General features: G+C 69.4%; 41 protein-coding genes and 1 pseudogene. 19 read left to right on the top strand and 23 right to left on the bottom strand.

Translation table 11 applies throughout. From position 1 onward, the window contains the following. The coding region (locus ACTOQ1_RS39110; protein WP_440073228.1) for a hypothetical protein at window positions 1–857 on the top strand (857 nt) is incomplete at its 5' end. Between the two features lie 651 nt (window positions 858–1,508). Here ACTOQ1_RS39110 and ACTOQ1_RS39115 read toward each other — a convergent pair. Together ACTOQ1_RS39115 and ACTOQ1_RS39120 are read right to left on the bottom strand one after the other, a co-directional pair. Beyond that, window positions 1,509–2,060: a DUF6529 family protein gene (locus tag ACTOQ1_RS39115; RefSeq protein ID WP_440073229.1), complete on the bottom strand. Its 552-nt coding sequence runs from the start codon at window positions 2,058–2,060 to the stop codon at window positions 1,509–1,511. Window position 2,061: 1 nt separating this feature from the next. After that, the gene (locus ACTOQ1_RS39120; protein WP_440073230.1) at window positions 2,062–2,673 is read right to left on the bottom strand and encodes a hypothetical protein; all 612 of its coding nucleotides are present in this window, start codon (window positions 2,671–2,673) and stop codon (window positions 2,062–2,064) included. Window positions 2,674–3,006: 333 nt separating this feature from the next. On the opposite strand from ACTOQ1_RS39120, the gene ACTOQ1_RS39125 reads away from it, so the two are divergent. The 4 genes and pseudogenes from ACTOQ1_RS39125 (at window position 3,007) to ACTOQ1_RS39140 (ending at window position 6,603) form a co-directional block, all read left to right on the top strand. Further along, window positions 3,007–4,380 (top strand): hypothetical protein, encoded by a 1,374-nt coding sequence (locus ACTOQ1_RS39125; protein WP_440073232.1) that lies wholly within the window; start codon window positions 3,007–3,009, stop codon window positions 4,378–4,380. Window positions 4,381–4,559: 179 nt separating this feature from the next. After that, window positions 4,560–4,649, top strand: a pseudogene (locus ACTOQ1_RS39130) (hypothetical protein); the annotation flags it as partial. A gap of 20 nt (window positions 4,650–4,669) precedes the next feature. Further along, a complete protein-coding gene (locus ACTOQ1_RS39135) occupies window positions 4,670–5,251 on the top strand; it encodes an acyl-CoA thioester hydrolase/BAAT C-terminal domain-containing protein (RefSeq protein WP_440073233.1) in 582 nt (193 codons plus the stop codon). A gap of 92 nt (window positions 5,252–5,343) precedes the next feature. Then, the gene (locus ACTOQ1_RS39140) at window positions 5,344–6,603 is read left to right on the top strand and encodes a cytochrome P450 (RefSeq protein WP_440073235.1); all 1,260 of its coding nucleotides are present in this window, start codon (window positions 5,344–5,346) and stop codon (window positions 6,601–6,603) included. Between the two features lie 67 nt (window positions 6,604–6,670). On the opposite strand, the gene ACTOQ1_RS39145 is transcribed toward ACTOQ1_RS39140, so the two are convergent. The 4 genes from ACTOQ1_RS39145 to ACTOQ1_RS39160 all read right to left on the bottom strand — a co-directional run bounded on the left by ACTOQ1_RS39145 (window position 6,671) and on the right by ACTOQ1_RS39160 (window position 11,643). Then, window positions 6,671–7,885, bottom strand: a complete 1,215-nt coding sequence (locus ACTOQ1_RS39145) for a lanthionine synthetase LanC family protein (protein WP_440073237.1) — start codon at window positions 7,883–7,885, stop codon at window positions 6,671–6,673. 91 nt (window positions 7,886–7,976) lie between these two features. Further along, window positions 7,977–8,153, bottom strand: coding sequence for a hypothetical protein (locus tag ACTOQ1_RS39150; protein WP_440073239.1), 177 nt, complete (start codon window positions 8,151–8,153; stop codon window positions 7,977–7,979). 11 nt (window positions 8,154–8,164) lie between these two features. Continuing rightward, entirely contained in the window at window positions 8,165–10,708 is a 2,544-nt protein-coding gene (locus ACTOQ1_RS39155; RefSeq protein ID WP_440073240.1) for a lantibiotic dehydratase, read from the bottom strand. Further along, window positions 10,705–11,643, bottom strand: coding sequence for a thiopeptide-type bacteriocin biosynthesis protein (locus tag ACTOQ1_RS39160; protein ID WP_440073242.1), 939 nt, complete (start codon window positions 11,641–11,643; stop codon window positions 10,705–10,707). Before ACTOQ1_RS39160 ends, ACTOQ1_RS39155 begins: the two co-directional genes overlap by 4 nt. 288 nt (window positions 11,644–11,931) lie before the next feature. Between ACTOQ1_RS39160 and ACTOQ1_RS39165 the strand changes: the two genes are divergently transcribed. From ACTOQ1_RS39165 to ACTOQ1_RS39180, 4 genes are all read left to right on the top strand, one after another. Continuing rightward, window positions 11,932–13,815, top strand: a complete 1,884-nt coding sequence (locus tag ACTOQ1_RS39165) for an ABC transporter ATP-binding protein (protein WP_440073244.1) — start codon at window positions 11,932–11,934, stop codon at window positions 13,813–13,815. A gap of 96 nt (window positions 13,816–13,911) precedes the next feature. Then, window positions 13,912–14,058, top strand: a complete 147-nt coding sequence (locus tag ACTOQ1_RS39170; RefSeq protein ID WP_440073246.1) for a hypothetical protein — start codon at window positions 13,912–13,914, stop codon at window positions 14,056–14,058. Window positions 14,059–14,232: 174 nt separating this feature from the next. Further along, entirely contained in the window at window positions 14,233–15,201 is a 969-nt protein-coding gene (locus tag ACTOQ1_RS39175) for a tetratricopeptide repeat protein (RefSeq protein ID WP_440073247.1), read from the top strand. Beyond that, complete coding sequence (locus tag ACTOQ1_RS39180; protein ID WP_440073249.1) at window positions 15,198–16,412, top strand: MFS transporter; 1,215 nt, start codon at window positions 15,198–15,200, stop codon at window positions 16,410–16,412. The genes ACTOQ1_RS39175 and ACTOQ1_RS39180 overlap by 4 nt, the downstream gene beginning before the upstream one ends. A 57-nt stretch (window positions 16,413–16,469) precedes the next feature. On the opposite strand, the gene ACTOQ1_RS39185 is transcribed toward ACTOQ1_RS39180, so the two are convergent. Next, entirely contained in the window at window positions 16,470–16,973 is a 504-nt protein-coding gene (locus tag ACTOQ1_RS39185; protein ID WP_440073250.1) for a COG4315 family predicted lipoprotein, read from the bottom strand. A 250-nt stretch (window positions 16,974–17,223) separates the two neighbouring features. Between ACTOQ1_RS39185 and ACTOQ1_RS39190 the strand changes: the two genes are divergently transcribed. Beyond that, on the top strand, window positions 17,224–17,667 hold the full coding sequence (locus tag ACTOQ1_RS39190; protein ID WP_440073252.1) for a PaaI family thioesterase: 444 nt from the start codon (window positions 17,224–17,226) through the stop codon (window positions 17,665–17,667). A gap of 87 nt (window positions 17,668–17,754) precedes the next feature. Here ACTOQ1_RS39190 and ACTOQ1_RS39195 read toward each other — a convergent pair whose 3' ends face one another. From ACTOQ1_RS39195 to ACTOQ1_RS39220, 6 genes are all read right to left on the bottom strand, one after another. Next, the gene (locus ACTOQ1_RS39195) at window positions 17,755–18,858 is read right to left on the bottom strand and encodes a class I SAM-dependent methyltransferase (protein WP_440073254.1); all 1,104 of its coding nucleotides are present in this window, start codon (window positions 18,856–18,858) and stop codon (window positions 17,755–17,757) included. A gap of 221 nt (window positions 18,859–19,079) precedes the next feature. Further along, on the bottom strand, window positions 19,080–19,886 hold the full coding sequence (locus ACTOQ1_RS39200) for a hypothetical protein (protein WP_440073256.1): 807 nt from the start codon (window positions 19,884–19,886) through the stop codon (window positions 19,080–19,082). Window positions 19,887–20,130: 244 nt separating this feature from the next. Continuing rightward, window positions 20,131–23,187: a BTAD domain-containing putative transcriptional regulator gene (locus ACTOQ1_RS39205; RefSeq protein WP_440073258.1), complete on the bottom strand. Its 3,057-nt coding sequence runs from the start codon at window positions 23,185–23,187 to the stop codon at window positions 20,131–20,133. 204 nt (window positions 23,188–23,391) lie between these two features. Then, window positions 23,392–24,018 (bottom strand): lysoplasmalogenase, encoded by a 627-nt coding sequence (locus ACTOQ1_RS39210; protein WP_440073260.1) that lies wholly within the window; start codon window positions 24,016–24,018, stop codon window positions 23,392–23,394. A gap of 200 nt (window positions 24,019–24,218) precedes the next feature. Beyond that, window positions 24,219–24,959, bottom strand: coding sequence for a hypothetical protein (locus ACTOQ1_RS39215; RefSeq protein WP_440073262.1), 741 nt, complete (start codon window positions 24,957–24,959; stop codon window positions 24,219–24,221). A gap of 283 nt (window positions 24,960–25,242) precedes the next feature. Continuing rightward, a complete protein-coding gene (locus ACTOQ1_RS39220) occupies window positions 25,243–26,046 on the bottom strand; it encodes a hypothetical protein (protein ID WP_440073263.1) in 804 nt (267 codons plus the stop codon). Window positions 26,047–26,485: 439 nt separating this feature from the next. Here ACTOQ1_RS39220 and ACTOQ1_RS39225 point away from each other — a divergent pair, with 439 nt between their 5' ends. Beyond that, window positions 26,486–27,922, top strand: coding sequence for a GntR family transcriptional regulator (locus tag ACTOQ1_RS39225; RefSeq protein WP_440073264.1), 1,437 nt, complete (start codon window positions 26,486–26,488; stop codon window positions 27,920–27,922). A 193-nt stretch (window positions 27,923–28,115) separates the two neighbouring features. Here ACTOQ1_RS39225 and ACTOQ1_RS39230 read toward each other — a convergent pair whose 3' ends face one another. Next, on the bottom strand, window positions 28,116–35,546 hold the full coding sequence (locus ACTOQ1_RS39230; RefSeq protein ID WP_440073266.1) for an RHS repeat-associated core domain-containing protein: 7,431 nt from the start codon (window positions 35,544–35,546) through the stop codon (window positions 28,116–28,118). A gap of 508 nt (window positions 35,547–36,054) precedes the next feature. On the opposite strand from ACTOQ1_RS39230, the gene ACTOQ1_RS39235 reads away from it, so the two are divergent. Beyond that, window positions 36,055–37,305: an amidohydrolase family protein gene (locus ACTOQ1_RS39235; RefSeq protein WP_440073267.1), complete on the top strand. Its 1,251-nt coding sequence runs from the start codon at window positions 36,055–36,057 to the stop codon at window positions 37,303–37,305. Between the two features lie 234 nt (window positions 37,306–37,539). Then, window positions 37,540–38,049 carry an OsmC family protein gene (locus ACTOQ1_RS39240; protein WP_440073269.1) on the top strand — a complete coding sequence of 170 codons (510 nt, stop codon included), beginning with the start codon at window positions 37,540–37,542 and terminating at the stop codon, window positions 38,047–38,049. Window positions 38,050–38,353: 304 nt separating this feature from the next. On the opposite strand, the gene ACTOQ1_RS39245 is transcribed toward ACTOQ1_RS39240, so the two are convergent. Then, the gene (locus ACTOQ1_RS39245; RefSeq protein ID WP_440073270.1) at window positions 38,354–38,521 is read right to left on the bottom strand and encodes a hypothetical protein; all 168 of its coding nucleotides are present in this window, start codon (window positions 38,519–38,521) and stop codon (window positions 38,354–38,356) included. Between the two features lie 478 nt (window positions 38,522–38,999). Here ACTOQ1_RS39245 and ACTOQ1_RS39250 point away from each other — a divergent pair, with 478 nt between their 5' ends. After that, on the top strand, window positions 39,000–40,514 hold the full coding sequence (locus ACTOQ1_RS39250; RefSeq protein ID WP_440073272.1) for a ParB/RepB/Spo0J family partition protein: 1,515 nt from the start codon (window positions 39,000–39,002) through the stop codon (window positions 40,512–40,514). Window positions 40,515–40,555: 41 nt separating this feature from the next. Beyond that, window positions 40,556–41,434 (top strand): ParA family protein, encoded by an 879-nt coding sequence (locus ACTOQ1_RS39255; protein ID WP_440073274.1) that lies wholly within the window; start codon window positions 40,556–40,558, stop codon window positions 41,432–41,434. Window positions 41,435–41,466: 32 nt separating this feature from the next. Here ACTOQ1_RS39255 and ACTOQ1_RS39260 read toward each other — a convergent pair whose 3' ends face one another. The 4 genes from ACTOQ1_RS39260 to ACTOQ1_RS39275 all read right to left on the bottom strand — a co-directional run bounded on the left by ACTOQ1_RS39260 (window position 41,467) and on the right by ACTOQ1_RS39275 (window position 45,616). Next, complete coding sequence (locus tag ACTOQ1_RS39260) at window positions 41,467–42,276, bottom strand: hypothetical protein (protein ID WP_440073276.1); 810 nt, start codon at window positions 42,274–42,276, stop codon at window positions 41,467–41,469. A 204-nt stretch (window positions 42,277–42,480) separates the two neighbouring features. Continuing rightward, on the bottom strand, window positions 42,481–42,885 hold the full coding sequence (locus ACTOQ1_RS39265) for a DUF6009 family protein (RefSeq protein WP_440073278.1): 405 nt from the start codon (window positions 42,883–42,885) through the stop codon (window positions 42,481–42,483). Next, window positions 42,882–44,393 (bottom strand): DNA primase family protein, encoded by a 1,512-nt coding sequence (locus tag ACTOQ1_RS39270; RefSeq protein ID WP_440073280.1) that lies wholly within the window; start codon window positions 44,391–44,393, stop codon window positions 42,882–42,884. Before ACTOQ1_RS39270 ends, ACTOQ1_RS39265 begins: the two co-directional genes overlap by 4 nt. After that, window positions 44,390–45,616 (bottom strand): bifunctional DNA primase/polymerase, encoded by a 1,227-nt coding sequence (locus tag ACTOQ1_RS39275; RefSeq protein ID WP_440073303.1) that lies wholly within the window; start codon window positions 45,614–45,616, stop codon window positions 44,390–44,392. The genes ACTOQ1_RS39270 and ACTOQ1_RS39275 overlap by 4 nt, the downstream gene beginning before the upstream one ends. Window positions 45,617–46,697: 1,081 nt before the next feature. Here ACTOQ1_RS39275 and ACTOQ1_RS39280 point away from each other — a divergent pair. Together ACTOQ1_RS39280 and ACTOQ1_RS39285 are read left to right on the top strand one after the other, a co-directional pair. Then, window positions 46,698–47,900 carry an MFS transporter gene (locus tag ACTOQ1_RS39280; protein WP_440073282.1) on the top strand — a complete coding sequence of 401 codons (1,203 nt, stop codon included), beginning with the start codon at window positions 46,698–46,700 and terminating at the stop codon, window positions 47,898–47,900. Further along, window positions 47,897–48,670, top strand: a complete 774-nt coding sequence (locus ACTOQ1_RS39285) for a PIG-L deacetylase family protein (protein ID WP_440073284.1) — start codon at window positions 47,897–47,899, stop codon at window positions 48,668–48,670. Before ACTOQ1_RS39280 ends, ACTOQ1_RS39285 begins: the two co-directional genes overlap by 4 nt. Here the strand turns inward: ACTOQ1_RS39285 and ACTOQ1_RS39290 are convergent. Then, on the bottom strand, window positions 48,657–51,509 hold the full coding sequence (locus tag ACTOQ1_RS39290) for a BTAD domain-containing putative transcriptional regulator (protein WP_440073286.1): 2,853 nt from the start codon (window positions 51,507–51,509) through the stop codon (window positions 48,657–48,659). The two genes, ACTOQ1_RS39285 and ACTOQ1_RS39290, sit on opposite strands and share 14 nt — an antisense overlap. 186 nt (window positions 51,510–51,695) lie before the next feature. On the opposite strand from ACTOQ1_RS39290, the gene ACTOQ1_RS39295 reads away from it, so the two are divergent. Next, window positions 51,696–52,742 carry a class I SAM-dependent methyltransferase gene (locus ACTOQ1_RS39295; RefSeq protein WP_440073288.1) on the top strand — a complete coding sequence of 349 codons (1,047 nt, stop codon included), beginning with the start codon at window positions 51,696–51,698 and terminating at the stop codon, window positions 52,740–52,742. Window positions 52,743–52,879: 137 nt separating this feature from the next. Here ACTOQ1_RS39295 and ACTOQ1_RS39300 read toward each other — a convergent pair whose 3' ends face one another. The 3 genes from ACTOQ1_RS39300 to ACTOQ1_RS39310 form a co-directional block, all read right to left on the bottom strand. Next, window positions 52,880–53,935 (bottom strand): class I SAM-dependent methyltransferase, encoded by a 1,056-nt coding sequence (locus ACTOQ1_RS39300; protein WP_440073290.1) that lies wholly within the window; start codon window positions 53,933–53,935, stop codon window positions 52,880–52,882. Window positions 53,936–54,080: 145 nt separating this feature from the next. Next, a complete protein-coding gene (locus ACTOQ1_RS39305; protein WP_440073291.1) occupies window positions 54,081–54,731 on the bottom strand; it encodes a hypothetical protein in 651 nt (216 codons plus the stop codon). 229 nt (window positions 54,732–54,960) lie between these two features. Continuing rightward, on the bottom strand, window positions 54,961–56,196 hold the full coding sequence (locus ACTOQ1_RS39310; RefSeq protein WP_440073293.1) for a cytochrome P450 family protein: 1,236 nt from the start codon (window positions 56,194–56,196) through the stop codon (window positions 54,961–54,963). Between the two features lie 345 nt (window positions 56,197–56,541). On the opposite strand from ACTOQ1_RS39310, the gene ACTOQ1_RS39315 reads away from it, so the two are divergent. Continuing rightward, the gene (locus ACTOQ1_RS39315; protein WP_440073294.1) at window positions 56,542–57,570 is read left to right on the top strand and encodes a terpene synthase family protein; all 1,029 of its coding nucleotides are present in this window, start codon (window positions 56,542–56,544) and stop codon (window positions 57,568–57,570) included. The last annotated feature ends 101 nt before the right edge of the window (window positions 57,571–57,671 follow it).

Genomic DNA, 57,671 nt, shown 5'->3' on the forward strand with positions numbered 1-57,671 from the left:
TCACCGGCAACGACCCCATCAACCGCATCGACCCCAACGGCCTCGACGACATCCCCACCCAACCCGGCGAAACCATCCACATCACAGGCGAAGCCCCCGGCGCAGGGGGATCCGATTGGACGTACGACCTCGCCACCTGGTACGCCGATGGCTGGTCGAACCTGATCAGTGCATACGACACCTTCATGTCGGAGGACGTCGATACCGATCACGACGGCATCCCTGACACCCCGCGTGCCCTGGACTGGGTCAACGACTTCGACGAGCAGAGGCACGGCGTCCCATCCGTCAGATTCGGCAAGCGACCCAACTTCGGGGCGAAGACGCCTCTCGCCGTCGGAGGCGGCAGCGGCATCCGCCAGCCCAAACCAGGAGTCCGCACCCCCAACAACGGCCCCGTCCTCAGGAACGTATCCACCAAGGACAGTAGTAGCAGTGAAATCTCAAAGGACACTCAGACCGGGGGCAAGGGGCCGGTCAAAAGGGTGATAAGGCCGGAAGGCGGGCGGGCCAACCCCAACGCGGTGGAGCTGACCCACGACGAGCGCGTCACCCGCAAGACGATCGCAGCTGACCGTGCGAAGCGTGTGGCCAACTTCCAAGAGGTCCACGGGCGTGATGGACGCAAGATGGCAGGCGAGTTCCAGGGCATGTCAAGAAAGCAAGCGGAACAGCACGTTCTGAACAGAGTGGGACCGGGACAGTCGCTATCGATTAACACGTGGGGAGACAGCCATATCTACGACCCCGCGACGGGCACGATGTACAAGATCAACGACCAGGGAGTCGGCATAGGCAGCGTCGACGGCAAAGGGCCGGGGATATCATTCCGCCTCCTCTATGAATTCAAGAAATAACTCAGAAGAAAAGACAGTTCGATACGTCGGCGAGATCTTCTCGAGCAGGCGTGGTGAGGACAGGCCTCAAGTGAGAATCCGGAAACACGGAGCCGTCGTCATCCGGCCGTCCCTCGCCTGACAACGCACGTGGAGCCCCTCCGGTGGAAACGGTTCGAGCGTGAACCGCGACCGGAGGGGCTCCACCGCGTAGTGATCCGGTCCTTGGACGAACCGGATCACCACGCGGTGGCCGTACCCGTACCTGGTCCGCTCCCTGATCGCGATCGATCCCGGGCGAACGACGACGGCCTTTCAAGGTCGCATCCGCGCGGTCGACGCGGCTCCGCGAAATTCCTCAGCCGTGCTCGTGGGAGATTCCCCAGCCGGCACGGCCCGCTGACAGAGATCGTTCGATGGCGGACGGGTTTTCTCGACGCCACGGCCCCTATCCGAGGAGGCATTCCACGTGAGCCGGAGCGGGCCGGGATCGTCACGCCCTCCCACGTGGCCCAGACGAACACTTGAACCCAAGCACAACACATGGCCTCGGTGAACGCGCGAACGCCCAGCTCGAGAGAGCTGGGCGTTCGCGATGGCGGAGGTTCACTCGTCGAGATCGGCACGCGTGGAGGTGCCGGTCGCCTTAAACGTCCATGGCGATCACGTCGATCAGAATTTCACCCCGAGCGTGGTGAAGAACCACAGGGAGGAGGTCAGCCAGAGGCCGACCAGCGCGGTGAAGGCCAGGCCTCCCAGGACGGGCAGCGTCCAGCCCGGAGTCCCCCGGCGGGGCAGGGCCAGCATCTTGGTGGTGAAGAAGCCGTAGAAGAAGCACCCGAGGATCGAGTGGATCATCACCCGGGCCGTGTCGTACTGCGCTCCCAGGGCGTACAGGCAGTGGAAGGCCACCGGGAGCGTGAGCAGGAACGCGATCCGGCCCGACCAGCGGTGCAGGGCGCCTATCCACGGCACGTTCAGCTTGATCCGGCCCCACATCACCAGCGCGGAGAAGGCCTGGACCAGGGCCAGCACGAACGCCCCCGTGGTGAGCCAGACCTTCATCGCCAGGGGTCCGGAGAAACCCGCGAGGCTGACGGCGTAACCGGTCGGCTTGTGCAGCTCCCCGTAGACGCCCAGGGCGACCGCGACGAGAGCGCCCACCGCGATGGGGACCAGTAGCGGAAGGAGACTCCGCCGGGCGATGGTCTGCGTGCCGTCCATGTCAGTACGCTCCAATGAATTCGTCGACGTCCTGAGGCACTACCTCCGCGCCGTAGATCACCGTTTTCTGTCCCGGCTCGGGGATCTCCGCGGGGAACAGGTTGCCGTCCAGAGTGGCGGCGCCGACCCTGGTGCCGTCGGGCAGGTAGATCCAACCGGCCTGGAGCTTCGCGCCCCGGATCAGGGCGGTCGCCCGGTAGAGCCCGGACGGCTTCTTCACCGTCGGCGCGGTGAAGTCCCACCGCTTGCCGCCGATGGCCAGTTCGCCCGCCGCCTTGCCGCCGCCGAGCCTGGCCTTCACCGTGGCACCCCCGAAACCCTCCAGCGACAGTTCCTCGCCGGCCTTGCCCTGGAACCAGGCCTCGGTCCTGCCGTCGCAGAAGTAGGCGATCGCCTTGCCCTTGCGGATCGAGATCGCGATGAGGCCTCCGTTGCCCCGCACCCGTCCCGCGTAGTCGGCGCGCACGACTCCGGCCGCGGGCGCGGCGCTGGGGGTGGGGCTCGGCTGCGGATCCCCTTGGGCCGCGGGAGTGCCCTGGACTCCCGCCGGGTCCTCCGCGGGCGCGACGACCGCGCCGTCCGCCGCGGTCTGGAGCGCGGGCGACGTCGTCACGCTGAGACCGGCTAGAAGGGCGATGGTGGCTGTGCCCGTCAGCAATGTGACAATGGGGCCGGACCTCGTCATGTTCTCCCGCCTTGAATAGCTTCGCTTGAATAGCGTCGATTGTGTTCATCGGTACGCGGTGAGCGGCGCGAACGGTTCGTCGTCCTGGAACCCCTCTCCCGGCAAGGCCGTGCTTGCGACGGCTCCGGCGTCTGATGAATGCTCGCCTGAACTTGGGAGGTCGCCATGGCGCGGAGCGGGACGCGGTCCGAGGCGCGCGTGCCGGGCCGGCCGGGACGCGTCGCCGGCCTGGCCGGCGTTGGCTATGTCGTGGGATCCGGCGTGGAGAACATGAACGTCCTCCAGGCGCCCCGGCTCGACGATCCGGCGGACCGCGTCCTGGTCGCCTTCGACGATCGCGCGGTGGTGGCCGTCACCCATCTCGCCGGGGCGCTCGCCCTGGTGGCGTACTGCGTCTTCGCGGTGGCCTTCCTGCGCCTGTGCCGTTCCCGCGAGCCGTCCACGCGACCGTGGACGGCAGCGGGCCTGGCGGGGGCGGTGGGCGGGGTGCTGCTGGCGCTGGTGGCGCTGGCGGCGACCGTTCCCCTGGCGGCCGGGTACGGTGCCGGACTGCCCGACGACGTCGTTCGCGCGCTGTACCGCGCCCAGCTGTCGGCACGTCAGCTGGCGGGCGCGCCGACCGGCCTGTTCCTGCTGTGCGCCTCGCTCGCCGCGCGCGGATCCCGGGTGCTCCCGGCTCCGGTCGCGTGGTGCGGCACGGCGATCGGGGCCCTGCTCACCCTGTCGCCGCTGGCGCTGCTCGTCCAGGAGACCTGGGCGTGGTGGGCCGTGCTGGTGGTCTTCGCCCTCCACGCCGCGTGGATCTTCGTCGCGAGCCTGTGGGTGCTGCTGGCCGCGGATGGGCCGTTCAGCGACTTCGTCCGCCGGGCGGCGTTCTTCGTCCTGGTCGTCGCCGCCGGCCTCGTCGGTGCCGCGTTGGTCGCCGTCCCGGCGGCCGCGGGCGACTTCTTCTCCTGGGGGTTGAAGCCCGTGCCCCTGGCGGCCTTCGCCGGCGGCGCCTATCTGGCGTCCGCCGCCGTCTACGCGGCCGCCCTGGACCGGCCCGCGCATCAGACGCGCGCCCTCGTCGCCGGTGCGGCCGTGCTCTCGGTCTCCGTACTGACGATCACGCTCCTCCACATCGGGCAGTTCGACCTCGGACGGCTCCAGGCCATCGCGTGGATCTTCCTCTTCGCCCTGTTCTCCGTCGTCACCGTCGTCCTCGCCGTGACCGACCGGACGGGCGGGACGACGCGAGAGCCGACCGGCCCCCTGGTCCCGTGGGTGCGCGTGCTCCTTCTGCTCCTCGTCGCGGCGCTCGGCGCGCTGGCCGTCGCGCTGTGGGCGGATCCTCGGCTGCTCGCGGCGGCGGCGCCGTTTCCGCTACCCCCGCTGGGCGGACGGTTCGCCGGCTCCTGGGTGGCCCTTCTGGCGGTGCTGCTGGGGTGGGCCACGCTGCGGAACCGGCGGGACGAGGCTCGCCTGCCCGTCCTGGCGCTGATCGCGCTGCCCTGCGGCGCGCTGCTGGCGGGACTGCGCACTCTGGCCGACCTTCCCTCGTACGAAACGGCCCTGGCATACTTCGGCGTCCTGCTCCTGCTGGCCTCGACGGGTGTGGGCGTCCTCGTCTCCCTGCGCCCGGAGAGCACCCGGTAACGGGCCCGGCCGAACCGATCGCGGGTGATCTTCCGTACCGTTCGCTGAACCGAACGTCGAGGAGGCTCCGCATGAGACCCAGGCATCTGTTCACGCGTGGCGGGCTGGTCGTCGCCTGCCTGGCGGCGTCCGTGGCGTGGACGGCACCCGCGCGGGCGTTCGACGGTCCCACGCTTCACATGCCGTCCAGTGCCCTGGCGGACGAGAGATTCAACATCCGGCTGACCGGGCTGGCTCCCTCGGAGACCGTGACCATCACCGCCCGGATGGACGACGATCTCGCCAGGCCGTGGTCGTCGCAGGCCGATTTCACCGCCGACGCCAACGGCGCGGGGTCTCCTGGCACGGCGACGAGACGAGCCTGCTCGACGACTTCCCCGCGTGGACCCTCGGCGGCCGGCCGATCCCGCACATCGACTCCAACGATTCCCGTCAGGCGCTGGTCGACCTGATCGAGGACAACGGCGGGACCACCAACATCATCGACATGTCCGCCTGGTTCCGCGACGCCTACGACGCCGCGCCCAACAAGGAAGAGGCCGAGATCCCCGTCGAGAACACCAACGGCGGCATTCTCATGATCACCGGCAAGGACGACAAGCTCTGGCCGGCGAACAAGCTGGCGAAGATCGCGATGAACCGGCTGGAGGACAGCGAGGACTTCGAGCACCGCTTCACCCACCTCAACTACCGGAACGCCGGGCACGTCGTCCTGGTGCCCAACCTGCCCACCTCCTACGACCACTACCTGCAGCCCGCGCCTTACAACACCTACATCGGCATCGGCGGCACCCCGGAGGGCACCCACCGCGCCAACCACAAGGCGTGGAAGGCCACTCTCGAGTTCCTCGAGGAGACGCTCGGCGACTAGGCGTCCGGCCGAACACGTGCCCCGGCGGACCGGATCAGGGGCCGGTCCGCCGGGGCTCCGCTCCCCGCACCTCGGATCACCACCCGGAAGGCATGGCCACCTTGACCTCGTCTCATCACCCCGAAGGCCGTGCCGAGCTGTTCAGCTCGGCACGGCCCGGCTTCATGCGGGACATCTTCGACAACTACCGATGGGCCAGGAAAGAGGCCCCCGTGATCTACGTTCCGTCGCTGGACCTGTGGGTGGCCACCGGGACACCGGAGGTCCTCGACATCCTCAAGGACAGCGAGTCCTTCTCGACGCGGCGCAACTTCGACAGCGACTTCGAACTCTCCGGCGGCTGCCGGGCCGAGCTGGAGAGATCGGCGTACTTCACTCCGGCGCTGCTCGCCGTCGACCCGCCCGACCACGAGCGGCTGCGGTCGGTCGTGGCCGAGCAGTTCACACCGCGTCGTATGCGCGAGCTGGAACCCGACGTGCGAAAGCTCGTCGAGTCGCTGGCCGACGAGTTCGCCGGCGACACTCACGCGGACCTGATCCGCCGGCTCGCCTATCCGCTGCCCATGCGCGTGGTCTGCGACATCATCGGCATTCCGGTCGAAGACCAGCAGATGATCAAGGAGTGGCACAACCAGTGGATGGCGCTGCTCGTCGTCCCGCTGGACGACAGCGGCCAGCTCGGATGCGCGCGCGCACTGGTCCGGTACGACGACTACCTGGGTGACCTGCTGGACGCGGCCGGCACGTCCCACGATGGACGGCGGCCCACCCTGGCGCATGACCTCGCCGTAGCCCGGGCGGCGGGTTCGTGCACGCGGGAGGAGGCGATCGCGGCGCTGCGGTTCCTGCTGGCGGCCGGCCACGAGACCGTCATGCACACTCTGAGCAACCTCCTCTACCGGCTGCTGCTCGACGGCGAGCAGTGGACGCTGCTCGCCGGTGACCGCGACCTCGTGCCCGCCGCCGTCGAGGAGGGCCTGCGGCACGACTCCGGGGCCCAGGGCACCACCCGGCACGCCACCCGCGACGTCGTCGTCGGCGGCGTGACCATCCCGGCCGGTGCGCGTGTCCACGTGATGAACGGCGCTCCCGGCCGTGACCCGGAACTCGTCGAGGACGCCGACACCTTCGACGTCCGGCGCCGCGACCGTACCCGGCACCACGCGTTCGGCTACGGCGTCCACTTCTGCGCGGGCGCGCCGCTGGCGCGGATGGAACTGCGGGTGGCCGTGGAGACGCTGACCTCCCGCTTCCCCCGGATGAGGCTGGTCCCCGACTTCCAGCCGGACTACGTCCCCGGCGGCTACATGCTGCGTGGGATGGCCTCCCTGGCGGTGACCCTCGACGCCTGATCCCGGCGCCGTGCCCTCCCCCGCCTGACCCGCCAGGAGGGCACGGCGGCCCTGCGGCCCGAGGCCGCTATCGCAGGCCCACCGCTCCCAGCCAGGCGCGCCGCCCGGGGGCTCGCGACAGCAGGACGGCCAGCATCCCGGTGGCGCCGTTGAGGAAGGTCAGATCGGTGCCGGCGAGTTCCTCGATCTCGTCGAGGCGCTGCCGCAGGAACGCGTCGAGGTGCTCGGCGAGGTCTCGGGCGGCCCGCAAGCCGGTGTGCAGGGCGAAGGCGTCGGCGACGGCGAGCAGGCCCGCCGCCCCGTGGCAGAAGGCCAGCCGGTCTCCGGGTGTCCTGCTGAAGCCGAGGTATCGTTCGTCGTCCCAGGCGCCGGCGAACGACGCCATCGCCGCGACGCCGAACTCCCGCAGGGCCGGATCCCTGAGCGCGAGGCCCGCCTCGGCGAGGTGCCACGCGATGCCGGGGGTTCCGTAGCACCAGGCCTGGCGGCGCTCCTCGGCCGCGGTCGGGAGAGCCCGTGCCCCGCCCGCCGGACCGTCGAGGGGCGCGGTGGCGAACGGCCAGCCGACGACCCGGTGGGAGTCTTGGCGGCTGTGTCTCACGAGGAGGTCCGCGACGTGGCGGATCGCCCGCTCGGCCTCGCCCCTTTCCGCGCCGCCCAGGAGCGGCAGCGCCGTGACGAGGCAGGCCAGCACCCCGGGAACGCCGTGCCCCAGTCCGAGGTTGATCCGGCCGATGTTCCAGCGGGCCGTGGCCACTCCCCCGTCGCCGCCGAGCCGCAACCGGGGCAGCTCGTCGGCGTCGCAGAGGCCGGAAAGGTATTCGGTGAGGAAGGTCAGGTCCTCGGTGCGGTGGTCGCGCGAAGCGGTCATGGCGAGGACGGTCCCGGCCGGGCCCGCTATCAGGTCGTAGTCGGCGCTGGTGATGCCCGTCCCGGCGGGTGGCACCCGCCGGTAATGGCCGGTGACCCGTTCGAGCACCAGCGCGGCGAGGCGGGCGAGGCGGGGCTCGATCGCCGCGGCGTGCGAAAGGCCGACGGCCCGGCCCGTCATACCGCCGTTGAGCAGACCAGGGTGTCCGGGACTGCGGCTGTGCCCGGCCGCCCATTCCAGCACGGCGCGCCTCACCTCGGGGGCGCGGACGCGCTCCTCCGGTAGAAGCCGGGCCAGCAGGGGCACCCCCCAGTCGGGGGCCGGGCGCGGCCCGATCACGGACGTCCGGTCCGGGGGGCCGAGCACGACGCGCTCGGCCAGGTCCTCGATCCTGCGGGCGAGGGTGGTCAACGGAGGGCCTTCCTGGAGCGGGCGGTGGGGGTGGACGACGACGGGCGTCGCCGTCCACCCCCACCGTGGTGAACTACCTGTCCTGCTGGGACTACTTGGTCACGCAGCAGTACCTCGTGAAGTCGTCGCCTCCCCAGGTCCGACAGATGTCGGTGCCCTTGTTGGCCGACGTGGTCTCATCGAGATCGCGGACGAGCGTGTACTCGGCCTCCAGCTCGGCGATGAGGGTGTCGACGTCGCCAAGCACTACCTGAGAACCGGTGTTCATCGGTGCTCCTTTCATGGGGCGTTCCCCCGCAGGGGCTCGTGACGAGGCCGCCACGAGGTCTGGGCACGCCCGGCGGGCCGGGCGTGAGGGTGTGGGGCCGGGCGGTCGGCGCTCAGCCGGAGCAGCAGCTCGGCGACACTCGGACCGTCTCCCCTCACCGCGCTGTCGTGCACGGGCAGCGCGGCCGGTTCGGCCAGCAGCTCCCGGAACACGATGTCGGTTCCCCCTCGCTGGACGAGCCGCTCCAGCACTCCCAGCCCGTGCAGGCTGTGCAGGTCGACCGCGAGGGGCGGATCGTGGAGGTCGGCGCAGACGCCGACCAGGCGGGGCATCTCGCGCGAGCGCTGGAGCCTTTCCAGCGCGGCGAGCTTGTCGATGAGCCGGTCGGCGGGCCGCCAGAGATCGGCCGGGACGAGCCGCCACTGGGCGGGGGTGACGACCAGCTCGTTCCCGACCGTGATCCGGGGGACGAAGTCCCGCTCCGGCCAGGCCGGCAGGGAGAACTGCGGCACCCTCCAACGGTCGCGGTCCGGCTGCGGCGAGGCCAGCGCGAGAAGGGCGGCGACCGTGCTCCAGAACGGCGGGGCGACGCGGGCGGTGTGCGTGACGGGCCAGATCCGCTCCCCACGCGCCTCCGCGACCACCTCCCCCTCCTCGGCCCGCAGGGTGATCCGCGACAGCGGCAGGTAGCCGGCCTGGCCGTGCGGCAGGTAGCCGGAACGGTCCGGGTCTCCCGTCCACAACGTGGTGTAGGAGGGGCGCAGGACCGCGTTGGCCGCCTGTGGGTGCAGCGGCGGCACGAGGAGCTCCACGAAGGAGGCGCCGCCCGCCTTCTCCTGCCCGGCGAGGAAACCTCGGTAGGCGTCGGCCTGCGGCAACGCGCCGTGCAGGGAGGTCAGCGCGGGTACGAACCGGGCGTCCAGCACGCCTGCCGGTGCGATCTCGTCGAGCACCGCCACGGCACCCGACGACCGCCGCAGCGGGCGCATCAGGCAGTCGATCGGCCAGTCGAGCCGTACCCGCGGAGCGCCCACCTCGTCCAGAAGCCTCTCGTCCACGTCGAGGCGGCCGCCGCCGCCCATCCGGCGGGTGAGCGCGGCGAGGAGGCGGGCGTAACCGGAGTCCGCGTGCCGGGGCACCGGCCAGACGTGCCGGCACGCCGGCTCAGGCCGGTCGTCACGGTCGCGGCTCAGGAGATCGGCGACCTCCAGCAACGGCCGAGGCTCCCGGCCCACGCCGGAGGGCGTCCAGTGCTCCTCGCCGGCGGCGTCCTGGTCGATGAGGGCGGACAGGCGCAGGGCGAGCCGCGCCAGGCGGTCCAGCTCGCGCGCGTGCGACCCGGCGATCCCGGCCGGCGCCCGCCGGTAGACGTCCACGAAGCCGTCGGGGTCGCCGCGCCTCTCGTCCGCCCGCGTGACGGGCCTCCACTCGCCGAGGCGGCGCCGGACCGGCGTACCGACCTGGAGAGCGGACTGCCGGACCAGATGAGCCAGCAGGCCCGCCAGCGCGCGCCTGCGGGCCTCGTCCTGCCCGGCCAGGTCGTCCAGCACCTGGCCGGCCCGCCGAGGGCCGCCGTCCAGCGCGGCCAACACGGCGTCCAGGGCTCCGGTGCGCCGCAGTCTCACCTCGTTCAGGCGGGCACGCCGATCCCCGTCGAAGACCCACAGCACCAGCTGGCCTGGGTCGAGACGCAGCAACGGGGCCAGGGAGATCAGGGCGTCGTCGTCGACGGTCTCGGCCGCGTCCCGCGCGGACCTGGCCCGGTCCAGGTTCTCGGCGTGGTCGGCGGCGGCGTCGGCGTCCACCTCCAGTGTCCGGTCGCCCGCCCAGCCACCGTCGCCGACGGGCAGCCACGCCACGTGAGCCAGCCAGCCTCGCGGCGTGGCGCGCGTGCCGCCCCGGGTGAGCATCCGCCACAGGTAGGCGCTGCGCTGCCGCATGCGCTTGGTGGTCCAGGGCTCTTTGGCCGCGACGCGGGCGACGATGTCGTCGTAGACGGCGAGGTCGCCGCTCAGGAGCGCGTTGCGGGCGGACGGGAGGTCGTGGAGCAGGCGCCACGGTTCGGACAGCAGCCGCTCCTGCTCGGCCTCGGCCGTCCGGGCCAGTTCCTCTCGCGCGTCACGCGATCGGGTGCCGGCGTCCAGCAGGCCGAGGATCGCCGCCGAGAGCCCGCCGCCGGGCAGCAGCCGCGCGGCGTCCCGTGCCGCCGCGACGGCGTCGCGTTCCGCCGGCACGCCTCCGTTGTGCAGGGCGCGCCGCACCCGCAGCGCGCCCGCGCGGGCGGAGGCGTCCAGGGCCGGGTGGGGCACCAGCAGCGCCCCGATGTCCGCGGCGGTGGCCCGGGCCGACGCCCGGTACGCCGCCGCGGCCTCGTCGGCCTCGCGCAGGCCGGCGAACAGTTCCGGCGAGCCGCCGGCCAGCCAGGCTCGCAACGGTATGGCGGCCAGCCGCAGCAGTGCCCCCGAGGCGGCGTCCGGCCAAGCTCCCGGCGTTTCGCCCCGCGGAGCCACCGAGGCGTCCCGCGGAGCCACCGAGGCCTCGTCCCGCGGAGTCATGGCCGCTCCGAACGGTCGGCCAGGGCCGTGGTCACCAGTGCCTGGACACCGCCGGGCAGGCCGCCCCGGTTCCAGTGGAAGATCGTGAAGAACGCGGCACCCTCACGCGGTCCGATCGTGGCGCCGCGCTCGGCGAAGTAGCCCTCGCTCCACGCGCGGGCCGCGTCGGCGATCCGCGGTCCCCGGTCCCGGACCAGGGCGGCGGCCGGTTCGGACAGGGCGTCGTGCAGGCGGGAAGGGTCGCTCCACAGCGCGCGGATGGCCGCGCCCGCGCTCGCCACCTTCTCCGCGTCCATGCCCGGCGGCAACGTCCGTGCCGTTCCGCGGGCGATCCGGTCCCACACGTCGAGGTCCTCCCAGCCGGCGACGCCCAGCCCCGCGAGCAGGTGCCGCAGCGTCGCCAGGGAGAACGCCCAGGCCGGGGTGGACGTCCGCAACAGGTGGAAGGCGAGCCACGCCCGCGCGTCCACGGTGAACAGGCGGTGCACGTACGGCATGGAACGCGGCCCTCCGAACAGGTGCTGTTCGGGTTCGTAGACGCCGGGCTCGACCTTTTCGAGGAGGTGCCGCATGGTCGCCAGGCCCGCGTCGATCTCGCCTCGCAACCACTCCGTCCGGCCGGGCGAGGCCTCGAAACGCACGCGCAGGCCGGGAGACTTGTGCATGAAGAAGAACCCTCGCACCGCCTCGTCCTCGCAGAGCGCCGAGGCGAGCGTGTCGAGACCCGCGTAGAGCTCGGGCAGCCGTCCGGGAAGGGGACGCAGCCCCACCTGCACCCATGAGCGTCCCCCGCCGGCACCGGCGAGCGCCGACAGGCCTCCCGCGACGAAGGCGTCCGCCCGATCGCCGAGCAGGGGAGCCACCGCCTCCCGCAGCGCCGACGGCCTCGCGTCACCGGAAAGGCCACCGGCGCCCGGCGTTCCATGCTCGATCACTGCGGCCTTCCTTTCGAACGCCTAAAGGGGGGTGGAATGGAATTCAGCGCACGGCGAGGGGAATGCGGCACGCTTCTCCAGCACGCCCGATTCAATCCAATTCGCCTTTATTTAATGCGTCTACCAGCGACTTCAGGAAACATTACGGACAGATTTCGCGGGTGGTTCCCCGTGCTTCGAGCTTTCTTCGACCGCCATTGGCGGGGACCGATTCGTGGATCCGATGCCCGTGCCGGTCCGTACTGAAGGGCGTCGCGTACCGGGCCGAACGATTCGGGGGGATAGGGAATGACGCCATCGACGGCGGCAGACGACGCCGGGCCGGTGCTGGGCGAGCTGAACACCCCCGGCTGGCTGACACTGTCGGAGGAGCTGGAGGGCATCGGCTTCTTCGCGGTCGCCCGCAAGTTGCCCGCGCTGATCCGGGGCGCGATCGGCATGGCCTGGCGCGCCGGCCCCCGCGACGTGGTCGCGACCATCACGCTGAGCGTGCTGGGCGGGCTGCTCACCGCGTTCGGCCTGCTGGCGACCACCGGCGTGCTGGAGGCGCTGCTCAGCGAGGGGCCCACTCCTGAGCGGGTCCGGGCCGCGCTGCCGAGCCTGGTCGCCGTGGCCGTGGCCGCCGGGTTGCGCACCGCGCTGGAAGCGGGGGCCGGGTGGGCCCAGTCCCGGCTCGGGCCGCAGGTCGGCAGGGTCGCCGAGGAGCGGCTCTACGGGTTGACCAGCCAGGTGGAACTGGTGTCGTTCGACGACCCGGACTTCCATGACTCCCTGCAGCGGGCGCGGATGCGGGGTATGGCGGTGGCCGGCACGGTGGTGGACGCGGCCATCGACACGGCCACGGCGGCGATCGGGCTGGTCGCGGCGGCCGGTGTGCTGGGCGTTCTGCACCCGGTGTTGCTGCCGCTGCTGGTCCTGGCCGTGGTACCGGACGCCTGGGCCGCCGTCCGTGCCGCCCGCATGGCCTACGCCACCGACCGCGCCCTCATCCCGGCCCGCCGCCGCAAATGGATGCTGACCGAGCTGGCGGCCGACCGGAGCACCGCGGCCGAGGTGCGGTCGTTCACCATGCGCGGTTTCCTGCTGCGGATGTACGACAGGCTGGCCCGGGCCGAGCAGGAGGTGCTGCTGCGGCTGGCACGCAGGCAGACCGTGGCACGGCTCGTCGGGGAGGCCCTCGGCGGTCTGGGCACGCTGGCCGTCTACACCGCGCTCGGGCTGCTGCTGGGGTTCGGCGTGGTGCCCCTCGCGATCGCCGGGACGGCGGTCATGGCGATCAGGTCGGGCCAGAGCTCGATCAACGGCCTCGTCTTCGCCGCCAACCGCCTGTACGAGGAGGGCCTCTACTTCGCCGACTTCCTCTCCTTCTGCGCCGACGCCGAGACCCGCCTGCCGCGGGAGCGGCCGCGCGGCGGGCCGTCCGGATTCGACCGCATCACCGTGGAGAACGTCACCTTCACCTACCCCGGGTCCCCGAAACCGGCCCTGCGCGGGGTGTCGATCCACCTGAACCGCGGCGAGATCGTCGCCCTGGTCGGTGAGAACGGGTCCGGCAAGACCACCCTGGCCAAGATCCTTTCCGGGCTGTACGCGCCGCGGACGGGCACGGTCCGCTGGGACGACACCGATCTGGCCGAGATCGACGGTGATGAGATACGCGAGCGGATCGCGGTGATCGCCCAGGAGCACAGCCGATGGCCGCTGACCCTGCGGGAGAACATCACGATGGGCGAGCCACGCGGTGACGCGGCGCTCCTGGCCGCCGCCCGGGTGGCCGGAGCGGACGAGGTGGCCGCCGAACTGCCGCACGGCTATGACACGCTGCTGGACCGCAGGTTCAAGGACGGCCACGAGTTGTCGGGAGGCCAGTGGCAGCGGCTCTCGGTGGCACGCGGCTTCCACCGCGACGCTCCCCTGCTGATCTGCGACGAGCCGACCGCCGCCCTGGACGCCCGGGCCGAGCACGGCCTGTTCGAACGCGTCCGCCGGCACGCCGACGGCCGTACGGTCCTGCTCATCACGCACCGCCTGGCCACCGTCCGCCACGCCGACCGCGTCTACGTGCTCGACCGCGGTGAGATCACCGAAGAGGGCGCGCACGCCGAGCTCATCGCGATGGGCGGCCTCTACGCCGACCTCTACAACCTTCAGGCCCGCTCCTACACCTCCTGATCGCGGCTCGGGCCCCGGCGGAAACGGGAGGCGGCTGACAGGTCGCCGACAACAGCCCGGTCGATTCTTCTCCAGAGGGTCTCGAAGGAGACCACGGTGAAGAGAAGAGGCAACGACATGGAAGCTCGTGACATCGAGACGCTGGCCGACCTCGCCGACTTCGAGGCGGAGCGCGCCTACAACCTGCTTCAGGAAGTGGGCGGCAGGCGCCTGTCGGTGAACCACAGCGAGATCACCCGCTGACCGTTCCCAACCTGTTGATCGGCGTCCTCGTCTCCCGCCGGTTCTGAACCGGCGGGCGTCGTCTTCCCAGCCGGGAGTGCGGGCGAGCCGGAGCCTGACCCCGGTCCGCCCGCACCCGTGTCCGGAGGGGCGCCGGCCGGTGCGACGGCGCCCTGTGCTGAAGGGAGTTGCGTGGTGATCGGTGACGAGGTGCGCTGCCTGCTGTCCGCCGTCCCCTACCGGATCACGGCGGCCCGGGAACTGTGCGACGGCGGCGCCTTCGAGAAGGCGGAGAGCGCCCTGCGCGCGATCGTGCGAGAGCTCTGCGAGGAGCACCTGCCGGACAGCGTTCCCGTCGAACGGCTGCGTTTCGCGGCGCGGCGTGATCTCGCGGAGGTGCTGCTGGCGAAAGCGGACTACGGCGCGTCGGAGGAGTTGCTCCTCACCGCCGGTGAACACGTCGCCAGGACACTCGGCGCCGGCTCCATGGAGGCCGCCGTCTGCGCCAACGATCTCGGAGTCCTCTACAAGCACCTCGGACGGTTCCGCGAGGCGCGGGAGATGTACACCCGGGCCGGGCTGATCCTGGAATGGACGGCTCCCGGCGGCCACGAGATGGCGACCCTGCTGCACAACCTCGGTGGCCTGGCCCACGGCATGGGACGGCCCTCCGAGGGGGAGCACCACGCGCGCCGCGCGGTGGAGTTGCGGACCGCCCTGCACGGCGCCTCGCACGTGCACGTGGCCGCGGACCTGGCGAACCTCGGCGCGCTGCTCGAAGCCCAGGGCAAGCTCAACGAGGCCCAGGCGTGCTTCCACCGGGCCGTCGAGGTGTTCGAGCGGGCATACGGCCGAGCCCACCACGAAGTGGCCGTCAACCTGGCCAATCTGGCGGCCGTGGCGGAGCGCCGGGGTGACTGGGTCACGTCGGAGGGGCTGTACCGCGAAGCACTGGAGCTCCAGCTGCAGCTCGCCGGGACCGCTCATCCCCAGACGATGCGCACCCTGGGCAATCTCGCCCACCTGTATCTGGTGGTCGGCCGGCGAGAGGAAGCCGTGGCCGCCTACCGCAGGGTCGTGGCCACCCTGGAACCCCTCGTACCCGCGGACCACCCGGTCCTGCGGTCCGCCCGTCGGCACCTGCTGGAGAGTGATCTTCCATGACCGTGTCAGGCCTGCGTCGCCGGTTCCTGGCGCTGACCGCCCTGCAGACCGTGCCGGGCGCGGTGTTCTTCCCCGTCCTGGTGCTGCTGGTCCAGGAACGGGGGCATACGCTCGGCGAGATCGGGCTGCTGTTCGCGGTCTTCTCCGCGGTGGCCCTCGCGTTGGAGATCCCCTCGGGAAGCGTGGCCGACGTGTACGGCAGGCGCCGGATCCTTCTCGTCTCGGCGGCGGTGTCGGCGAGCGCCTGCCTGGCGCTCGCGCTCGCGCACGACCTGTGGCCTCTCGTCGCGGCGTTCGTGCTCACCGCGGTCGGACGCGCGCTGGGCTCGGGAATCCTCGACTCCTGGTACGTCGACTCCCTGCGGGAACTCGACCCCGAGGCCGACTTCGAGCCGGCGGTCGCCACCGCCCAGGTCGTGCAGGCGCTCTCGCTCGCCGTGGGAGCCCTCGCGGGCGGGCTCGTCCCGATGGTCTCCGGCCACCTCGTCATGTCGGTCTGGGTGAGTCTCGCCTTCGCCCTGGTCTTCACCCTGGCGGCCGTGCCGCTCATGACCACGCGGGGGGGCAAAGGCACACGGGCGCCGCTGACCTCCACGCTGTCCGCCGCCCTCAAGGGCAGTCTCTCCGACGCGACGCTCGTCCGGCTCATGATCCTGGCCTTCGGGCTGGGCTGGGCCGTCACCGTGCTGGAGGTCGTCTGGCCCTCCCACATCGCCACGCTGACGGGTGACGCCCGCTCCACCGCGCTCGTCTACGGCCTCGTCCTGGCCGTCGCGTTCACGGCTCGTGCCCTTGGAGCGCTGTCGGCCCCCAAGGGCGCGAGGTTCCAGGGCGCGCGGGGCATCGTCCTGCTCGCCGCTGTGACCGCGTCGTTCCTCGCGGTCATGGGTTTCGTCGTCCACCTGGCGGCCTTCGCGGCGCTCTTCCTGGCGGCGCAGTGGTCGACGGCGGTCATCATGGTGCTGAGCACGCTGCTGCTGCACCATCGCGCCACATCGGACCAGCGGGTCACCTTCACCTCGGTCGAGTCCTTCGCGGCGCAGGCAGGCGGGATCGCCGGGTCGGTCCTGCTGCTGGCCGCCGAGCCTCTTGGGCATCGGACGATCTGGCTCGTCACCGCCGCCGTCGTGCTGGCGACCGGCGCGGTGTTCGTCGTCCGCAAGAGGACCGGCCGGGGGCAGTCCGCCGTTTCCTCGGCTCTCCTCCCGTGACCGGCCGCGTCGCCCCTTTGGCGAGGGCGGCGACGCGGCCGGGCACCACCCCCGCCCTCAGCCGCCGGGCTTGGGACTGGCGACGTGCCAGCCGTCCTTGCCGTCCCCGGTGGTCTGACCGGGCGCGGTGTCGCCGGAGTGGCGGTACAACGGGCGGCCGTCCAGAGTGACCTGCTTGCCGCCGTCCTTACGGATGACGATCCCGAGCTTGGTGGGGTCGATGCCCGGCAGGGCGACGGGCATCCCCGAATCCGACAGCAACGGCGGCCATGTCGTGGCGCACGCGCCGACACAGGACGGCGCCCGCCGCTTGGATCCGCCCTTCCCGTCCTTGTCGAAGGTGTAGAGAACACGGCCCTGCGCGTCGACGGCGACCGGCCCCTTCGCCGAGTCGGCGGCACCGACCATCACCACCGGTGGCGCCGTCGACGAGGCGGCGGGCCGGAGAGGGACGAGAACCTCTTTCTTGGGCGGCGTGGGTCCTTCGCCGGAACAGGCCGCGACTGTCAGGGCGAGCAGGCCCACCAGAGCCAGGCGACACCGATGGCGCGCGAACTTCATTGTCATCACTCCCGTACGTGGCTGAGGCCGGCGCCTCACGATTCGGACCGCGTGTCTCACCGACTGTCGGCTCTGCGCCTGTCACCGCGCTGTCGGCGCGCTCTCACAGCGGTGCGCCCGCGCGAACCTCCCCGTTTCGAAACCGGCCGGGAACCGGAACGGCCACAAGACGCGTACTACCGCTGGCGGCGCCGGCGGCCGGACCCCTCCACGAGCCGCCGGCTCCCTCCACGAAAGGATTCGAGAACACATGCGTGACGAGATCGTCGATCCGGATGCGACCAGGATGTTCCACGAGCTCATGCCGTACACCAAGGAGATCGAGGTGGAGGTGACTCGTGCCGGGAAAGAAGAGGTCAGGGCCCGGCTGGCGTGGTCGGGCTCGCGCTGCACGATCGGAGGCGTCATGCACGGCGGCGTCATCATGGGCCTGGCCGACGCCTCGGGGGCGGCCTGCGCGTTCCTGAACCTTCCCCAGGGAGCGACGGGCACGACGACCGTCGAGTCCAAGACGAACTTCCTGCGCGGCGTCAGGGACGGGCACGCGACGGCGGTCTCACGGCCACTGCACGTCGGAAGCAGCTTCATCGTCGTCGAAACGGACGTCCTCGACGACGGGAGCCGCCTGGTCGCGCGGGTCACGCAGACGCAAGCGGTTCTTTCCGCCGGTTCGCCCGCCGCGCGGAGTCACTGAGAGCGCGGTGCCCGGGTGACCGTATAAGGTTTCCCGGCTGTGCTCCCTCGCGAGGGAGTGCCCGCGAAACACCACGGCCGTGGACGGTCAAGCGTGGACGCGCATGTGGTGGAAGCACCAGCCGCGGTGCTCGATCGGCAGTCGCGTCACGGCGCCGAAACCGGCCCGGGCCGCCAGCACGTCGACGGCGGACGCGCGTGACGTCCCGATCGCTCCCCCCTGCCCCGCCGAGGACGGCCTGGCCATGGGCGCGGGCAGGAGGCCCAGCACGCTCAGCGCGTGTCTCAGACGTTCCGATCCGCCCGGCTGGACGACGAAGGTCTCGTCCGGCTCGTCCTCGACCAGCAGCAGCGCGCCCTCCGGCGCGAGGCTTTCCCGCAATTCTCGCAGGAACGCCGCGGGGTCGGCGCTGTCGCCCAGTGTCCGGAACACGCACACCAGGTCGAAGCCGTTCTCCGATGTCGGCCTCACCTCGGAACTCTCCCCCGCGACGGAGAAACTCACCCGATCGGCCACTCCTTCGACGACGGCGTGCTCGCGCGCCCGCCGTACCGCCTCCTCGTCACCGTCGACCCCGATCACCCGTGCCGCGGGGAAGGCCAGGGCGACGGCGATGGACGACCAGCCCGGCCCGCATCCCACGTCCAGCACCTCTCCGCCAGCGCGCAGCCTGTCCGCGACCGGCGGCATCGCCTCGATCCACGTCGTCATGTGCCTCTCGAACGCCGGCCGGTCCAGTGCTCCCAGAGCCAGTCGCAACCTACTGTCGTGCCGCCTCCGTTCGCCCTCTTCTCCTGTCCTGAAGGTCTCCACCACCGCCGGCAGCGCCGTTCCGCACTCGGCCAGCACCGAGGCACAACCGGCGAGACTTCGCCGCCCGCCGCCCTCCACCAGCAGCGGCGCGTACTCCGGCGGAAGGAAGAATCTCCGCGTGTCGCCATCGCCTGTCTCCGGTGCGACCCCCAGCAGCCCCGACGCCGCCTGCTGTTCCAGCCACTGCCGCGCATATGGCCGGGCGATCCCCGCGCACCGGCTCAACTCCGCCGCGTTGACCGTCCCGGCCTGCTGGATCGCCTCGTACAGACCCAGCCGGTCCCCGATCTCCACCGTCATCAGCTGGGCGCCCCCCAGCAGCCATTCGGACAACCGTCGCGCCAGCGCCTCGTCACCATCGGACCGGCCCGTCTCCACCACAGCTCTCCCTCGCTCTCGCCGGCCGGCCACGTCACCGCGCCGGCCGCCGAGCGGCCCGCCGGCCCTTCCTCCGGCAGTGGGCCGCTCACCGGTTTCTCGCCCCACTGTCGTTCCCGCCCCTTTCGCCGTGCTGCCAGACACCTTTCAAGGGTCGTGCCGGACCGGGCGGGAAGTGGCCACCTGGCAGGCGCGCCCACCGGGGACGGGAGGCCGCGGGACTACGCTCCCTCCTGAGGCCGGTCCATGGACCAGAGCGTGAAGCGGAACATCGGCAGGAAGCCGTAGCGCTCGGCGCCCGGCCTGCTGTCGTCACTGAAGATCCCACCCGACGGCAGGCCTCCGGCCAACGCGAGCCGTTCGCGCACCAGCGCCGCCCAGTGGCCGCGCCGGCGTGCCTGCGGACGCGTCACCCCGAACGAGAACTGCACGAACCCGTGCGCGGTGAACGACGAAGCCGCGGTCGCCGCCACACCCTCGTCGTACACCAGCCACATCCTCGTTCGCGGGTCTCGCAGGAACGTCTCGCTCATGTACGCCCCCGGCAGCCGCTCGGCCGTGTCGGGGAAGGGGTAGCCTTCCGCGATCAGCCGCTCCCACACGGCCAGTCTCTCGAGGTCGTCGACCCGTACCGTCTCGACCGGCGCGACGTCCGGCAACGGCAGCCCTCCCGCGCGGACCATGAACGTCGGATGTCCCTGCAGGTGCCACCCCCGGCCGCGGAGGTCGGGGGTGGGCCAGCAGCTCCACAGGAAGACCGTTCCCGAACCGCCTTTGTAGAAGGCCTCTATCTCTGACAGCACCCGGTCGGCGTCCGCTTCCAGGGGGCGGAGAAGCGTCGCAGAGTTGTAGATGCACGCCGGTGTTCCCACGTCCGTCGCCGCGAAGTCGGCCGTACGCGACGACCTGCCACCCACGCCGGTGGCCACCGCCTCCATGTAGTCGACATGATTCAGCAGGAACCGGCGCGCGACCGAGTCGCCCACCGGTGTCGTCCGCTCGAACCCGGTCTCCAGTACTTCCTCCATCGGATCGCCCTTCCTCGTCGTTTGAGGTCGAGCCTCACACGCACCGATGTCATGGCCTCGTCATGCCACTTTCGACTCGATGTCATGGCGCTGGCGACGATCTCGGCGGGAGGATCGGATGGAGGAGGGCCGCGCTCCGGGAGAGTTCCCGCACCGTGTCCTCGCGGCACTCACGGCGAGGGCTTCCCAGGAGTTCGAGGCCGGCGCCCGCCGATCCGGACGGTCCCGCACCGGGTTCCGCGGGTCACGCCTCGGTACGGTCCCGGGAAGCCGGCTCCAGCGCGGTGAGCCGGTCGAGCGTCAATCGCAGGATCTCCGCGTCCGTCATGGTCATCCCTCGCGCGGTCAGCCGTTGCCGCTCCTCGAGGTCGAGGGCGCGCGTGAACAGGGATTCCATCGCCCGCACCCGCTGCGCGTCCTGTCCGAAGGCCGGTCCGGCCCCCTCCTGCCGTCGCATCGCGGTGAGCAGTGTCATCGCCGAGCGCAGATCACCGAGTTCGGCGAGCAGGAAGATGGCGCCGCGAACGCTGGTCCACTGCTGAACCCAGTTGCCGATGCGATGCCAGTGCTCGATGACCTCGCGATACAGCGGAACGGCTTCGAGCGGGTCACCGTACCTCAGGCGGATCGACGCCAGCGATGAGAGCGCGGCACCCATGAGAACGCAGTCTTGGCAGGCGATCGCCTGCTCGTGGGCTCGTTCCAGCAGCCCGGCCGCACGCTCGGGCTCCCTGTCCAGCAGCGTCTCCCCCAGAAGGTAGGCGCCCCACCCCCCGAAGACCCCGGATCTGTTCAGCCGCGAGAAATCCTCGGCCGCGCGCTCCGCCGCCACGAGGTCGCCGCCGTACGCGACCCCGAGGATCCCGCACACCTGCGCGTAGCCCGCGCGCAGCCGGTCCCCCGCTTGCAAGGACCAGTTCAGCACGTCGCGGCTGAGACGGTTCACACCGTCAAGGTCGCCGGAGGCCAGCCTGTGGCCCAGCAGTCCCACGCCGGCGAACCGGCGAAGGGGATCATCCGGGTTCAGCAGTTCCCAGGAGCGCTCCGTGAGTGACTCCATCAGCCTGTGGTCGGTGCGATATTGGGCACCGGACGCGGCCATGCCGAGACTCAGCGCGGCGAGGGGCCGATCAGCCGGATGTCCCTCGGCGATCCATCGTTCGGCGGCGTTCTCCGCCCAGCCGGCCATCTCGCCGGGCATCTGCAGCTCCATCCAGTCGGCCAGTCCGACCATCAACCCCAGATCGAGCGTGAGATCGTTGTTCAGTGCCCACGTATGGGCCACGCGGATGTCGTCGATGCGCTGGGCGATCGCCGTCATCCACCGGCCGCACTCCCCGGTGTGCAACAACCGCGGGCCCCGATCCAGTGAGACCCGAAGATGCTCCGCGTGTGCCCGGAACGTCTCCTGCGCGTTTCCCCGTTCCTCCAGACGGTCACGGCCGAAGGATCGAAGCGTCTCCAGGAGTGAGTAGCTGGTGACCTGCCATGTCCTGTCCGCCGTGGCCACGACCATGGACTTGTCCACCAGGTCGCCGATCCTCTCGACCACGGCCGGCACGTCGAGGCCGCACACGGCCGCGGCGTCATCCGCCGCGAAGGCTCCGGCGAAGGCCGACAGCCGCTCGAACAGTTCCTGGTCACCGGGTTCCAGAAGCTGGTAGGACCAGTCGATGACGGTCTGCAGCGTCTGGTGCCTCTCGACGGCGCGGCGGTAGGGGTTGCGCATGAGGCGGAACCCGTCGGGCATGCGGGCGACGATCTCGGCGGGGGTCATGTACCGCATCCGCCCCGCGGCCAGCTCGATCGCCAGCGGCATGCCGTCCAGCCGGCGGCAGAGTTCCGTCAGCACCTCGAGGGTGGGACCGGTGGGATCGAACGCCGGAGCCACGGCCGTGGCCCGTTCCACGAACAGCCGTACCGCGTCGGTGGGAACGTCCAGCGGCGGAACCGGGTTGATCTGCTCGGACTCGATTCCCAGCGGCACCCGGGAGGTGGCGAGCACCGACAGTTCGGGGCAACTCCCCACGATGGACTGCACGAGATCGGCGACGTCGTCCACCAGGTGCTCGCAGTTGTCCAGGACGAGCAGTGCCCGCCGAGTCTGCAGATAGCCGATCAACCGCTCCTGAGGAGTCACGGTTCCGACGATCTGCACGCCCAGGGCGGTCAGTACCGCGCTCGCCAGCGATACCGGCCGTTGCAGCAGGGCCAGCTCGACGAGCCACACGCCGTCGGGGAAGCGGGCGGGGTCCGCCTCTGACGCCTCGGCGGCGGCCAACATCAACCGTGTCTTCCCCACACCGCCGGGCCCGGTCAGGGTGAGGACGCGACTGGAGGAGAGCCGCTTCATCACCTGGTGCAGCACCTGATCACGCCCGACCAGCGGTGAGCGCGCGGCCGAGAGGCCGCTCACCAGCGGCCGCTTCGTCTGATCGCCGCTCCTCGCCTCTTCCTCACCGCCGTTCCGTTCGCCATGATGGGCGCTCGAGCGCGGCATCAGCGAGGAGTCGTGCTGGAGGATGCGCGACTCCAGCTCCCGCAGGCCGGAAAGCGGCCGCAGGCCCAGCTCGTCGCTGATCAGTGTTCGATAGCGCCGGTACACCGCCAGCGCGTCGGCCTGACGCCCTATCCGGTAGAGGGCGAGCATCAACTGCCCTTGCGGGCGTTCTCTCATGGGAGCCTCGGCGATGACCCGCTCCAGCAGGGCGACCGCCTCGTTGGGAGCGCCCAGCGACAGCGCCGCCTCGGCCCTGTCCTCCAGCGCGACCAGGCGCGCCTCCGCCAGGCCTGCCACCTCGGCCACGGCGAACTCGTCATCGCCGAACTCGGCGTAAGCCCGCCCCCGCCACAGTCCCAATGCCGTGTCGAGCAGATCCGCCGCCCGGCGCGGATCACTCTCCACGATCGCGTGGGCCCGCTCGGCGAGATCCCGGAAGTGGGTCACGTCGAACACATCCGAGTCGAGCTTCAACATGTATCCGGGCTGCCTGGTCAGCAACACCTCGTTCAGACCGGCCGACCGCAGCTGCATCCGCAGGCGCGACATGACCGTCTGCAAGGCGGCCTCGACCCGCACCGGCTGCGTGTCACCCCAGACGATCTCCGCGAGCGTGTCCGCGCTGACGACCGAGCCCACGTGGACCAGTAGCGTGGCGAGAAGCCGGCGAAGGTTGCCCGAACGCAGCAGCGGTTTCTCACCGGCGTCGAGTCCTGGATTCGCCCGGCTGAGCTCGAGGGAGCCGAGCGCCCTGACGCGGATACGATCGCCGGCCTCCGGACGATCGGCTGCCCCGGACAATCGCACTCTCCATCCCCTACTTACGGAAATGTACTTTTCAACTTCTCGTATTGGCGGGAATAAAATGGCAGTTTATGCTCATCGCAACACTCGCACCACCCAGTTGCGCAACCGGTACGCCCCGCTTGTCCGATGATTCCGGCCGACGCCCGAACCTCGTGAACAGGGCACCGCCCGACCAGGCCCGTAAAGTCGCGCCGGCCGTCATGGCGTCGGGGCCGTTCGGGGGCGCGACGCACCGGAGGCGATGAGGAACTGGGCCGCGATATAGCTGAGCATGACCCAGATGCCGGAGTGCGGCACCTCCACTCCCGCCAGGCGGAAGGCGATGAGCGCGTCGGAGAGCAGGAAGAGCGCTCCGCCGAGGCCGGCGCGCGGACCGTACCCGAGGGCCGTGACCGCCGTCGCCGTGAGGATCAGCGAATAGACGGCGACGGGGATTCGCAGGGCCCCGAGGCCGGGCCACAGGACGGTGATCAGGATCACCCAGACCACCGCGTAGGCGGCGGGGACGTGCGGACGGCGCCGCAGCTCCGGCAGGGCGCCGCCCCGGACGAAGTAGGTGACGTAACAGGCATGGGCGACGGCGAACAGGCCCATACCGAGGACGAAGACGCCGGCTCCGGCGTCGAACTGCAGGGCGACGTCGCCCGCCCCGGAGAACAGAAGCCCCGCCACCACCGGCGGCGGGCCGTGCCTGGCCGCCACCCAGGCCGCGAGCAGAGGCATGAGAAGGCCTTTGGTCACCCACTCGACGGCCGTCGGCCCCGCGGCCGGCGCGAGGAGGTGCAGGACGGCACAGGCGGCGAAGGCGATCAGGAGGCGCGTCATGGAATGAACCTTCCGTCGAGGCCGAGCCGCCCGCCGTCCCTCGGGCGAGGGCGGCGAAGAGACGGACCCGGCCGGCGAACCGGGGCGGGTCCGCCGGCCGGGTCATCCCGGCGGAAGGCAGCCCCGCCGTTCAGGGGATGTGAAGGCGGAGCCGTCTCTGGCCGAGCATGGGACGGCGGGCTGCGCGCACGACGCCTGGACTACTGGATCGTCACGTTGTCGCAGCCGGACCAGACCCCGGCGATGTCACCGCTGTCGCGGGTCAGCCAGTCGGTGAACGACATGTTCGTCATCTCGTCACAGGCGATCTCGTCGACGTCCGGCGAGTTGGTCACGCTGTTGATGGTGTCGTTGCCGTCCTGGCCCGACAGCCGGTCCTTGCTGTGCGGGTAGGCCGGGTAGCCCGGACCGCTGGTGAGGGAGTCGTCGCCGGGACCGCCGAGCAGATGGCTCAGTCCACCGGTCGCGACGAGGGTGTCGTCGCCCGCCCATCCCGAGAGACCGACCGAGATCGGGCGGAAGGTCTGTCCGGAGATCAGGCCGAAGCCGCTGGACGTCAGGGTGTCGTCGCCGTCGTGCCCGTTGACGGCCACGCCGACGACCCTCTCCCCCGGCGAGTCGGCGCCGGGGAGCTCCTTCGGGCAGACCACGGTGGTGGAGCTGGTCACCGCGCACGGCGCCTGGGCCGTGAGGTTCACCGCGGCGGTGTCGGTGATGACGATGCTGCTCGCGCCCACGTCGACGCTGACGTTGTTGGCGTGATCGCCGCCGTTGAACACCACGAGCTGGCCGTTGTTCTGGTACGAGGCGTAGAAGAGCACCGCGTCGTCGGTGGCGGCGTGCGCCGGGGTGCCGGTCAGCACCGCCGCGGCGATCCCGGCCACCAGGGCGGCCGCGGCACCGCGACGCCCGGCGAGCGCGGACCTGCTGGACTTCTTCATCCGTTCACCTGTGATCTCTGTAGCCCGATGTGGACGCCACACGCTGTCACACCGCCCGGTCACCGAAGGCTCCACATCCGGCCCGCATCCGGCTCGAAAGTGGCCCTGTCCGGCCCGCGGCCGCACGGGCCCCGGCGACGCCTCGCGGCCGGATCACCAAACGGCCCCGGCTCCTGCTTCGGGCCCCCCGGCCGGACCGGCGGCGAGCGCCCCTCGGGCGGAGGAACGCACACCGCCCTCGTCCCGCACGCGAAAGGTTCGCGACGAGGCGGGGGGCTTCGGGCTACGGCTCGACGACGTTCTCGCAGTCGTGGAAGAACTGCTGGGCGTTCGTCCTGTAGCCGGTGTCGGCGCCCTCACCGCAGTGGACGTCGTCTCGCACCGGTCCGTCCGACGCGAAACCACCCCCGACCGGGTGCAGGACGTCGTCTCCGCCCAGTCCCGTGATCACATCCGCCCCCGGTCCTCCCTCGATCCGATTGGCCACGTGCGAGCCGGTCAGCTCGTCGGCGTACGACGAGCCCCACACGTTCTCCACGTCCGCCTCGATGTCGTCGAGACCGGCGGGGCCGTCATCGGCCACCCCGTCGAGTGAGACACGGACCGGCCGGCCGGAGTAGGTGTAACTGACGAGATCCGTGCCGTCCCCGCCGACGAACCGGATCGCGTGCTCGCCCGGCGCGATGACCGGCTCCAGGTGATCGTCGCCCGCTCCGCCCGAGACGGTGCCGACCAGCTGGGCGTAGGCGGACAGTCTGTCGTCGCCGCCCCGCAGGTTGAAGTGCATCCGCTGTGTCAGGTCACAGTTGACGGCCGTGTCGCTCGTGACCTTGCATCCTGGTCCCGGAGCCAGCGGCGTGGTCTGCGAGATCCGGACGCGGCCGTTCACCACGACGACGACCACGCGTTCCGCGGCGTCCGTGCCCGTGTACGACAGGACGCCGGACCGGTACTGCGCGACGGCGGTCTCCGGCGGGCTCGCCGCCGCACCGGCCGTCGCGGTGCTCCCCGCCATCAGGCCGGCCAGCGCCGGCAGCAGGATCGATCCGCTCCTGAGAGCGGACCGCGCATCGCTCGGCGTGCTCACCATCGTTCCCCCGGTTCATGTCGTCGTGATGGCGCGGGTATGCCGCCGCGGCCGGACGGCCCGAGGGCCGGATCACGAGGTGGTGCCCTTCACCGATCGGACACCTCGGCGCACGGCTCTCACCCGTGACGGGTCTCCAGCGAGCCGGCCTCCGCCGATCGCGGCCTCTGCCCGCCGTCCACCAGAGATACGCGCCCTGCCCCGGCACCGGTTCCGCCAGGCGGGACATCCCGGCACGGAACTGCCCGCCACCCGGGAGGCGTACTGCAGAACGGCGATCGTCTCCGCCCGTCCTGAGGACGAGTACGGGCACTGTTCGCACCTGGCTCGAACGGAGCCGGGCCTCAGGTTCTCCGAACCGGGGCGGAGCCGCGATCCGTACCGCCGCACAGGCCGTTCGTTCGACGGAGCGCGCCGCAGCCGGGAAATGAGGAGGGGAATGCGGACCAGACAGGAGCTACCCGTTTCCATCGAAGTGTGCCGCGACGACAAGCGGACGCTCCGAGAGCAGTTGGTCGGCGGCTTCATCGACGCGATCGACTCGGGCCTGCTGCGTCCCGGCGAGCGGCTTCCCTCGACACGGACCGTGGCCGAGGGTCTGGGCGTCTCCCGGGGAGTGGCCATCGTCGCCTACGAGTTGCTTCTCGCCCGGGGCTACATCACCGGCAAACCTCGCGCGGGCACCTACGTGGCGGGCAGGGCCGACCTCCAGGGGAGGCTCTCGGCCGCCCCCGTCGCCGACGCACGGGTGATCGACCTGCGTCCGGGCCACGGTGCCCCCAAGGGATTCCCCATCGCCGCCTGGCGTTCCGCCTGGCGGCAGGCCAGCCACATGCTTCCCCGCTCCCCCGCGCCGTCCCTCGGCGTGGACCGCCTTCGTCAGGTCGTTCACCGGCGCGTCGCGCTCAGCCGCGGCCATCTCGCCGGGTACGAGACCGCGATCTGCGGCACCCTGGGCGACGCCCTCCGAGTCGTCCTCGACGCCCTGGCCCCGGGCGTGCCGATCGCCGCGGCCCAGCCGATCCCGTCGCCCCTGCGGCAGGCGCTGCTGTTCGCCGGCCGCACCCTCCTGCCCTTCTCCAACGGCGAAGATCTGATCGCCGACGATATTCCGCGCCAGGCGGGCGCGGTCGTCGTGCTCTCGGAGACCCACTACCTCAGCAGCCGGGCGACGTCGAAAACCTGGCGGCGGGAACTCTCCCGCTGGCACGACCGGACGGGCGGTGCGGTGATCGAGGTGAACCTGGAGGGCGCGGCGCGTCCGACGACCACGCGAGTGCCCAGCCTGCTGGCCGAGGTGCCTTCACCTCACGCGGGACTCGTGGGCGACTTCACGACGCTGCTCACCCCGGAGATGCCACTGGCCTATCTCGTCGTGCCCTCCGCGATGAGTCCTCTCGTGGAGTCCCGGATCGTCTCCTCGGGCCTCAGGCCGCCCGTGCTCCACCAGGACGTGTTGCTCCGGCTCCTGACGAACGGCACCGTGCAGCGCCGCAGCACCGGCCTCGCCCGTTTGCACCAGCGGAGGACGGACCTCGTCCGGGAGGCGTTCGAGCGGCTCCCCGTCCGCTCGGTGACGTCGCCTGCGTTCGACGGCGCGACGGCCGTACGGCTCCCGCCCTCCCTTCCCGCGGCCAGGGTCGCCATGCACGCCAGACGACGCGGCGTGCAGGTCGCCTGCATCGCGGACTTCCATCTCTCCCTCCTGCCGCAGGCGGCCGACAACGGGCTGGTCCTCGACCTGACCTACCTGGACGAGGCGGCCGCGCGAGGTGCCCTGCGCGTTCTCACGCGGCTGTGCCGGGAACTGCTCATGCTGTCCAACGACCTCGGCGACCCGGCGGGCGACGAGACGAGCGGGATGATGTGCGGCTGAGGCGACGGTACGAACGGCTCGGGGCGGGGACACCACGCTGATGTCCCCGCCCCTCCATGGGGTGCCCCGTCGCGACCGGCCACCTACCGCGGCCTTCGCCGGTCGCTTTCATGACCGGTCACCGAGATCGGGTGCCGGGCGGATCGCCTGACCCGCCCGGCACCGGATCGCTTTCCTCGCGCGCGGCTCCGCCTCAGAAGGTGCACACGGCGCTGAAACACCAGCCGTCGATGAAGAAGTCGTTCGCGGAGGTGCCTCTGAGGAACCGGTACGACTCCCGCTCCGCGGCCTTCCCCATGTTCCAGACATGGATTGTCACGTCATCCCACATTTGATCGGCGGCTATGGCCAGTCGCATGTCACGCCGCAGGAAGCCGGAATGCATCGCTGTAGGATCGTTTCCGGCCCACTTGCCGTACCTGCTGCCGTGGGTGCCGCTGGCGATGTGGATGGTGGTGAACCCCTGCTGTCTCGCGCGCTCGACCTCGACGGCGATGGAGTAGGTGTTGACGCTGCCTCCGAAGGAGACGGTGTTGGACGTTCTGAAGCGTGGGCTTCCCCAGAGCGCCGTCTTGCCCGGCGCTGAACCGCCCGCCGCGGTTCCGCCAAGAGCCGGGCTCGCGCCCGAGCCGACGAGAGTGTCGGCGGCGGCGGCCATCTTCCCCGCCACCCTCGACGTGGTGTCGGCGGCCGACGCCGCCCCGCGGATCATGGGCGCGAGGCGACCCGCGGCGAAGCCGATGACGCCGAGGCCGGCTTCGACCGCTGCGGGTGTCCAGTCGCCGTACTTGACGCCCTGGTAGATGCTGCCGGCGATCGGGACGGGCATCATGAGGGCGTCGCCGTAGGCGTGGACCATGCCCTGGAAGACCGCGTCGGTCAGGTAGGGGCTGATGCCGTACATGAAGCCGTCGACGTATTCGGCCTGCTCGGTGAAGTCGGCGTAGTCGCTGCTGGTGCAGTCGGGGTTGTAGGGGTCGGCGACGCACAGGCCGTCGGGATCGACGAGATTGACGGGGTCGTTACCGGTGTAGGTGTAGAGGTTGGCCGTGCGCGGGCTGGCGGGGTCGAGGTCGGGGGCGGCCCGGTAGAGGGGGTCGGCGCTGGTCCACTGCAGTGCCAGGCCGTCGTAGAAGCGGTGGCCGTAGTCGTGCAGGCCGGCAAGGCGGTCGTAGGTCTTGCCGTTGAAGTCCCTGCCGTATTTGCCGGACGAGACGGCGTCCTCGGCGGCCACTTCGGCGAGGATCTCGCCGAACGGGCCGTAGGAGACCATCCGGGTCGTGACGGGGACGTCGGCGGCGGTGTAGGCCAGGACGTGGTGGCCCTGCGGGCTGGTGAGGTAGTGCTCGATGCCGCCGGTGGTGTCGTCGCCGTCGACGCGGGCGACCGTTTGCCCGGCGATGACGACGGCCTGCCGGTAGGAGGGTGCCTGACCCGGGATGTAGACGATCTCCTGGTCGCCGAACCAGCGGCGCACCTCGGCCAGGGCGCCGGTGGCGCCGTAGCGGGCGGCGGCGACGCGGGCGGCGCCGTCGTAGAAGAAGATCTCCTTCTCCCCGCCTGGCTTGCTCACCTTGCGCAGGCGGGCGCCGTCCCAGCGCTGGGTGACGGTGGTGCCGTCCGGCAGGGTGCGGCCGGTGGTGTTGCCCGCCTCGTCGTAGGTGTAGGAGGCCAGGCGGGTTCCGGTGCCGCGTGCGCGCAGCTCGTGCAGTCGCTGCGGGTCGCCGCCGTCCGGGTCCTGGTAGACGTGCTCGACGTTGCGGGCGCTCACCCGGGGGATCGGGCCGGCGCCGTCGGCCGGGTTGGTGGTGATGTTGGCGCCGGCCATGCGCCCGCCCGGCGTGTAGGTGAAGCCGCCGAAGTAACCGGCTCCGCCGCTTTGGGTGGCGCTTTGCAGCTGCAGGCGGTCGTCGTAGGTGTAGGTGGTGGTGGCGGCCGGTGCGGAGGCGTCTCCCAGTTGCTCGGCGATCCGGTGGATCTGGCCGTTGCCGTAGTAGGACAGGGTCTGCCTGTAGTGCTGGGCGGCTCCGCCGGATCCGGGCGCGCGGTTGGTGACGGCGGTGACGCGGCCGAACCGGTCGTGGTTGTAGTAGGTGTCGCGGGTGCCGAATCCGGCCGTGTCGCGAGTGTTGATCTTCCTGCTCGTCACGACGCCGGCGCTGTTGCGATGCTGGCGGATGGCCATGGTCTTGCCGCCGATGACGAACTCGGCCTGGGCCGCGGTGCCGTCGCGGTTGTAGGCGAGCTCGACCTTGGGTCCGTCGAAGGTCAGCTCGCCGTTGGAGGTGGCGTGGGCCTTGTACTCCACGGCCTCGGTGATGCCGGTGGCGCCGACGGTGTGAAGTGCCTCCAGCCGGTCGGCGCCGACCAGGGTGGAGATCGCCTCGATGCTCTGGCTGGTGACCGTGGGGTGACCGTGGTGGTCGTAGTGGTTGATGACGGTCGCGACCGGTGAGGTCGTGGACGTCAGACGGCCGACGGCGAAGTTCGCCCTGCCCGACTGCCTGCTCACCGAGGGGTGCGCGGTGTCGTAGGTGTAGGTCTTGACGCCGCCGGTGTCGGCGTCGCCGTAGGCGAACTCGGCGCGTTCGGCGGCGCTGAGGTCTCGCCGCGGGTTCTTCTCGCTGACGACCCGGTCGGCGTCGTCATAGACGCGGCGGTGGGTGAAGTCGGACGCGGCCTGGCCGGGAAGGAGGGGTTCGGTGACCGCGGTGAGGTTGCCGTTGCCGTCGTAGCCGTACTTCCATGTCCGGCCGGCCGAGGTGACGCTCAGCCGGTTGCCGCTCAGGTCGTGGGTCATGGCGGTGATCACGCCGTCGGGGTCGGCGATGTGCTCGACCTTTCCGGTGCCGTCATAGCGGTAGCGGGTGGTGGCGAAGGAGGGGGCGGTGGCCGTGCCGCCCGTCTTCTCCTGCACCGTGATCAGCTGTCCGGCGGGGTCGGTGGTGGTACGGGTGAGGGCGGCCGGGGAGCCGTCGCCGGTGACCTGGGAGACCGTGGTGCTCAGCCCGTCGTAGGCGTGCACGGCCATGACCTGGCCGTTCGATCCGACCTCTCGCACCTCCACGAGACGGCCCAGCGCGTCGTAGGTGTTATGTGTGCCCACGGCGCCGGGTACGCCGTCCGCGCGTGGCCACAACGTCTCCTTCACCTGTCCGCGGTGGTCGTAGCGGTAGGTGGAGACCCGGGCCGGGACGGTGACGTCCTGGTCGGACTGCACGGCGGTGACACGCACGGCGCGGCCCAGCCCGTCGAGTTCGCTGGTGGTGTGGCTGAACTCCCCGTCGCCCGAGGCGGACTCGCTCACCTGCGAGATGGGATCGGGGGCGGCGTTGTCGTTGTAGGAGGCGCGGGAGATCTCGGTGCCGCCGGTCGGTGCCCGGGTGGTGTCACCGATGGGGTAGACCCGGGTCGACAACGGCCGGCCCAGCGGGTCGATCTTGACGCGGGTCAGCTGAAGGAGGTTGGCGTCGTCGGCCTGCTCCGGGGTGCAGGTCTCGGCGGGATCGAGCTGACGGTCGCCGTCGGCGTCCGGGCAGGCGTAGTTCGGGCCCTCGGTCTCGACGGTGACGCCGGTGCCCGGGTCCACCACGGTCTTGGTGACGTGCCGGATCCGGCTGTTCTGCGGCCGGATCGGGCCTTCGGTGCGCGTGACGTGCATCCCGCGCTCGTCGTAGCCGAACTCGGTGTAGCCGGCCGCCGCGTTGGTGTTCCCGTACCTGGCGATCTGCTCGGGCTGCCAGAGGCGGTAGACCTGCCCGCGGTGGGGGCCGTCTCCCCCGTGGTATTGGTAGCGCGTGGTGCGGTCGGGCACGCCCGGCGCCTCGTCATCGACCGTGACGTTCTTGACGAAGACGAAACCGGCGTCGTGGTAGCTGTAGCGGGTCTGGCCCAGCGGGGTTTCCGCGCCGTCCAGCACCCGCACCCGGGTGCTGGACTGCGGCGCCACCTTGAAGGCGGCGCTGGTCCAGGCGATGTTGTGGACGGAGGCGGTGCGCCGGATCTCGGTCTTGCCCTCGCCGTTGACGAACCGGCTCTCGACCTTCGAGGGCAGGTCCATCACGTACTTGCCGTTGATCTTCTGGTCGGCCCAGGTGACGATCTGATCCGCTTTCGGGGCCCCGTTCCGGCAGGCGGTGGTGCTCTGCCCGGCCGTGCCGGTGCAGGTGTAGGTGGTGGTCTTCTCCGGCATCACCACCCACGTGCCGAAGTCCTCTCGGGCCCCGGGGAGAGGCAGGCCCAGGTCCCGCACGTGGTAGAGGGTGTCGACCAGGCTCATCACCCCCTGCGTCGTCGGGGTCAGCCCGCCGGTGAACGCGGCCTGCCCCAATATGGTCGCGACCCGTGTCGGCACCCCGGCGGGATCCTGGTCGTAGTCGTAGAGGCTGACGGTGGTCAGGTCGTCGCCCCCGCTGCCGGGGTCGCCGACGGTCAAGGTGCGCAGTTCGCGGAACCCCCGAAAAGCGCTCTGCCCGTACGGTCCGGCCAGGTAGGCGGTCTTGCTGAAGGAGTGGCGCGTGGTCATCGGCGGCTGGCCCTGACCGGGGTCGGTCGTGATCTCGGTGACCACCCATTTGCGGGCCGGCACGTTGCGCCCGTAGCCGATCGTGGTGGTGGCGCCGAAGCCGTTGCTCATCTGGCGCATCAGGCGCGCGGGCGCGTTGTGCGCCGCGCGGGTGTCCAGGATGGGCTTGGCGTAGCGGACGAAGACGTCGCCGTCGTCGTCGGCGTCCTCGGCCAGGTCCAGCAGGCCGTCGGCGTTGAGGTCCACCGCCTGGTGGGTGGCCTGATGGCGGTAGTCGGCTCGGTCGCCGTACTGGGCGAGCGTGCCGCGGCCCTTCACGTGCCCGGCCAGCGCCGCCTGCACGGTGGAGCTGACGTCCGCGGTGCTCACCCAGGTGGTGCCGCCGCCCAGATACAGCTTCGACCCGGCCGGGCGCTTGTGCACATAGACGTCCGGCAGCCCGTCGTAGTCCAGGTCGGTCAGCTTGGTCGTGTGGTAACGCTCGGCCGTCGTGGCGTAACCCTGCCAATCCTCGGCCCCCATCTCCACCCGGAACGACTGCAGCCGGGTGGTGTCGGGCGCACCGTCGCTGAACAGGCCCTGCCCGCCGTCGGCGGAGGTGCCGAATCCGAAACCGGTGTTGAACCGCACCTCACTGCCTCGGCCGGTCACGCGGACCCGGTCGGGCAGCCCGTCGGCGTTGAGGTCCGGCCCCAGCCCGTCACGCAGGTAGCCGTCGTAGACGCCGTCACCGCCGGCCCCGTTGTCACGCGCCAGCCATGTCGTCGGTGGGTCCTCGTCGTCCCCGGGCAGCTCGAAGCTCGCGGCGAACCCTCCGCCGTTCCTGCCGGGGTACACCACGCCCTTGCCGGTCACCAGGTCGACGTAGCCGTCACCGGTGACGTCGGCCATGGACTGCGGGCTGCGCTTGATGTGAGCCTCCGCCTGGCCGTCCAGGTTCAGCCCGCCCAATATCGACGGCTGCGGGACGCGGGTCACCACCTGGTTGGCCAGCCAGGAGAAGTCGCTCCTTTTGAAATCGCTGTCATAGGGGACTCTCACCTGGACCGGAGTGCGAGCGAACCCGGTGCCGGTGTTGCGGTAGACGTAGACGTAGCTCTGCCGCTTGGTCTCGGCCAAGGCGAAGAAGTCGGGCTGATCACCCGGGACATCCGGATCGGCCGGGTTGGTGAAGTTGTGCTCGTACTCGAAGGCCCAGTGCGGATCGGGATCGGCGGGATTGGGACGCTCTTCGGACGGTGGCAGCGGTGCCGGCACGCCGAACGTGCTGGCGTAGGGACAGTAGATGGAGCTGATCGGCTGGGAGAGCAGGTCGACGCGGCCGTCGGCGTCGACGTCCACGAAGCCGTGGGTCACCTGCTGCATGGAGCCGAAGCCGCGGCCCGCGGTCCAGTCCTTGCCGGTGTGACCTTCGCAGGGATCCTGGGGGTTTCCCAGCCAGCCGGACCACGACCGGCTGAAGGAGCGGCTCAACGTGCACAGCAGTTCCCCCTCGCCGGAGGCACCCACCGAGGCCGGCACCGGCACGTCGGCCATCGCGTCGCGCAGGCTGAAACCGGGGAAGGACGCGTCGTTCTTGACGAACCCCTGGCTGCCCTTGTTCAGGTACACGTCCACCGCGCAGCGCCCGGTGGGCGGGGCCGGAGCGGCCAGATCGAGCCGGCCCGGCCGCTCCAGCAGGTCGACGCGGCCATCGCCGTTGACGTCCAGCCACATGCGCATCACGCTCTCGCCGGAGGCCTGCCCCTGCGAGACGTTCCACGGCTTGTTGTAGGTGCGAAGCGCTCCACCCGCCGCGTGCGGCACCGTGCAGAACGAGGCGTCGCAAGGCGTGAACCCCAGTCCTGCCGGAATCGTGTCGCCCACCGGCTTGAAAGAGCCACCCTCGAACCGCTTGACCGCGTTGGTGTCGATCGACTCGGGCATCTTCAAGTTCGCCACCTTCACCATCGGCTCGTAATGCTCGGCCTGGGTGTAGGCGTCGGCCTTGCCGTAGGTGAACGTCGTCGGCGGCAGCGCCTTCGGCGGCACGCCGTTCGCGGGAACGGGGGGATACACCGTCCGCTGGATACTCGCCAGTTCCCGGAACGGTGCCGCCTCCCCCGGCCTGCACCGGTCGGTGGCGTTGTAGCTCAACGTGTACACGTTCTTCAGATCCGGCACGGGCGCCCCGTGCCGCCAGGTGAAGGTGTTGATCGCCGTCAGCTTGCGCGTCCCCGACAGTTTGGCGAACCTCATCCGATAATCCAGCCTGGATCCCACCGGCAGCATGTTCGACGTGGCGGGGTCACCGCAGTACGCCGGCGCGGCGTACTGGAAACCCACCAGCGCGTACGGCTTGTCCCCCGCTTCCGCCGATTCGCCCGGAGTCCAGTACTCGATCTTGTCGAGCAGGAATTCGCGCGGCTGCGCGGCCCCGGGCGCCGACGTCGTCCGCCCGACGGTGCTGTAGCGGTACCGCAGCACGTGACCGTCACCGTCGACGACGCTGTCCAGCGGCGCGAACGTCATCGGATGCTGATTCTTGCGGCCGAAACGCAGCACCGTTCCGTCCGATCGATAGGCCTGCCACCAGTATGGCTGCCCCGCCACGTTGCCCAGGTACTCGAACTTGGTGAATCCCTTGTCACCGACCGACCGGTAACCGATCTCGTCGGCGGCCACCGGCAGATTCTGATCTCGAACCAGTGGGGAACCGTCCGGGCCGAGGAAGTTCGGCAGGTTCCCCGCACCACCTGGACCGCTCTGGCCCGGGCGCACCGACCCCGCGGCGGGATCACTCGTGATCGCGCCCGCCGCGGACAGCGACCAGCCGGCCGCCACCGTGCCGTGCACCGGCCCGCCCGAGTCGTAGGACAGGCTCACCGACGGTGACTGCCCCTTGCGCCCGGCCACCACCTCGATCGGATAGCCGAAGGTGTAGTCACCGGCCGCACCGGTCTGCCCTGATCCGCCCGGCAACCCCACCGCCTTCGGTGCCGACCCGGCCTGGGCCATCAACCCGGCCATGTTGCCCGGCCGCTCGGTCTCCGCCACCGCCGGCACCTCGAGCAACGACACCGCCGTCAACACCACGGCCATCGCCACGGCCATCGCCATCGATGCCCGCGAAACCCAGCGCCTTCTGCCGCGCCCGAAACGAAGTAACCCTGGCTGACCTGGCATGCTGTCTCCGATTCTGGAGAGAGGGGAGGTTCGTGACCCTGCACGCGCCAGGATGGCGATATGTCCTAACGACCTCCTCTTACGTCGCTGTCAATGAACTGTCGTCCTGGTTGGCCCTTTACAGGGCATGTTGAGCACCGAAAACAGTCATCGCTGACAAGCACGGCATATGCCGGTGCGGGCTGACAGTAAAAAACACGCCCGCGTCGCGTCGAACACGCGACGCGACCGTCCGCCTCTTGGAGAAGGCGGCGAGAGCAGATGACTCGACGAACATCCCGGCCCGGTGAACTGGTATCGCGGTGGGACTCGTACCGCTTGGGAAGCGGCTTTTCGGCCGCTTCCAACGATCCGATTCGGTGGAGTCATCATGCGCGTGAAACGAAGGTCGGCGAAGTTACGCTTGGCCGCAGCCCTGACAGTCGCCACGACGATCATCGTTATGGAGTCCCCCGCCACACCCGCCTCCAGTACGACCGCCTCTTACCTGATCGACAACGTCCGCCTGTTCGACGGCGTGTCGGTGACGGCCTCCATGGACGTGCTCACCAACGGGACCACCATCCTCGACGTCGCCTCCAGCATCTCCGCGCCACCGGGCGCCACGGTGATCAACGGCTCGGGCAAGACCCTCCTGCCCGGCCTGATCGACTCTCACGCCCACCCCCTGACCGTCAACATGCTCAGCGAGTCACTGCTGTTCGGCGTCACCTCCGTGATGGGACAGCACGAACCCCTGGCCGTCACCCAGTTCCAGCAGTGCGCCGGGCCCTCCCCCGACCGCGCGTACCTCTTCCCCGCCATCGCGGCGGCCACCGCCGCGGGCGGGCACGCCGAACCCGGCAGGCCGACCATCTCCCACCCCTCCGAAGCGGACGACTTCGTCGCCGACCGCATCGCCGAGGGCGCTCATCACATCAAAATCATCCGCGAGGACCTGAGCCTGTGGGGGGCACCGGCCCCGGTCCCTCAGATCGGCCTGGGCGTCGTCCACGCCGTGGCCAAGGCCGCCCATGACAACGGCAAGGTCGCCGTGGTGCACAGCACCAAACGCTCCGACGCGGAACTCGCCGTGGCGCTCGGCGCCGACGGTCTCGCACACGCCCCGGTCGACGAGGTCGCCGGCGTGGCGCTCCGTCAGCTCATGCTGTACAAGGAGGCCTTCCTCATCCCCACCCTCGCCGTCGAGCAGACCGCCGACGGCTTCACGTACGGCGACGAACCCCTCGACGACCCGTTGATGGAGCCCTGGCTGACCCCGGGTGCCACCGCCATCCTGGAGGCGGACAATCCTCCCGGCTTCACCGACGCCTGGGAGTACGCCACTCCCAAGGAGTCGGTCGGCTACCTGCACGAGGCCGGCGTGCCGATCCTCGCCGGCAGTGACGCTCCGGTGCCCAAGACCGCCATGGGCGCGACCCTGCTTCGCGACCTGCAGCTCCTGGTGGACGCGGGCTTGACGCCACTGGAGGCCATGCGCTCGGCGACGTCCGTCCCGGCGACCCACTGGCAGCTCGGTGACCGCGGCTCGATCGCCGACGGCAAGCTGGCGGACATGGTTCTGGTGAACGGAGACCCCACCACCGACATCGACGACATCCGCGACATCGATCAGATCTGGCGCATGGGCACGAAGATTGACCGCGCCGCCCTTCTCACCCTCGCCTCCGGATCAGAGCCCACCTGCCCGTAAGGCCCTCGATCGCACTCAAGCATCTCGTCCCTCCGCTGGAGGGAGTGGATTCCCCCGGCAGCGCACGACGTGGTCCGCGGGACATCCACTCCTTCCGGCGGAGGCGCCGGACGTGACCGCTTCGTTCCACCCCTCCGGCGGGGGCATGGGAACGGTTGAACCACGGAACTCGACCACCACGCGCCACGTATCGCTAAAGAGGCTTTCTCTCCGATCGAAGGCAGCGTGACACCGATGAACAGCCACCCTCTCGCCACCGTGCGGCATTCCGCGCCCGACGCCATGAAAGTGGAGGTCGAGGCTCGTTCCAGACCGGGGTCGAAGACGCAGGTATCGGTCCGGACCAGCGGGCACGAGTTCGTCGTCGACGAACCCTCCTCGCTGGGGGGAGACGACGCCGGCGCCTCCCCGATCCAGCACCTTCTCGCGGCACTGGGTGCCTCCACGGTCGCGACGTACCGGATGCTGGCCGGAAAACTGGGAATTCCGGTGGACGATGTGCAGGTTCGCCTGTCATGTGATGTCAGCATGCGCGGCCCTCACGGCGAACTCGACGACACCGAGCAAAGTTTCGGGCACATCCACTCCGAGGTGACCCTGACAGGCCCGGAAAGCCCCGATCGCTACCGGCGGCTCGCGGCCTCGGTGGACGACCACTGCCCCGTGCTCGACGCGCTCTACATAGCGGTCACCACTCGGCTCAAGATCAATAGCACCGGCCGGCACGGCACGTCCTCGGCGTGACCCGCCTCGCCGGACACCCGAGATCAGGGGACCGGCCGGGCACCACGGCGAACGGCGAGACCGACCACGATCGTCACCCCGCCCCTCGGCCTCGCCACCCGTTTCGTCGGCGAAACGGTTCCGGTCTCCGGGCCCGACCGGCCCTGGAGGTCGCTCCCGGTGGCTCGCCGGGAGACGTGAAGAGGCGCCTCCCGCGACGAGAGACGCCCCTCACACATCGATGACCCGCTCTACGCCAAGGATGTCCCGATCCCGCCAGGGATCGTCAAAGCTCTCCTGTGACGTTCGAGACGGTCGAGGGCGACTAGAACGGGTCCGGCCACGGGTCGTCGAGAACGACCACGGCATCGCCGGCGCTCTTCACGAACGGGTCAGGCCAAGGATCGTCGGCGTGCGCCGCGCCGGCGCCGACCACGAGGGCGGCGATACCGATCGCCACCATGCCGAGCAGGGCGGGGAGAGGGCGTTTCATCGTTCCTCCATACTTCGATCGTTCTCAGCGGCTCGATCGTGCCGAGCCGTCTCGCCGAGCACTACGCTCCGCCGCGCCACTCCAGTTCCAGCGGATTTCCACGGCATGGGCGACGGCGGGGAGACCAGACGCCCTTCATGAGGACCGGTCTCACGATCGCGCGGTGTCGACACCGCCGCAGCGCTGTCTGCCACGTCCCCGCCAGGACAGCGACGGCACGTCGATCCAAGGGCGCCCGCTGGTCGGCCAAAGAGGCGGCATCGTTTCGCCGACGAAACGGTATGGGCCTCAACTCGCGACCCGCGAGCCTCGCAGCACTCCTCAGGACGCAACAGCTGCCATCATCATGTCCTAAGTCCTAAGTGTCGCTCGTTGGATGAAGGTAACAGCTTCATGTCTCACACTCGGCCGCGCCGGAGGCGTGGAACCCCCAGCCGTTTCGGCGACGAAACGGCACCGACCTTGAAGGAGGTGAGCGATGCCGCGCGGTAAGGCAGGTGCCACCAAGCAGGGACGCCCGACTGACGCGCCGCGACCCACGGCGGCCCTCAGCATCCAGGCCTCCCTGGTCGTCGTCGAAGGAACCCGTTTTCCGGCCAAGCTTTCAAGGATCGCGCCCTCTCCACGCAACGTGAGAGAGGAGTGGGAGTGGGAGGCGGAGGACTTCAAGCAGTTCTCCCGCAACGTTCGCTCCGTGGGGCAGATACAGGACGGCGTCGTCTGCACGATCGCCCGCTATCTGGAGACGTGGCCCGAAGACGCGGACAGGTTCGGCGAACAGCTCGAGAAGATCGACTTTGTTCTCATCGCCGGTGAGCGGCGCTACCGCAGTCACCTCGCCAACGGCGACGAGGAGATGACCGTCGTCCTGCGCGACTCGATTCTCAGCCGAGGTGACTTCGCGTTCCTGTCGGAGAACCAGCATCGCGCCAACTTCAGCCCGTTGCAGGAGGGAAAGCTGTACGCCCGCATCATGAGCGAGCGAGGCATGTCGTACGCCGAGATCGCCGCGGAGCTGGGGGAGGCTCCGGAAAACGTGGCCTCCAACAAGACCAAGATCTCCAAGCGCGTTCGCCTGTACAAGGACTTCCCGCCGGGACCGGACACCCCACCCGGTCCCGCCCGCATGGCGATCCATCGAGGTGAGCTGGGCGTCGAACCCGCCTACTACCTGTTGACACAGCTCGGCGACAACCCGGAGTTGATCGAACAGGCGTACGCCACCATGCGCGCCAACGGGCTCAGCGCTCAGCAGGTGGTCAAGAGGCTCACCGACGTCACCGCGGACGAGCCTTCCCCGCAGGCGGCTGTCCCGGCACGGGTGGAAGACGCCGAAGAGGCGGAGAACGCACCGCAGTCGAGGACGCCGGGCGAATCCACCTCACCGCCTGCGGCTCTGGATGATGGTGTTTCGTCGACGAAACACCTGGACGCGGAAGGTCGTGGCGAGCCGGAACACACTCTCACCACTCCCCCGGTGTCATCGCTCTCGCCGGCGAAACGTTCCGGCGCCTCGGCCGACGCCGTTTCGCCGGCGAAACGGCGCAGAGTTCGCCAGGAAACCGCGGCACGGCTTTCAGCCGGTCAGCGCCTCATCGCCGCTCGATCCTACAAAGCACCCGACGAGATCACCGGTCGTCTCGCGACGGCACTCATCTCCAGTGTCAGCGCTCAGTATCTGACGGTCGCGATCTCCCTCGCCGGATTCGACGCGCACGAGAGCTCCGCGGCCTCCCCCGCGTCCAGAACCGCTTACCTTGAGAGCCTGTCCAGCGGTGACGATCCTTCGTCGCTGGTGAGGATCGCCGACGCCGTCGCACTCGTCGTCGTCGAAATGCGGCTCCGTGCGGACTCCCCCGAGACCTGGGCCGAGCCCCAGGCGGCTTATCTGCGGGAGCTTGTCCATCACGCCGGCTACGAGCCGACTCCCGAAGAAGCCGCTTTCCTGCGGGCTCAGCCGACGCAACCCGACTCCCCCCGGAGTGAACAGTGACCTTTCAGCGACGTTATCCGAACGGACCGATCGTCTTCGGTGTGGCGAATGAAGGCGGCGGCACACGGAAGACGACCAGCGCGGTCAACTTGGCCGTCGCGATAGCCAGGGAGGGCAGAAAGGTCGCCCTGCTGGACGCCGACCAGACGATGGCCTGCTCCTGTTACTGCGGGTATGGCGTCACACGCAAGAAGGACTTCCCCGAACGCGCGGAAGAGGTGTACGCCCGTCTCAGCACGATGCCGAACGTGTACGAGGTTCTTCATGACCGGGCCACCCTTCAGGAGGCGATGGTCCCGGCCAGAACGCGGATCGACAACAACCTGGACCGTCCCATCGGCGACGATGACGACTCGTTCGAGGTGATCGAAAATCTGTGGCTCGTGCTCGGGTCGCGCGAGATGGCCCAGGCGTCGGACGACATCCGCTCCCCTCGGCTGCCGGCGGCGAACAACGACTGGCTCAGGCGCGCCGTCTACGGCCTGCCCGAGGGGCTGCTCGACGTCCTTGTGGTGGATTTCCGTGGAACCTACGACACGCTGGAGGCCACGCTCCTGGCCGCGTGCGACTTCATCGTCGGGGCGGTGAAGCCCGACTCCAAGGACGAGGACACGCTGGAGCTCCTGCGCGCCAACATCCGTGGGGCGCAGGAGACGTTCCGCTTCTCCGGGGGGTCCGCCGAGCTGGCGTACGTCCTGATCAACGGCACGATGAAGAACCGCGGCCAGTTCTACATCGACATCCTCGACGGGCTGACGTCGTATTTCGACGGCATGCTGCTGCCCACCATCTCCGAGAGCGTGAACGTGGCCGAGTCGGTGGAGGCCCAGGAACCTGTCCACTACTGGCTGGGGCCTGACTCCAAGCCCGCTCAGGAGTTCACCGCCGCGGCCAAGGCCATCAAGCAGATCTGGGTGTGACGAACTGTTTCGCCGACGAAACGCTGATCTCATCAGTCGTCGAGTACGGCCAGCTGAGCCGTGGCGAGATCGGAGAGGCGGGGGAGGAGTTCCCCGAGTTCCTTCCGGAGAACCGCGTACTCCTGGCCGTTCAGATCGGCCAGGAGTAGCCTCACTCGAGCTCCGATACTGCGCAGCGTGGAGAAGATCGCGGCGTTGAGAGGCCAGTGGACCGCCTGTACGTCCTCGTGCAGATGGGCGAGGTCTTCTGCCAGGTCATCGTCGATGAGCTCGGGGTGGGTCTTGCGGTAGTGGGCGAGCTCCCCGGCCGCCTGCCAGAGCGACAGGGCATTCCGGTCGTACCATGCCTCCTCTTGGCTTCTGCGGCGTGGGCGGGGTCGAAGCCGAGCCTCTCGTTCCGCACTGGCGCGACGCGGAAGTCCTTGGCGGGCGGCACGCTCGCGTTTGTAGCGTTCGTCCACCGCTTGCGCGGAACGCAGGTTCAGTGGTTTCGCCATGGCGATGCCGGTGACTCTCAGCCCGTAGCCCATCTCTATGAGCTCGAACTCAAGGCCGTCGAGCACCGTGGGCAGGGCGGGAACGTGGCAACGGACATAGCCCAACACCCACAGGCCGTCGATCACGTCATCGGCGAGAACGGACTCGGGGACGCGCCTGTGATTCACGACATGACGCAGAAGTCCGACGGGCTCCTCGTCACCGATCGTCTCGAGCTCCTCCAGATCAGGATCCTCACAGGCCCTGCGACGATCCATGATGCGCTCGACAGCTTCTTGACCTGCTCTGATACTGACATCCGGCTGACGCTTGGGGGGCATTTCAATAGAGTATTGAAAGATCATCTGTTGGAGGAGCAGCCACGCGGCCCATGCCGCGGAAATCGCTCTCAAACCCTCGTGTTCCCGAAGAGACGCGAGCCCTTGGGAACACGAGGTGGCAGCGCCCGCATCGCGGAGGGTCACTACAGTGCTTGTGTCTCCGTTTCGTCGACGAAACGGAGACACCTCGGTCGTCAGAACCCTTCTCGCACGTCAAGACCGGGGTGCTCAGGTCTTGGGCAGGGTTCGTCCGATCTCGATCATCGCTTGAGAGGCCGGGCCTCCCTCGGAGCGTTCGGTCTTGTAGCCCACCAGTTTGGGAGCCAGGGTTCGAGGGTCTATGGCCTCTGAGGGCGCGCCCGTGGCGTAGGTGCCCTCGGGCTGCAAATCGCGATCGTGGGGGAGAAGCCAGAACACCCGGCGGCGGAAGGTTCCCGAGGCCGGGGAGCTTTTGGCGTCCTTGTCCAGGATGGCGTAACCGACCATACGGCCGTCGCGGTGGTAGGCCGGTTTACTGCGACGGCTGGGCAGTCGGTCCAGAGTTTGGCGGACATAGTCGAGAGGCTCGATGTCCTCCAACCACTTGATCTCGATCTCGTGGGTGAGATCTGCGGGCGTGATCAGCGCACTCACCGTTGGGACTCCTCGGCATGCGGGTCAGACAGTCCGATTCCCGGGTAGTACTTACGGGAGTTGGACAGCAACATTTCGGTAGGGGAGGACAGGCCTACCGCTTCGCGGACACGAGCGGCGAAGGCGCGTGCGCTAACCGGGCTGGCACCTTCGAAACTGCACCAACGCGCGTAGGCCGCGTAAAGTTGCGCCTGTTCCGCGCGAAGGCCCGGCTCCAATGTGCATGCCTCGGTGAGAAAGCGTCCCATGTGATCTTCTGTCTGGGCGTAGGCGTCGGTGGCTATGCGGACACGCTGGGGACCGCTGAGGTCACGGTCGCCGCCGAGGTAACGCCGCGCACCCTCGACGAGCCAATGAAGGATACCCGGACCCTCTTCACGGACCAGCACACTGGCCAGGTTATCGATCTTGCGCTCTTCCGGCACGACACGGTTGAAAGGAATCAAGCGGATTCTGCGCCAGAAACTGAACCCTCCGGCGCTCACCTCTGGTCTGTGGTTGCCCAGCAGCCACAGATGGTGAGTGGGGTTGAAACTGAAGAAGTCCTGGCGCATTCTGCGGGCCTTGATCCGGTCTCCACCGGTCAGCTGTTTCACCCGGCCCTCGTCGAAGCGATCACCCGGTTTGAGTTCGGAGCAGACGATGATCCGCCGGCCGTGGAGCTCGGCCAGGTCCGTGGGATGACCGTCGAAGGTTCGTGCCATGAGAAAACCTGGCGGGGCGGCATCACTGTAGTCACCCAGCAGATGGAGCATCACCTCGAGCAGGACGGATTTGCCGTTCTTTCCGGCCCCGAACAGGAAGGGCAGGACCTGGCCTCCGACATCACCGGTGATGGAGTAGCCGAGCAGGAGGTGAAGGAAGTCGATGGTCTGCCGCCCCTCGGCGTCGGCACCGAAGGTGTCGACGAGAAAGCGTTCCCACCGGGGAGTGGGCATCTGCAGGGGGCTCACCGTCGCCGAACGTGAGTGGAAGTGCCGAGCGGGGTCGGGCTGGGTGAGGACACCTGTCCTGAGGTCCACGACGCCGTCAGGGGTGCACAGCGCGTAGGGGTCCGCGTCGAGGAGAGACGCCTCCAGGACCATTCCCGGGGCCGCCTTGGCTTGCTGAAGTAACGCGTTCATCCCGGAGGTGGACAGGGCATGCGAGCGGTGACGGCGAAGAGCCGAGTCCGTATGGACTCCCCGGGGGTCGGTGGAGGCGATGTTCTCGGCCATCTCCCCAACAGACCACATGATGGTCTTGCTTTCGTCCAGCTGCCAGCGAGATCCCGTCCACCGGTACCAGCCCAGACCTGGCACATGCTTGAAGTCCTTGCCATAGAGCGCGACGAACAGTTTGGCGTTGCCCCGGTCGGTCAAGGTGTCGGGCAGCAGGCCATGATCGGTGGCAAAAGAGGTCGCGTCAACCGTGTTCTGAGGCGGTGACGTGCCGTTGGCGGAGAAATCGATTATTTGTTGGGCCACCGCGACCGGGTCGAAGCGGGCGGCACCGCTGGAGGAGGTCATGCACGTCCTTTGAGCTGGAGTGGCCGCTTACCCCCGGCGACCAGACCGTTGCGAATGATAGAGGAGCATCGGCGTTCTTGGCCCGGACGGGCATGGACGGCTGCTTCGGTCAAGAGTCGTTCCGCCTCCGTTTCGGTGAAGTAGCCGGAGGCGACCAGCCCGCCCGCGGTGTAGGCGGCCCGGTTGAGCTTGGCCGTGAAGCCCGCGCCCGCCGGAACCTCGGCGCAGGCCACGACTTCCGCCAGTACGGTATGAAGCGCTCGCTCCGCCTGGGAGCGGCCCCCACCCATGTTGATGATGGCCTGTCGCGCGCGAGCCGGCACCGGCGATGACAGTGCCGACGGCGCCTGAGCCTGGGGAGATCGTACATGCCCGGTCCTGCCGAGTTCCTGGGCGAGCCAAGCGGGGAGCGGAGCAGGCTGACGGCACCGGCCCAGCATGGTGTAAGTCCCGTCCCGGGTTCGGGTACCCGGCGCGATGATGTAACCGCCCGCCGCACGGATGTCCACCTGCCAGGCCAGCGCGCGACCGGTGCCGGTCCCCGATCCCACCGAGCACAGCCAGCGGTCCGCCTCGCTCCGGTACCACACGTGCAGGCCGCCTGAGGGCGTCCGTACACGCAAGGTGGAGGCGTCCTGCGCCGGGTCCTGAGCTCCTCGGAGGGCCGCGAGCAGGGCCAGGCTGTCGAAGCCCGTGGCCAGCCCCGTGAGGTCGACACGGTCGTCGATCGAGATTCCCGGCAGGACACGATCCCGGGAAGGAACCGCGCCGGGGTGGGCGTCGATGTCCAGGACGACGAGTCCTGCCGGGCCGCAGGCGACTCCCACACCGAGCTGGGGGTGGGTTCCCCACCATGAGGCGATCAGGTCCTCGTCGAGTGTGGCGGCGAGGAAACCGTGGCACCAGCGTCCGGCTGGAAGACAGGGACATCCTGCGGGGCTGTGGCCGTGAACACGGCAGGCAGGACAGTTACCCGCCGGGGTTTTGCGTCCCATCGCCAGGGGGTGAACGGGCCACCCCTGCGCGGCGCACCATCGAGCTACGGCGAGCGTCTGTTGAGATGTGCTGTCGGGGGAGAGGCCGCTGGGGGTGGCGGAAGTCACGCTGGTCCTTCGCTTCCGTGTGCACCGTTGATCAAGGGTTCTCAGTCGCCGCCTCACCGTACTGTCCGCAAGCCGAGCAGTTCCCTCCGGAGCGACCGAAGCGACTGAACTACCAAACATGTTGAGCAAGAGTAGCGAAGGTGTGGCTGCGAGTGGTGGAAGAGCCCGCGTGGCGATGACCTGATGAGAGAAATACGCCTCAGCGACTGACCGGGGCTCCAGCGACTGGGAGAGGTTCGGTCGCTGAGGCTGAGTCGCTGTACATAACCGCAGGTCAGAGCGCTGTTACGGGTGGGAAAGCGACCGAAGCGACTCAAGGTCCCACTTATCAGCGCTCCAGGAGCATACGTTCGCGTGGAAAGGAACATCTATTTTGAGTCGCTTCAGTCGCTGTCTTCATCAGTAAAACCCTCTGACCTGCGGATACGTCAACGAGCAGAGCAGCTACCGAAGCGACTGAAGCGACCGAACCCACCCGCTCACCTGGAGCCCCCAAAAGTCCCCTGAGCGACCGGAGCGACCGGAGCGACCGAAGCCAGTGATCGTCATCGTGGAAAAAAGTTCCCGCGGATCCTGCCGGGATGCCGGCTTGCCGGGATAACCGGGGCTCCAGCGACTGACCGGGGCTCCAGCGACTGGGAGAGGTTCGGTCGCTGAGGCTGAGTCGCTGTACATAACCGCAGGTCAGAGCGCTGTTACGGGTGGGAAAGCGACCGAAGCGACTCAAGGTCCCACTTATCAGCGCTCCAGGAGCATACGTTCGCGTGGAAAGGAACATCTATTTTGAGTCGCTTCAGTCGCTGTCTTCATCAGTAAAACCCTCTGACCTGCGGATACGTCAACGAGCAGAGCAGCTACCGAAGCGACTGAAGCGACCGAACCCACCCGCTCACCTGGAGCCCCCAAAAGTCCCCTGAGCGACCGGAGCGACCGGAGCGACCGAAGCGCGCACATGTCTTTGATCTCTTCGCGCCTGGTTCGCCGGAAGGCGCGGGACGCCGTCCTCCACCACTGCGTCCCCGGCGAGGCCGTACCGGACTCGGGGACTTCGACCGCTGCCCCGGACGCGTCCCGCTGACGCCGATGTCTCACACCGATTCCATTACCGCCGCATGGCGTACACGGAGCATGACAGCGCCGCGACAGCGTCCTGAGAGAGCTCGGCCCGATGATCGGACTTCACACAAGTGGGGAGAGCGAGATGCACGATGAGGCCGCCAGTACGGCGGTAATGGAAAGGATGGGCCCCACCCCTGACAAGGGGTGGGGCAGATGGGCGTCGGTCGCGACACTCGGGATCGGTACGTTCGCGATCGGTACCGACATATATGTCGGGGCCGGGGTACTCGGTGCCATCGCAGGTGATTTCAAGATCACCGTCGGAGTCGCCGGATTGACCGTGACGGTGTTCGCGCTGACGTACGCGATCGGCACGGTGCTGCTCACGGCTCTCCTTGGAGCACGGTCGCTGCGGCCGGTGCTGATCGGGTCATTGGTGCTGTTCGGGCTGTTCAACCTGATATCGGCGGTGGCGCCGACGTTTCCCGTTCTGCTCGCGGGCCAGGCGATGAGCGCACTCGCCGCGGCGGTGTACCTGCCGGCGGCGGGTGCGACGGCCGTCGCGGCGGTGTCGCCGAGCCATCGGGGCCGTGCGCTCGGCCTGCTCCTGGGCGGCTCGTCGATCGCGATGGTGCTGGGCGCCCCGCTGGGCGTGCTGTTGTCGGCGATGTTCTCGTGGCGGGCGGCGTTCGGGCTGGTCGCCGTGTTCGCGACGGTCACCCTCATCGGTGTGTCGCTCAGCGGTATAGGGTCCGGGGTCATCGGTTCGAAGGTGTGGGAGGGATCGCGCCTCATACCTTCCCGGGCCGTCGCCGGAGCACTCGGTGTGTCGTTCCTGGTGTTGGCGGCCTCAAGTGGCACGTACACCTACCTGCCACTGCTCCTGGAGGATACGGTCGGCCCGGCCGAGCTCGGCCTGTTCATCGGGGTGTTCGGCCTCGGAGGCCTGGTGGGTACCTGGTGTGGCGGGGTCGCCGCCGACCGGTATGGCAGCCGCCGGATGGTGCCGCTCTCGGTGGCCACGTTGATCATGACTTTCGTGGTGCTCCCGCTCGTGGCCACGACGGTCGCGGGCATCGTCGCCGTCATGTTCGTCTGGGGGGTCGCGGTCTGGGGATTCGTCCCGGCGCAGCAGCATCGTTTGATCGGGCTGCGTTCGGCGTCCGTGTCCTATGTGCTCGCCCTGAACAGCTCGGCGAACAATTTCGGTTTCGCGGCCGGCGCGTTGTTCGGTGGTCTCCTCATCGACGCGGCCGGAATCGGCTCGCTGTGGATGCTCACCGCCGCTTGCTGCGGCGCTGGGCTGGTCCTGCACGGGCTCTTGAGTCAGGAGGTTCGACCATGATCAAGAACACGTCCGGTGTCGAGGACCTGGGCACCATCTTGGGGATCTGGGCCCATCCCGACGACGAGGCATACCTGTCCGGTGGCCTGATGGCGATGGCTCGTGACAGTGGATCGCGGGTGGTGTGTGTGACGGCGACCCGGGGCGAGCTCGGCACGGACGACCCGGTGGCGTGGCCGCCGCACCGGCTGGCCGCGGCGCGCACGGACGAGCTGGCGCGCTGCCTGGACATTCTCGGGGTCACTGAGCACCACTGGCTCGACTACCGGGACGGCGAATGCGCGGCGGCACGAGCGTCGGACGCGATCGCCCAGCTGTGCGACGTGATCGAGCGGGTTCGCCCGGACACCGTCCTGACCTTCGGCCCGGACGGTGTCACCGGTCACCCCGACCACCGGACGGTCTCGGCCTGGGCCACCACGGCCTTTGATCTGGCCGCTCCCGCTGGAGCGCGGTTGCTGTACCCCATAGCCGCCGAACGGCGGATATCGCGCTGGAGTGCCCTCAACGACAGCCTGGGCATCTACCCTCCGGGGTATCCGATCACCGCACCCGAGGAGCGGCTGACGGTCAACGTGGTGCTGGACCCGGATATCGCGGCACGCAAAGTCCGCGCGCTGGCGGCGCAGGAGACCCAGACGGCCGGACTCATCACCGCGATAGGCGCCGATCGCTACACCGAGTGGGTTGGTGAGGAGTCGTTCATCGAGCGCCTGCTTCACCCCATCGCCGAGCGCCACTCCGGACCCGAAACCGTCACGATCGAGTGAGGTTGCGTTCGATCGCCTGCCTGGCGATGTCGAGGACGGCCTTCCGGCTCGTCACCGCGGAGCCCGGGACGCGGTTCAGGAACTGCTCTCCGGTGGGGGAGGAGGCGACGGCGGGAGCATCCGGGGCCTGATCGGCAGCGGCTTCGAGCTGAGCCGCCGGCTCGTCGTCGCCGAGCCGGCGCAGCAACTCCGCGAGGTTGCGCAGAGTGACCCACAGGTGGGTCCAGTTGCCCGTGCGCGCGAAGTAATCGATCACTTCGCGATATCCGTTCAACACCTCGTGAACACGGTCTGCAGCGGCCCGCACCGAGAGCAATCCGACGGTAGCGATACCGACGAGAAAAGCTGCGCCGGAAGTGCGGGCGAGGGCGATGGAACGGATGTAATGGTGCTCAGCCAGTTCGGTGTGTCCGGCGGAACTCTCGATCTCTCCGGCCACGTAGGCGCTCCACGAGAGCATCGTGGGCGATACGGCGCTGGTGACCCCTTGGGCGTGCAGTTTTCGAGCCTCGTCCAGATCCCCCGTATAGGCGGTCACGAGGGCCGCGACCCCGAGATGCTCGCTCGGCATACTGGTGAGGGCGGCCGCGGAGAGGGAGTGCTCGACGGTGTCGGAGTAAGCCCCGCGCGCCGAGGCGGCTACGGCCAGTGGCGTCAGACAGAACCATGACCCGATGTCGTCGGTCGCGAGCTCGAGTCCTCTGCGGGCGAGCTGGTCGGCCCGGCGATAGTCACCTCGGTGGTAGGCGGCTTCCGCAGCCGTGCCGAGGACCTGGGCGGCAAGTGAGTGGGACGAGAGCGCCGGATCGCCGGCGAGTTCCTCGGCCCAGTCCCTTATCTCGATGAGATCGCGGTACGCGACCGCGTAGAAGAGCGCGACGACCATCGCGGCCGCGTCGTCAAGCGGTCCCGGGCGGCGTGCCAGCCGCCACGCCGCCCGGAGGTTCGGCAGCTCCCGGCGCAGGACGGCATCGGCCTCGGGCTCGCGCTCGGTCGTCATGGCGGCGCCGATCCACTCGGTCAGCTCGACGGCCCACCTGAGCAGGCGTTCGGCGGCGGCCTTGTCCTCGCCGGCGGCCTCCAGCCGATCGACGCCGAACGCCCGGAGCGTCTCCAGCATGCGATATCGGGTGCCACCTTCGAAGTCGACGTTGACCATCGAGGTGTCGACGAGCCGGGCGAGGACGCTTCCGGGGTCACCTCTCAGATCCAGGTCGCCGGCGAGCCGCTCGGCGGTGTCGAGGTCGACGCCGTCGACGAAGACCGACAGGTGCCGGAACAGGCACTGCTCCTTTTCCGTGAGGAGCTGGTAGGACCACTCGATGGTCGCGCGCAGCGTCCGGTGCCGGGAGTCCCCGCTCGGCCGGCCGCCGCCGAGCAGGTCGAGCGAGCGATCGAGCCGGCGATGGAGATCGGCCAGGGAGAACGTGGACAGCCGGCCGGCGGCGAGTTCGATGGCCAGGGGCATCCCATCCAGCCGACGCACGATCTCGGCCACGGTACGCAACTCCGCCGGAGTCAGCGGTGAACCGGGGCGGACCCGGCTGGCCCGGTCGAGGAAGAGCGCCACGGACGGGACTCGCGGCAAGTCCTGGTCGGGGCCGGGCAGTGGAAGCGCTGCCAGCCGTGAGGCGTATTCGGCGGCGAGCCCGAGGGGTTCGCGGCTGGTGGCCAGTATCGAGAGCTGGGGGCATGAGGACAGGATCATGCTGACCGTGTCACGGACCGCGTCGAGCACGTGCTCACAGTTGTCGATCACCAGCACCCCCTGGCGGTCACCCAGGACCGAGATGCAGGCCGAGAGGACATCACCCCGGACGATCTTCAGGTTCAGGGCCGTGGCCAGCGCGTGCGAGATGGCGGCGGGATCCGTGACCGGTGCCAGAAGCACAACCGTCGCCATCTCGATCTGGCGTGCGACCTCCAAGGCGACCCGTGTCTTGCCGACTCCACCGGGTCCGGTGAGTGTGACCAGCCGTTCGGTGGCGAGGAGCCGGTGCAGTGCCGCGATCTGCGCGTCACGGCCGATCAGCCGTGTGGTCGGCCGAGTGGGCGACTCCCGCCGGGTGGGTGCCGGACCGGCGGTGCCGCTGATGATGTCACGTTCGAGCTCGCCCAGCGCCGGTGAGGGGTCGAGGCCGGTCTCGTCAGCGAGCCGGTGCCGGTATTCGCGTCCGACGCGGAGCGCCTCCGGAGCCTGCCCGGTCGCCGCCAGGGCGCGCATCAGCGATAGGACCGGAGGTTCGCGTAGCGGGTCGGCGGCCAGAGAGGCGGAGGCGAGGCTGAGGATCGTGTTGGCCTCGCCGGCGGCGATGGCGGTGTCGATCAGCGCGTTCACGACATCACGTCGCAGCTGGGCGCACCCCTCGACCGCGGTGGCGATCGGCATGATGTCGGTGAGGTCGGCGAGAACCGATCCTCGCCAGAGCGTGTACGCCTCCCGCAGCAGGGCGAGGGCTCCGGCCGGGTCCTGATGGGCACTGTTGCGTGCCGTGGCCAGCAGCGCCCGCGCCTGTGTCAGATCGAGCTCACCGCGCCCCAGGTCCAGCCGGTAGCCGTCGTGCCGCGTCTCCAGCTGGGAGGCGGCGGGTCCGAGGTGCCCGCGTAGCCGGGATACGTGAGTGTGCAGCGCCTGACGCCCCGACTCCGGCACCTCCGACGGCCACAGCGCGTCCATGAGGTGATCGATCGTCACCGTCCGGCCTTCGGCGAGCGCCAGTAGCGCGAGGATCGCACGCCGTTTCGGGCCTGGCACGTCGACCGGGGTGCCGCCGACGGTCAGCCGCAGCGGTCCCAGCACGTCCACTCGAACCGACGGCGGCTTGTGCTCAACCGCCATCGTGCACCTCCGGTGTGAAGCATGACCGCGATGAGGACGAAACGGAAGTCTCTCAGCACTGTCAGCGCTAAGCAACCGCGTGTAAGGGCCGTGAGAGATCGGTCGCCGACTCTTTTGAGACCGGCACGAGCCGGCGGGACAGATCAAGACCGGCACGAGCCGGCGAGACAGATAGGGAGATCTCAAATGGACCATGGCAAGGTCATGGAGTTCATGGGTAAGTTCGTGGCCGATCTGGGAGCGACCTCTGCCGCCGGCTCGGTGGTGGTCGGTCACCGGCTCGGTCTCTACTCTGCCCTCGCGCAGGGTCCGGCGACGCCCGAGCAGTTCGCCGAGCGGACCGGATGCCACCCACGCTATCTCACCGAATGGCTGCGGGGTCAGGCGGCCGGCGGCTATGTCAGCTACGATCCGGCGACCGGTGAGTTCTCGCTCACCCCGGAGCAGGCGTTCTGCCTGGCCGACCCCAACGGGCCGAACATGGCGACCGCGTTCCTCGCCTCTCTGGGCGCGCTGCGCGCCGAGCCGCAGATCACCGAGGCTTTCCGCACCGGCGGCGGTTTCGGCTGGCATGAGCACAACCAGGACGTCTCTGTTGGATCCGACGCGTTCTTCAGGCCCGGCTATGTCGCCGAGCTCGTCCCGAGCTGGATTCCGGCGCTCGAAGGGGTCGACGCGAAGCTGGCCGCCGGAGGGCGAGTGGCCGACCTCGGATGTGGCCTCGGCTCGTCGTCGATCCTCATGGCCGAGGCGTACCTGCGCAGCACCGTCGTCGGCTCGGACTATCACACCGAATCGATCGAGCTGGCGCGCAAGCGGGCCACCGATGCCGGGGTCGGTGACCGGGTCAGCTTCGAGGTGGCCACCGCCCAGACCTTCACCGGCACGAACTACGACCTGGTGACGATGTTCGACGCCCTGCACGACATGGGCGACCCGGTCGGGGCCGCCCGGCGGGTGCGCGAGGCGCTCGCCCCCGACGGCACCTGGCTGCTGGTGGAGCCGTTCGCCTCCGACAAGGTCGAGGAGAACTTCAACCCGGTGGGCCGGCTGTACTACAGCTCCTCCACGTTCCTCTGCGTGCCCAACGGCCTCTCCCAGCCGGTCGGCTACGCGCTGGGAGCCCAGGCCGGCGAGGCGGCGATCCGCCAGGTGATGGTCGAGGCGGGCTTCACCCGATTCCGGCGGGCCGCCCAGACGCCGTTCAACCTGGTCTACGAGATTCGTCCGTAGGACCTCTGGCGGCGGTCGCGGCTTCGCGATCTCGCCTTCGGAGCGTCATGGGCGGCTGATCACCAAGTGGCGCCAGAAGAGGAACGACTGGCGCCACTCTCCCCGTCGAGATCACGCGGCGATCACCGGAGGGGAGGCTATCTGCGCGCTTCGATGACCAGGTTGTACTCGGTGGTCAGGACCAGCCGTACGGATCCGAATCCGGCTTCGGTGAGGACGGCTCGTATCGCTTCGTATCCCGCCTGCGCGCCAAGCCCCAGGCCGGGATGCTGCGACAGCGAGTTGGGCACGCACAGCACGGTCGAGGAGGCGTAGTAACTCATCGAGACCGGATTGCCGATCCGGTCTTCCAGCTTGTCGGCCGCGGCGGGCTCGACCACCAGCAGCGTGCCGTCGTCGGCCAGGGCGGCCAGAGCCTGACGAGCGGCGCTCACCGGGTCGCCCATGTCGTGCAGGGCGTCGAAGAAGCAGATCAGATCCCAAGGGCCCGCCATGTCGTCGGCGGCGTCCGCGGCGTGGAAGTGCACCCGGTTCTCCACGCCCGCCTTGACCGCGGCCTCGTTTGCGGTCTGGATCAGCCCGGCATGGTAGTCGGTGCCCTCGAAGCGGGAGGCGGGGAACGCCTCGGCCATGAGAATCGTCGATGTGCCGTGCCCGCACCCCACGTCCAGGACGTGCGCACCGCCGCGCAGCCGGTCGACGACGCCGTCCAGGGCGGGCAACCACTCCTCAAGGAGTGACATCTGATAGAGCGGGGAGAAAAAGCGAGTGATTCCGGTGAGCAGCCGCGCGTCGTGCTCATGCCAGCCGACGCCCTGACCGGTGCGGAAAGCCTGCGCGACGCGGTCGGCGGACAACCACATGGCGGCCACCACCTCCACCTCTCCGGAGCAGGAGGCGGGTGAGGTGTCGTCGGCGAGTACGGCGGCGTGCTCATCCGGCAGCGCGAACGCGCCGCTCTCGGCGTCGTAGTCGATATGGCCTGCCACACTCTGCGTCGCCAGCCACTCGCGCACGTATCTCTCCGCCAGGCCGGTGCGTTCGGCCAGTGCCTCGCTGGTGAGGAGACCGACTCCCGCCATGGCGCGAAACAGCCCGAGCCGATCGCCGAGGTAATTGGACAGGGTCAGGCTCGCGCCGAGTGATTCCTGAGCGATCTGCTGGTTGAAGGCCTCAACCTTGCCGAGGTCCATGAGAACCCCTTTCCTGGAGCGGGATTGTCTGTGAGGCAGCATCCAGCGCGGCTATTTCATGGTCCTGTCGCCCGGCTGTCGTCCTCCCATCAGGCGACTCCCGTAAAAGGGAGGAGAACACGGCTCCCCGCGCCCGGCCCGTTCCTCACCGCCTGCCGTCGGCCTTGGCCGCGGCCAGTATCACGGTCAGGTAGTCGCTGCCCCTGGCATGTCCTCCATCACCGGGTACGTGGGCGTCCAAGGCTTCCGACAGCTCCTCGCTGTCGGTCAGCCCTCGCTGGAGGAAGGCTTCCGCGACCCGGCCGAGCTCCCGCAGGGAGAGACCGACATCGACCGCCAGGTCTGTCAGCGTCCGGGCCGGTGTCGTGACGGGCAGACCCTCCTCTTCCCGCCAGTCCTCGGGGGACAGGGCGGCGACTCGTACGACCGTGGGACGGGCGGTGGCCGCGGCCGGCCGTGACGGCAGGATGAACTCGACGGCCGCCTCGGCGGGACCGGCCACGCCGAACAGGACGAGGGCCGAGCGGTGTGACACCACCCCGCACTCCGGCGCGTGCCGCGTCCATGCGGGGCGCAGGGGGTCGAGCATCAACCAGTGCGCGTAGAGCCCGGGGAAGGGGTGAGGTTCCACCGACCGCAGACGCAGGACCTCGGCGGTCACGCGATCGACGATTCCCGCCGCCTGGAGGTGATCGAGGCCTGCCGGAGTCGTCCCGGAGGCGATCGCCTGCGCGCGGGTGAACTGCCCTCGCTGCCTCGAGGCGACGGCGATCAACCGTTCGGTGAGGATCTCCATCCGCAGATGGTAAGCCGCGTCTCGGCGGCGGGCAGGTCCAGTCAGCGGTCGGATCTGGTCTCCCGGGGCGCCGCCGGCGCCCCGGCCCGAGGCCGGGACCACCGGCGGGCCCTCCCGATGATCGGCCGGGACGCCGCCGCCGTACTCAGCGAGCCTTCTCACGGATCCTCAGCGTGGAAAGTTCGAACTCCGGGACCGGTCCGCTGTGCTCGTCGCGCTCCTCGCCCCTTCAGCCGGTCGGTTTCCGGGACGGGCCTGGACGGACGGGGAGCGTCTCGACACCGCGGATGAGCATGCTGTCCCGCCAGCGCAGGCCGTCGCCGTCGCCGAGGACCTCCAGCTCGGGGAAGCGCCTCAGAAGGGCTCCCAGGGCGACTTCGATCTCCAGCCGGGCCAGGGGAGCACCGACACAGTGGTGCGCACCGTACCCGAAGGCGAGGTGACCGGTGGGATCGCGGGTGACGCGCAGCTCGTCCGCGTCGGCGAACCGCGTCTCGTCCCGGTTGGCGGACCCGAGGGAGATGAGGACGAACTGCCCCGCGGGGATCTCCGTTCCGCCGATGGACGTCGGCCGCACGGTGAAGCGGACAGTGGCGAGGTTGACCGGGCCGTCGTAGCGCAACAGCTCCTCGACGGCTCCCGGCACCAGCGTGGGGTCGGCCAGGAGAGCGGCGAGCTGGCCGGGATCCCGATGGAGGGCGATGATCGCGTTGCCGATCAGGTTCACGGTCGTCTCGTGTCCGGCGACCAGCAGCAGGAAGGCCATGGACACCAGTTCCGTGGCACTGAGCCGGTCATCCGCGTCACGGGCGCGGATGAGCTCGATCAGCAGGTCGTTCCCACTGGAGACCTTCTTACCCTCGATCAAGCCCGAGAGGTAGGCGACCATCGAACCGGCCGCGCCCGTGAGCTCCTCGGGTGAGGTGGCCGTCACGATGGTCGTCGACCAGGCGCGGAAATCTCCCCGGTCCATTTCAGGCACGCCGAGCAGCTCGCAGATCACCGTGATGGGCAGCGGGAAGGCGAAGGCGGACAGGAGGTCGACCTCCTCGTGCCCCGCCATCTCGTCGAGCAGCTCGTCGGCGATGGCCTCGATGCGAGGTCGCATCCCCTTGACCCCGCGCGCCATGAAGGCCTTGTTGACCAGTCGGCGCAGACGGGTGTGGTCGGGGGGATCGGTGTTGAGCATGTGCGACGACAGGTCACTGCCGAAATCGAGGCCGGCGACCGCGAGTGCGACCGGATCGAAGGTACGGCGGGCGAGATGGATGTCCTTGCTCAGATCAGGACTCGTCAATGCCGCTCGGGCGTCGGCGTGGCGAGTGACCATCCACATGCGCTGGCCACGTGGCGTCACCACTTCGCGGACCGGTCCCAGGTCGCGGAGTGCCGCGCACACGCCATGCGGGTCCTGCAGGAAGTCCGCCCCGAGCTGGAAGGGCTCGGTCACCGATCGGTCGTGCATGAGGAGTCCTCTCATTGGCCTGAAAGCCGATACGTCACGCGGCGCCAACCGGTTCCTGCCGGGATCGGGCCGGAACGGAACCATCGGTGATCATGATGCTCAAGAGGGTGTCCCGCCCCGGAGGTCGTCCTGGCGGCGCGCTGGAAGCAGGCGGCCACCGGTCAGATGCTCAGGTGACGATGACGGACGGCCGACGGGATCCGGAGCACTCAAAGGTGCACACCCGAACGCGGTGACGGGAGAACCGCGTAGATCGGCCCGAGCGTATCGATCAGCGAGACGACTCAGTCCGTCGCCCAAGGTCCGGCTTTCCGGCCCGTGCCACCCCCGTAGAAATGTGATGACATGCCGCCCAGGACGAGCTCACCGATTCCCGTCGCCTACCCCTTCCCGACCATACGCTGGTCGGGCTGGTCCGAACCGGCGGACGACCTGACCCTGGATTGCCCGTTCGCTCTCCGGATCCACCCCGAGGCCGACCGGCTCGCGGCGGATACCGCCGAGTGGATTCGCCGGAGCGGGCTTTTCCCCGCCACGCGCGGACAGGCCGAGCGGCACTTCATCAGCCAGCGGCACGCCGCGCTTCACGCCCGGATCTGGCCGGAGGCCGACTATCCCAGATTGTGGCTGGCCAACCGGTTGCTGACCTACTGCTGGTGGATGGACGACGTCCTGGACAGCCCCGAGCCCATAGTGGACATCGGCATCGGCGATCTCGTCGAGGCGTTGCGCGACACATCGGCCGGGAGACCCGTCGATCCGGCTTTGGCGGCCGAGCCGGCGGTCGGCGTCTTTCGCGACCTGTGGAGCGAGGCGGCCGGTATGGCGCCCCCCTTCTGGCTCTCAAGACTGACCACCTTCTTTCTCGACTACCTGTCGGTGAGCATGCGTCACCGCGACCGGCTGTACGACCCTGCCCGGGTGCCTTCCCTCACCGACTACCTGTCCTCCCGCAACGACCTCGGCGCCATGTTCTACGCCACCGCCGCGACCGAGCTGGCGTACGCCACTTTCCTGCCCGAAACGGTGTACCGCTCGGCGGAGATCGCCGACATCAACATGCGTGTCAACCACGCGATCTGCTGGGCCAACGACGTGTTCGGCTACCCCAAGGAGAATGCCGCCGGTGATCCCTTCAACCTGGTCACCATCCTGGCCACCCACCACGGCATGTCCCTGCGTCAAGCCGTCAGCCGGATGGTGGAACTGATCAACGCCGAGCTGGTGACCCTGGATTTCCTCACGGCCGTCGCCACCCCTGAACAGGAGGAGTTCCACCGCTATATCGATGCTCTGAAGGCGATGGTCTCCGGCCTGCTGGAATGGATGGCCAAGAGCGTGCGCTACCGCGGCACCGCCGCGATGGCCGGCTGACCGCATGGGCCCGAGCGGGGGAAGGCGTCACGCCCGTACTCGCGGTGGTCTCCCCGGTGACCTTCGCGGTCTCCGGGGCGACGTCAGCTCTCTCCTTCCGC

The sequence above is a fragment of the Streptosporangium sp. OZ121 genome (assembly GCF_051918885.1).
Classification (GTDB): Bacteria; Actinomycetota; Actinomycetes; order Streptosporangiales; family Streptosporangiaceae; genus Streptosporangium.

What these genes read in the sequence shown, in the direction of transcription:
- ACTOQ1_RS39280 (WP_440073282.1), top strand. Translation starts at nt 46,698, where the DNA reads ATGCACGATGAGGCCGCCAGTACGGCGGTAATGGAAAGGATGGGCCCC.
- ACTOQ1_RS39260 (WP_440073276.1), bottom strand. Translation starts at nt 42,276, where the DNA reads ATGATCTTTCAATACTCTATTGAAATGCCCCCCAAGCGTCAGCCGGAT.
- ACTOQ1_RS39270 (WP_440073280.1), bottom strand. Translation starts at nt 44,393, where the DNA reads ATGACCTCCTCCAGCGGTGCCGCCCGCTTCGACCCGGTCGCGGTGGCC.
- ACTOQ1_RS39230 (WP_440073266.1), bottom strand. Translation starts at nt 35,546, where the DNA reads ATGGCGATGGCCGTGGCGATGGCCGTGGTGTTGACGGCGGTGTCGTTG.
- ACTOQ1_RS39305 (WP_440073291.1), bottom strand. Translation starts at nt 54,731, where the DNA reads ATGGAGATCCTCACCGAACGGTTGATCGCCGTCGCCTCGAGGCAGCGA.
- ACTOQ1_RS39185 (WP_440073250.1), bottom strand. Translation starts at nt 16,973, where the DNA reads ATGAAGTTCGCGCGCCATCGGTGTCGCCTGGCTCTGGTGGGCCTGCTC.
- ACTOQ1_RS39295 (WP_440073288.1), top strand. Translation starts at nt 51,696, where the DNA reads ATGGACCATGGCAAGGTCATGGAGTTCATGGGTAAGTTCGTGGCCGAT.
- ACTOQ1_RS39215 (WP_440073262.1), bottom strand. Translation starts at nt 24,959, where the DNA reads ATGAAGAAGTCCAGCAGGTCCGCGCTCGCCGGGCGTCGCGGTGCCGCG.
- ACTOQ1_RS39115 (WP_440073229.1), bottom strand. Translation starts at nt 2,060, where the DNA reads ATGGACGGCACGCAGACCATCGCCCGGCGGAGTCTCCTTCCGCTACTG.
- ACTOQ1_RS39245 (WP_440073270.1), bottom strand. Translation starts at nt 38,521, where the DNA reads ATGAAACGCCCTCTCCCCGCCCTGCTCGGCATGGTGGCGATCGGTATC.
- ACTOQ1_RS39190 (WP_440073252.1), top strand. Translation starts at nt 17,224, where the DNA reads ATGCGTGACGAGATCGTCGATCCGGATGCGACCAGGATGTTCCACGAG.
- ACTOQ1_RS39235 (WP_440073267.1), top strand. Translation starts at nt 36,055, where the DNA reads ATGGAGTCCCCCGCCACACCCGCCTCCAGTACGACCGCCTCTTACCTG.
- ACTOQ1_RS39275 (WP_440073303.1), bottom strand. Translation starts at nt 45,616, where the DNA reads ATGTTTGGTAGTTCAGTCGCTTCGGTCGCTCCGGAGGGAACTGCTCGG.
- ACTOQ1_RS39300 (WP_440073290.1), bottom strand. Translation starts at nt 53,935, where the DNA reads ATGGACCTCGGCAAGGTTGAGGCCTTCAACCAGCAGATCGCTCAGGAA.
- ACTOQ1_RS39225 (WP_440073264.1), top strand. Translation starts at nt 26,486, where the DNA reads ATGCGGACCAGACAGGAGCTACCCGTTTCCATCGAAGTGTGCCGCGAC.
- ACTOQ1_RS39285 (WP_440073284.1), top strand. Translation starts at nt 47,897, where the DNA reads ATGATCAAGAACACGTCCGGTGTCGAGGACCTGGGCACCATCTTGGGG.
- ACTOQ1_RS39250 (WP_440073272.1), top strand. Translation starts at nt 39,000, where the DNA reads ATGCCGCGCGGTAAGGCAGGTGCCACCAAGCAGGGACGCCCGACTGAC.
- ACTOQ1_RS39315 (WP_440073294.1), top strand. Translation starts at nt 56,542, where the DNA reads ATGCCGCCCAGGACGAGCTCACCGATTCCCGTCGCCTACCCCTTCCCG.
- ACTOQ1_RS39140 (WP_440073235.1), top strand. Translation starts at nt 5,344, where the DNA reads ATGGCCACCTTGACCTCGTCTCATCACCCCGAAGGCCGTGCCGAGCTG.
- ACTOQ1_RS39210 (WP_440073260.1), bottom strand. Translation starts at nt 24,018, where the DNA reads ATGACGCGCCTCCTGATCGCCTTCGCCGCCTGTGCCGTCCTGCACCTC.
- ACTOQ1_RS39240 (WP_440073269.1), top strand. Translation starts at nt 37,540, where the DNA reads ATGAACAGCCACCCTCTCGCCACCGTGCGGCATTCCGCGCCCGACGCC.
- ACTOQ1_RS39150 (WP_440073239.1), bottom strand. Translation starts at nt 8,153, where the DNA reads ATGAACACCGGTTCTCAGGTAGTGCTTGGCGACGTCGACACCCTCATC.
- ACTOQ1_RS39155 (WP_440073240.1), bottom strand. Translation starts at nt 10,708, where the DNA reads ATGACTCCGCGGGACGAGGCCTCGGTGGCTCCGCGGGACGCCTCGGTG.
- ACTOQ1_RS39180 (WP_440073249.1), top strand. Translation starts at nt 15,198, where the DNA reads ATGACCGTGTCAGGCCTGCGTCGCCGGTTCCTGGCGCTGACCGCCCTG.
- ACTOQ1_RS39200 (WP_440073256.1), bottom strand. Translation starts at nt 19,886, where the DNA reads ATGGAGGAAGTACTGGAGACCGGGTTCGAGCGGACGACACCGGTGGGC.
- ACTOQ1_RS39165 (WP_440073244.1), top strand. Translation starts at nt 11,932, where the DNA reads ATGACGCCATCGACGGCGGCAGACGACGCCGGGCCGGTGCTGGGCGAG.
- ACTOQ1_RS39290 (WP_440073286.1), bottom strand. Translation starts at nt 51,509, where the DNA reads ATGGCGGTTGAGCACAAGCCGCCGTCGGTTCGAGTGGACGTGCTGGGA.
- ACTOQ1_RS39310 (WP_440073293.1), bottom strand. Translation starts at nt 56,196, where the DNA reads ATGCACGACCGATCGGTGACCGAGCCCTTCCAGCTCGGGGCGGACTTC.